Origin of the sequence: Bradyrhizobium sp. 132 (genome assembly GCF_023074185.1) — a bacterium.
Lineage (GTDB): Bacteria > Pseudomonadota > Alphaproteobacteria > Rhizobiales > Xanthobacteraceae > Bradyrhizobium.
In genome coordinates, this window is the sequence record NZ_JADPKY010000033.1 from 110,985 (window position 1) to 159,238 (window position 48,254).

47 protein-coding genes, 1 tRNA gene and 1 pseudogene (1 of these 49 only partly in view) are annotated in these 48,254 nt (G+C 64.2%); 30 read left to right on the top strand and 19 right to left on the bottom strand.

All coding sequences use genetic code 11. The features are described from left to right. The 3 genes and pseudogenes from IVA74_RS05900 to IVA74_RS05910 all read left to right on the top strand — a co-directional run. A pseudogene (locus IVA74_RS05900) lies at positions 1 to 603 on the top strand (alpha-amylase family glycosyl hydrolase); it begins 1,001 nt to the left of the window's first position. A 156-nt stretch (positions 604 to 759) separates the two neighbouring features. Beyond that, positions 760 to 939, top strand: a complete 180-nt coding sequence (locus IVA74_RS05905; protein WP_247340741.1) for a CsbD family protein — start codon at positions 760 to 762, stop codon at positions 937 to 939. Between the two features lie 53 nt (positions 940 to 992). Continuing rightward, positions 993 to 2,111, top strand: coding sequence for a DUF305 domain-containing protein (locus IVA74_RS05910; protein WP_247340742.1), 1,119 nt, complete (start codon positions 993 to 995; stop codon positions 2,109 to 2,111). Positions 2,112 to 2,123: 12 nt separating this feature from the next. Here the strand turns inward: IVA74_RS05910 and IVA74_RS05915 are convergent, their stop codons facing one another. Further along, a complete protein-coding gene (locus IVA74_RS05915) occupies positions 2,124 to 2,732 on the bottom strand; it encodes a cysteine hydrolase (protein WP_247340743.1) in 609 nt (202 codons plus the stop codon). A 533-nt stretch (positions 2,733 to 3,265) separates the two neighbouring features. On the opposite strand from IVA74_RS05915, the gene IVA74_RS05920 reads away from it, so the two are divergent. The 4 genes from IVA74_RS05920 to IVA74_RS05935 all read left to right on the top strand — a co-directional run bounded on the left by IVA74_RS05920 (position 3,266) and on the right by IVA74_RS05935 (position 5,852). Next, the gene (locus IVA74_RS05920; protein ID WP_247340744.1) at positions 3,266 to 4,348 is read left to right on the top strand and encodes a helix-turn-helix transcriptional regulator; all 1,083 of its coding nucleotides are present in this window, start codon (positions 3,266 to 3,268) and stop codon (positions 4,346 to 4,348) included. Between the two features lie 204 nt (positions 4,349 to 4,552). Continuing rightward, positions 4,553 to 4,726 (top strand): hypothetical protein, encoded by a 174-nt coding sequence (locus IVA74_RS05925; RefSeq protein ID WP_247340745.1) that lies wholly within the window; start codon positions 4,553 to 4,555, stop codon positions 4,724 to 4,726. 183 nt (positions 4,727 to 4,909) lie between these two features. Continuing rightward, a complete protein-coding gene (locus tag IVA74_RS05930; RefSeq protein ID WP_247340747.1) occupies positions 4,910 to 5,284 on the top strand; it encodes a hypothetical protein in 375 nt (124 codons plus the stop codon). A gap of 1 nt (position 5,285) precedes the next feature. Further along, entirely contained in the window at positions 5,286 to 5,852 is a 567-nt protein-coding gene (locus tag IVA74_RS05935; protein WP_247340749.1) for a DNA-binding protein, read from the top strand. A gap of 348 nt (positions 5,853 to 6,200) precedes the next feature. Here IVA74_RS05935 and IVA74_RS05940 read toward each other — a convergent pair. Both IVA74_RS05940 and IVA74_RS05945 read right to left on the bottom strand, forming a co-directional pair. Then, positions 6,201 to 6,285 (bottom strand) — tRNA-Leu (locus tag IVA74_RS05940). 167 nt (positions 6,286 to 6,452) lie between these two features. Then, positions 6,453 to 6,695 (bottom strand): FliM/FliN family flagellar motor switch protein, encoded by a 243-nt coding sequence (locus tag IVA74_RS05945; RefSeq protein WP_011088012.1) that lies wholly within the window; start codon positions 6,693 to 6,695, stop codon positions 6,453 to 6,455. Positions 6,696 to 6,775: 80 nt separating this feature from the next. Here IVA74_RS05945 and lipB point away from each other — a divergent pair, with 80 nt between their 5' ends. Then, positions 6,776 to 7,522, top strand: coding sequence for a lipoyl(octanoyl) transferase LipB (gene lipB, locus IVA74_RS05950; RefSeq protein ID WP_247340752.1), 747 nt, complete (start codon positions 6,776 to 6,778; stop codon positions 7,520 to 7,522). Positions 7,523 to 7,720: 198 nt separating this feature from the next. After that, complete coding sequence (locus IVA74_RS05955; RefSeq protein ID WP_247340754.1) at positions 7,721 to 8,434, top strand: DNA helicase; 714 nt, start codon at positions 7,721 to 7,723, stop codon at positions 8,432 to 8,434. A gap of 58 nt (positions 8,435 to 8,492) precedes the next feature. On the opposite strand, the gene IVA74_RS05960 is transcribed toward IVA74_RS05955, so the two are convergent. Next, positions 8,493 to 8,915, bottom strand: coding sequence for a 4-oxalocrotonate tautomerase family protein (locus tag IVA74_RS05960; protein WP_247340756.1), 423 nt, complete (start codon positions 8,913 to 8,915; stop codon positions 8,493 to 8,495). A gap of 112 nt (positions 8,916 to 9,027) precedes the next feature. On the opposite strand from IVA74_RS05960, the gene IVA74_RS05965 reads away from it, so the two are divergent. Both IVA74_RS05965 and IVA74_RS05970 read left to right on the top strand, forming a co-directional pair. Beyond that, on the top strand, positions 9,028 to 9,882 hold the full coding sequence (locus IVA74_RS05965) for a LysR substrate-binding domain-containing protein (RefSeq protein WP_247340758.1): 855 nt from the start codon (positions 9,028 to 9,030) through the stop codon (positions 9,880 to 9,882). Positions 9,883 to 10,030: 148 nt separating this feature from the next. Beyond that, positions 10,031 to 11,551, top strand: coding sequence for a PAS domain-containing sensor histidine kinase (locus tag IVA74_RS05970; RefSeq protein WP_247340760.1), 1,521 nt, complete (start codon positions 10,031 to 10,033; stop codon positions 11,549 to 11,551). A gap of 45 nt (positions 11,552 to 11,596) precedes the next feature. Here the strand turns inward: IVA74_RS05970 and IVA74_RS05975 are convergent, their stop codons facing one another. The 4 genes from IVA74_RS05975 to IVA74_RS05990 form a co-directional block, all read right to left on the bottom strand. Continuing rightward, positions 11,597 to 11,896 (bottom strand): acylphosphatase, encoded by a 300-nt coding sequence (locus IVA74_RS05975; RefSeq protein WP_247340762.1) that lies wholly within the window; start codon positions 11,894 to 11,896, stop codon positions 11,597 to 11,599. Further along, positions 11,893 to 12,759: an isocitrate lyase/PEP mutase family protein gene (locus IVA74_RS05980; RefSeq protein WP_247340763.1), complete on the bottom strand. Its 867-nt coding sequence runs from the start codon at positions 12,757 to 12,759 to the stop codon at positions 11,893 to 11,895. Before IVA74_RS05980 ends, IVA74_RS05975 begins: the two co-directional genes overlap by 4 nt. 146 nt (positions 12,760 to 12,905) lie before the next feature. After that, the gene (locus tag IVA74_RS05985; RefSeq protein WP_247340764.1) at positions 12,906 to 14,921 is read right to left on the bottom strand and encodes an acetyl/propionyl/methylcrotonyl-CoA carboxylase subunit alpha; all 2,016 of its coding nucleotides are present in this window, start codon (positions 14,919 to 14,921) and stop codon (positions 12,906 to 12,908) included. A 173-nt stretch (positions 14,922 to 15,094) separates the two neighbouring features. Beyond that, a complete protein-coding gene (locus tag IVA74_RS05990) occupies positions 15,095 to 16,204 on the bottom strand; it encodes a putative zinc-binding peptidase (RefSeq protein WP_247340765.1) in 1,110 nt (369 codons plus the stop codon). A 215-nt stretch (positions 16,205 to 16,419) separates the two neighbouring features. Between IVA74_RS05990 and IVA74_RS05995 the strand changes: the two genes are divergently transcribed. The 4 genes from IVA74_RS05995 (at position 16,420) to IVA74_RS06010 (ending at position 22,020) form a co-directional block, all read left to right on the top strand. Then, a complete protein-coding gene (locus tag IVA74_RS05995; RefSeq protein ID WP_247340766.1) occupies positions 16,420 to 18,897 on the top strand; it encodes a PAS domain S-box protein in 2,478 nt (825 codons plus the stop codon). Positions 18,898 to 18,934: 37 nt separating this feature from the next. After that, complete coding sequence (locus IVA74_RS06000; RefSeq protein WP_247340767.1) at positions 18,935 to 19,375, top strand: EamA family transporter; 441 nt, start codon at positions 18,935 to 18,937, stop codon at positions 19,373 to 19,375. Positions 19,376 to 19,454: 79 nt separating this feature from the next. Continuing rightward, a complete protein-coding gene (locus IVA74_RS06005) occupies positions 19,455 to 20,735 on the top strand; it encodes an MFS transporter (RefSeq protein WP_247340768.1) in 1,281 nt (426 codons plus the stop codon). Between the two features lie 25 nt (positions 20,736 to 20,760). After that, entirely contained in the window at positions 20,761 to 22,020 is a 1,260-nt protein-coding gene (locus IVA74_RS06010) for an arsenic transporter (protein ID WP_247340769.1), read from the top strand. A 92-nt stretch (positions 22,021 to 22,112) separates the two neighbouring features. On the opposite strand, the gene IVA74_RS06015 is transcribed toward IVA74_RS06010, so the two are convergent. Together IVA74_RS06015 and IVA74_RS06020 are read right to left on the bottom strand one after the other, a co-directional pair. Beyond that, positions 22,113 to 23,477 carry an MFS transporter gene (locus IVA74_RS06015; RefSeq protein ID WP_247340770.1) on the bottom strand — a complete coding sequence of 455 codons (1,365 nt, stop codon included), beginning with the start codon at positions 23,475 to 23,477 and terminating at the stop codon, positions 22,113 to 22,115. A 19-nt stretch (positions 23,478 to 23,496) separates the two neighbouring features. After that, positions 23,497 to 24,261, bottom strand: coding sequence for a GntR family transcriptional regulator (locus tag IVA74_RS06020; protein ID WP_247340773.1), 765 nt, complete (start codon positions 24,259 to 24,261; stop codon positions 23,497 to 23,499). Positions 24,262 to 24,442: 181 nt separating this feature from the next. Here IVA74_RS06020 and IVA74_RS06025 point away from each other — a divergent pair, with 181 nt between their 5' ends. Genes IVA74_RS06025 through IVA74_RS06035 form a run of 3 tightly spaced genes read left to right on the top strand, consistent with a single transcriptional unit; the run spans position 24,443 to position 27,478 of the window. Continuing rightward, positions 24,443 to 25,642: a mandelate racemase/muconate lactonizing enzyme family protein gene (locus IVA74_RS06025; RefSeq protein WP_247340775.1), complete on the top strand. Its 1,200-nt coding sequence runs from the start codon at positions 24,443 to 24,445 to the stop codon at positions 25,640 to 25,642. A gap of 11 nt (positions 25,643 to 25,653) precedes the next feature. After that, positions 25,654 to 26,421: an SDR family oxidoreductase gene (locus IVA74_RS06030; protein WP_247340777.1), complete on the top strand. Its 768-nt coding sequence runs from the start codon at positions 25,654 to 25,656 to the stop codon at positions 26,419 to 26,421. Between the two features lie 25 nt (positions 26,422 to 26,446). Continuing rightward, on the top strand, positions 26,447 to 27,478 hold the full coding sequence (locus IVA74_RS06035) for an L-idonate 5-dehydrogenase (RefSeq protein WP_247340779.1): 1,032 nt from the start codon (positions 26,447 to 26,449) through the stop codon (positions 27,476 to 27,478). 13 nt (positions 27,479 to 27,491) lie between these two features. Here IVA74_RS06035 and IVA74_RS06040 read toward each other — a convergent pair whose 3' ends face one another. Continuing rightward, complete coding sequence (locus tag IVA74_RS06040; RefSeq protein ID WP_247340780.1) at positions 27,492 to 28,376, bottom strand: DUF3280 domain-containing protein; 885 nt, start codon at positions 28,374 to 28,376, stop codon at positions 27,492 to 27,494. A 192-nt stretch (positions 28,377 to 28,568) separates the two neighbouring features. Here IVA74_RS06040 and IVA74_RS06045 point away from each other — a divergent pair, with 192 nt between their 5' ends. Together IVA74_RS06045 and IVA74_RS06050 are read left to right on the top strand one after the other, a co-directional pair. Beyond that, on the top strand, positions 28,569 to 29,954 hold the full coding sequence (locus IVA74_RS06045) for a HAMP domain-containing sensor histidine kinase (protein WP_247340781.1): 1,386 nt from the start codon (positions 28,569 to 28,571) through the stop codon (positions 29,952 to 29,954). Next, positions 29,951 to 30,613, top strand: a complete 663-nt coding sequence (locus tag IVA74_RS06050; protein ID WP_247340782.1) for a response regulator transcription factor — start codon at positions 29,951 to 29,953, stop codon at positions 30,611 to 30,613. The genes IVA74_RS06045 and IVA74_RS06050 overlap by 4 nt, the downstream gene beginning before the upstream one ends. Positions 30,614 to 30,625: 12 nt before the next feature. Here IVA74_RS06050 and IVA74_RS06055 read toward each other — a convergent pair whose 3' ends face one another. Together IVA74_RS06055 and IVA74_RS06060 are read right to left on the bottom strand one after the other, a co-directional pair. Next, positions 30,626 to 31,588 (bottom strand): MBL fold metallo-hydrolase, encoded by a 963-nt coding sequence (locus IVA74_RS06055; RefSeq protein ID WP_247340783.1) that lies wholly within the window; start codon positions 31,586 to 31,588, stop codon positions 30,626 to 30,628. Positions 31,589 to 31,624: 36 nt separating this feature from the next. Next, a complete protein-coding gene (locus IVA74_RS06060; protein WP_247340784.1) occupies positions 31,625 to 32,608 on the bottom strand; it encodes a VOC family protein in 984 nt (327 codons plus the stop codon). A 147-nt stretch (positions 32,609 to 32,755) separates the two neighbouring features. Here IVA74_RS06060 and IVA74_RS06065 point away from each other — a divergent pair, with 147 nt between their 5' ends. From IVA74_RS06065 to IVA74_RS06080, 4 genes are all read left to right on the top strand, one after another. Continuing rightward, positions 32,756 to 33,547 carry a DNA-binding transcriptional regulator gene (locus tag IVA74_RS06065; RefSeq protein ID WP_247340785.1) on the top strand — a complete coding sequence of 264 codons (792 nt, stop codon included), beginning with the start codon at positions 32,756 to 32,758 and terminating at the stop codon, positions 33,545 to 33,547. Between the two features lie 75 nt (positions 33,548 to 33,622). After that, entirely contained in the window at positions 33,623 to 35,128 is a 1,506-nt protein-coding gene (locus IVA74_RS06070; RefSeq protein ID WP_247340786.1) for a bifunctional 3-(3-hydroxy-phenyl)propionate/3-hydroxycinnamic acid hydroxylase, read from the top strand. A 23-nt stretch (positions 35,129 to 35,151) separates the two neighbouring features. Next, positions 35,152 to 36,003 carry a fumarylacetoacetate hydrolase family protein gene (locus tag IVA74_RS06075; RefSeq protein WP_247340787.1) on the top strand — a complete coding sequence of 284 codons (852 nt, stop codon included), beginning with the start codon at positions 35,152 to 35,154 and terminating at the stop codon, positions 36,001 to 36,003. A gap of 46 nt (positions 36,004 to 36,049) precedes the next feature. Further along, positions 36,050 to 37,261, top strand: coding sequence for an ABC transporter substrate-binding protein (locus IVA74_RS06080; protein WP_247340788.1), 1,212 nt, complete (start codon positions 36,050 to 36,052; stop codon positions 37,259 to 37,261). Positions 37,262 to 37,265: 4 nt separating this feature from the next. On the opposite strand, the gene IVA74_RS06085 is transcribed toward IVA74_RS06080, so the two are convergent. Further along, positions 37,266 to 38,108, bottom strand: a complete 843-nt coding sequence (locus IVA74_RS06085; RefSeq protein WP_247340789.1) for a hypothetical protein — start codon at positions 38,106 to 38,108, stop codon at positions 37,266 to 37,268. A gap of 211 nt (positions 38,109 to 38,319) precedes the next feature. Between IVA74_RS06085 and IVA74_RS06090 the strand changes: the two genes are divergently transcribed. The 3 genes from IVA74_RS06090 to IVA74_RS06100 are packed head-to-tail and all read left to right on the top strand — an operon-like array spanning position 38,320 to position 41,449. Then, positions 38,320 to 39,198 carry an IclR family transcriptional regulator gene (locus IVA74_RS06090; RefSeq protein WP_247340790.1) on the top strand — a complete coding sequence of 293 codons (879 nt, stop codon included), beginning with the start codon at positions 38,320 to 38,322 and terminating at the stop codon, positions 39,196 to 39,198. Between the two features lie 33 nt (positions 39,199 to 39,231). Next, the gene (locus IVA74_RS06095) at positions 39,232 to 40,206 is read left to right on the top strand and encodes a tripartite tricarboxylate transporter substrate binding protein (protein ID WP_247340791.1); all 975 of its coding nucleotides are present in this window, start codon (positions 39,232 to 39,234) and stop codon (positions 40,204 to 40,206) included. Positions 40,207 to 40,228: 22 nt separating this feature from the next. Beyond that, positions 40,229 to 41,449 carry an ABC transporter substrate-binding protein gene (locus IVA74_RS06100; protein WP_247340792.1) on the top strand — a complete coding sequence of 407 codons (1,221 nt, stop codon included), beginning with the start codon at positions 40,229 to 40,231 and terminating at the stop codon, positions 41,447 to 41,449. Between the two features lie 103 nt (positions 41,450 to 41,552). Here IVA74_RS06100 and IVA74_RS06105 read toward each other — a convergent pair whose 3' ends face one another. After that, entirely contained in the window at positions 41,553 to 42,044 is a 492-nt protein-coding gene (locus IVA74_RS06105; protein WP_247340793.1) for an SRPBCC family protein, read from the bottom strand. Further along, positions 42,044 to 42,457: a metalloregulator ArsR/SmtB family transcription factor gene (locus IVA74_RS06110; RefSeq protein WP_247340794.1), complete on the bottom strand. Its 414-nt coding sequence runs from the start codon at positions 42,455 to 42,457 to the stop codon at positions 42,044 to 42,046. The genes IVA74_RS06105 and IVA74_RS06110 overlap by 1 nt, the downstream gene beginning before the upstream one ends. A 326-nt stretch (positions 42,458 to 42,783) precedes the next feature. Here IVA74_RS06110 and IVA74_RS06115 point away from each other — a divergent pair, with 326 nt between their 5' ends. Next, positions 42,784 to 43,839, top strand: coding sequence for a serine hydrolase (locus IVA74_RS06115; protein ID WP_247340802.1), 1,056 nt, complete (start codon positions 42,784 to 42,786; stop codon positions 43,837 to 43,839). 70 nt (positions 43,840 to 43,909) lie between these two features. Here IVA74_RS06115 and IVA74_RS06120 read toward each other — a convergent pair whose 3' ends face one another. Together IVA74_RS06120 and IVA74_RS06125 are read right to left on the bottom strand one after the other, a co-directional pair. Further along, positions 43,910 to 44,734: an outer membrane protein gene (locus tag IVA74_RS06120; protein ID WP_247340795.1), complete on the bottom strand. Its 825-nt coding sequence runs from the start codon at positions 44,732 to 44,734 to the stop codon at positions 43,910 to 43,912. A 271-nt stretch (positions 44,735 to 45,005) separates the two neighbouring features. Then, complete coding sequence (locus IVA74_RS06125) at positions 45,006 to 45,710, bottom strand: SDR family oxidoreductase (protein ID WP_211399482.1); 705 nt, start codon at positions 45,708 to 45,710, stop codon at positions 45,006 to 45,008. Positions 45,711 to 45,820: 110 nt separating this feature from the next. Between IVA74_RS06125 and IVA74_RS06130 the strand changes: the two genes are divergently transcribed. Next, positions 45,821 to 46,663 carry a GNAT family N-acetyltransferase gene (locus IVA74_RS06130; RefSeq protein WP_247340796.1) on the top strand — a complete coding sequence of 281 codons (843 nt, stop codon included), beginning with the start codon at positions 45,821 to 45,823 and terminating at the stop codon, positions 46,661 to 46,663. A gap of 18 nt (positions 46,664 to 46,681) precedes the next feature. On the opposite strand, the gene IVA74_RS06135 is transcribed toward IVA74_RS06130, so the two are convergent. Beyond that, a complete protein-coding gene (locus IVA74_RS06135; protein ID WP_247340797.1) occupies positions 46,682 to 47,125 on the bottom strand; it encodes a hypothetical protein in 444 nt (147 codons plus the stop codon). Positions 47,126 to 47,401: 276 nt separating this feature from the next. Between IVA74_RS06135 and IVA74_RS06140 the strand changes: the two genes are divergently transcribed. Then, on the top strand, positions 47,402 to 47,680 hold the full coding sequence (locus tag IVA74_RS06140; protein WP_247340798.1) for a hypothetical protein: 279 nt from the start codon (positions 47,402 to 47,404) through the stop codon (positions 47,678 to 47,680). Positions 47,681 to 48,254 lie beyond the last annotated feature (574 nt).

A 48,254-nucleotide genomic window follows, 5' to 3' on the forward strand; every position in this document is an offset into this window, starting at 1 on the left:
GCGAGCAAAATCGGCGACGCGCAGATGCGGGTTCTGGCGATGCTGCTGATGACGCTGCGGGGAACGCCGTTCTTCTTCATGGGCGACGAGATCGGCCGCAAGCGCGTTCCCGTTCCGCCCGACCGCGTCCGCGATCCCTTCGAGAAGCTCGTGCCGGGGTATGGCCTTTGCCGCGATCCCGAACGCGCTCCGATGCGTTGGGACGACAGCACCAACGGCGGCTTTACAACCGGCGATCCATGGCTGCCGCTGGAGCCGCCCGACGGCGCGGCCAACGTGGCCACGCAGCAGCGCGACCCGCGTTTGATCCTGGCACTGTTTCGCGCACTGATGACGCTACGGCGCGAGCATGCCTGCCTGCGCCACGGCGATTACGAGCCGCTACGCTCACAGAACGACGTTCTTGCCTACCGCCGGACGGTTGGCGGCAGCGGCATTCTGGTCGCGCTCAACATCGCCGCCGAGCCGCGGAAATGGCACTGGCAAGGTTGCGGCCGTCTGCTGATGTCGACGCATCTGGACCGGCCGTCCGAGCCGTTGCCGGACGCCTCCATCCTGCTTCGCGGCAATGAAGGCGTGATCGTCGCACGCGAGGCAAGATGACGGCCGAGGAACCATCCGCGCCTCAGAGAGTCTCTTCACGCTTCCGGCGTCCCCCTGCCGGAGACTGAATAGACGAACCCGCGGCCCCGGCGCTCACCCCTTTCAAGCGCCGGGGTAGCGGCGTGAGCTTGGAGGCAGATCTATTGGAGGCAGCTCATGGGCAAGACGACGGGTCTTGAACAACGCATCGGCGGCAAGACAAGGCAGGCAATCGGCGAGATCATCGGGGACCAGGACCTCCACGATGACGGCAAGGCGCAAGCGCAGCGCGGCCGCGACGATCAGGACAAGCCGGGCGAGCCCGATCCACTGAAAAAGCTCAAGCAGCGGACGTGAACGCGGAGCCGCGACTGGCGCTTTCAAATGCAGCGTGGCGCACTGACGGAAGCGTGCCTCGAGCCGCCAAGAGACGGCGCCGTTCGCGCTGGATCGCCGCTGCCGAGCTGGGCCTGATCAGCAGCACCTTCTCGACCATCGTCAGCCAGCTCTTCGCCGCGCGGATCGGGCGCGATGCCGCCGTCGACTGGATGACGGTCGCCTCCATTCCCGCGCGCGATTGGGCGGTCAGCGCAGAGCCGTCGTGGAGCGCGATCCTTGCCGGGATCGCCTTTCACCAATGGGCGGACTTTTCGTGGGCGCTGGTCTTCTTCGGCGTGCTCGGGCGCTGGACCGCCGACCTGCGGCCGCTCACGATCCTGCTGCTCGCGCTGCCCTGGGCCGTGTTCTCTTCAAGCATGGAATGGTTCGTGCTGGTGCCGCTGTTTCCGTTCTGGCAGCCGCTGTTCACGCTGCAGCAGCCCTACTGGATCGGCCTGCTCGTCCATAGCTCCTCGGCCGTGATGTACCCCCTGTTCGCCCGGCTGCGCTGGACGCGGGGCGCAGCACCCGAGCGCGATGTTCGCTTCACCAGTGCCTGGACCACCGGCGCGCTGGCCGTGATGATGCTGCTCGGGGTGGTCGCGTTGTTCGGCAGCCATGGTTACGAGCCGCCGTGGATGGGCCGCGACAGGGACGCGGACCAGACCTACATCCGTCATATGACCGCGCATCACGCCCAGGGCATCGAGCTGGCGCGCATCGGCGCGGAGCGCGCGCAGGACCCGCATCTGCGCAAGCTGGCGATGCTGATGGTCGCGAGCCAGTCCGGCGAGAACCGGATTTTCGAGACCTGGTGGCTGAGCTGGTTCGACACCGAGATGCCCGACTGCAACACGGAAGAACGTGCCGCGATGCCGGGCTTCCTGACACAGGCCGCGATGCGACAGGTCAAGACCGCGCCGGCGGACCAATTCGACACGGTGTTCGTCGAGACGATGAGCAAGCATCACGCCGGCGCGGTCAGGATGGCCGACCAGATGTGGCATAGCGGCGGCGATCTGCGCCTGCGCGTCATGGCCCACGCCATCCGCCACGAACAGCAGGGCGAGATCGCACTGATGCACGGCGCCAGCGGCATCGCCGCCGTCGCCACGGCCTTCCGCAACATGCTCGGCGACAACGTCAATTGAGCGGACCGCCCCCTACTCCCGCCAGAACTCCGCCAATTCCTCGGCGGTCATCAGATCGACCTGGCCGTGAAAGCGGGTGCGGTACATCGTCATGAGCGCATCGTGGCCGACATCGGAGGAGCTGCACAGCGCATCCTCGATGATGACGACCCTGAAGCCGAGATCGACGGCGCTCAGGACCGTCGAGAGCACGCAGACGTCGGTCTCTGCGCCCGTGATCACGACCGTGCCGACGTTCTTCTCGATGAGCAGGCTGGTGAGGCCGGGATTGCTGAACGCGGAATAGGCCGGCTTGTCGATGACAGCAGCGGGCGGAACGAAGCGGCTCAGAGCAGGCACCAGTTCGAGACCGGATGGCGGCAAATGCCTGCGGGTCGCCTCGCGCCAATGACGAAAATAGCTCTGCCATTGTCCGGGGCGATCTTCCGGATCCTCCGGCGTGATGAATCGCGTGAAGATCGTTCTGGCCTGATGACGCGAAACGATCGAGGCGATCGTCGGCAAAACTCTCGCTATCCAGGGCGTCGCCCAGAGGCCGCCCGGAGCGAAAATGTTCTGCATGTCGATGCAGAGATGAACGGCATCGCTGATGTCGGCAACCTCCGACGCGCTGTCTCTCATCGTCCTCCACCGTCGAACCATAGCCACGCGCCGGCAGCCGGCATTTGCCCGGCGACCTCACCGACTGCAATGCGATTCCGACGGTCATCGTTCCCCATCACCGGAGGGCGCGATCCAGTTGCACCGCCGAATCGAACAATCCCGGCGCCCGTGGAATGAGGGACGATCGTCGGTTTCAATCGGGATTGTGCATGGGATCCGGCTCACGCCAGGAAGGCGGCATTCGGGCCCTGCGCGGCAGCGGAGCAGTCACGTTCCCGGGCAACATCAATTAAACTGAGGGATTTCAAGGCCGAGGCGGCTTTGTGGTGCGCTCGGAGGGCGCCTCGGTTCCATTTAATATCAAGAGCTTGGCGGGTCCAGCGAAACGTAAGGTGCCTTTCAGGCCTAAAAGTGCATTTCAGAGAGGCGCACACAATGTCCAACCACACCCTCGGCGACGCGCCCATCAAGTTAGCCGTCCCTCTTGTAAGCAAAATAGAATTATGCGCATTTATGCGCATAATTTTATTTTGGGCAAACAGAGAGCCAAAATGGTAAACCGACTGAAATTTCACCGGATTCAGAATGCTAAAACGCAAGCCGACGCTGCTAAGGCGGCGGGCGTGACTCAGCCAACCTATCAACGCTGGGAAACTGACCGTGCGGAGGTGCCGAAAACCGCGCTGGCAAAGCTGGCAAAATACTTCAAAGCAACACCGGCAGAACTGCTCGGCACGCACCCACCTGTGGAGGCGGCGTTCTATAACGATAGTGCGCCGCTTGAGCTGCAGTACTACGGCGAGATCGCAGTGCATTTTAAGAGCGCCAGCGAACCCTTGGTGCTGTCGATCTCAGAAGCCGTCCGCGCATCGGCCTATTCACAGCTACATGAGAACCGTCGGTTCATCACGTTCAAGGACTTAGGCAACCGCAGCGTGGCGATCCGGCGCGAGGCAATTTCCGAGTTCTATTTTTCCAGCGAAGCCTATGACTGGTACGGGCCGGAAGAAGAACATGACAGCTACAAGCTGGGCACGCCGATCCAGATGCCCGACACGCGCGATTGGGATATCATCGAGGCGATCTATGGCGAGGAAATTGGGGCCGGTGATTCCACATCAGATCATCCTAAGGAGCAAGTCGAGCGCGTCCGTGGGGCGGTCATGATCACCGATGAACAGTGGGACAAGCTGGTCGCTGATGGACGCGTCAAGCCGGAGGAACTCGAGACCGAGAAGGCCGCGCGAGCGGCGGACACCGCCGAAATTCTCGCCTTGGCCCACACCGTGACGATCCAGCTTTCGAACGGCAAGCGCCGGGAGATTGAATACGTCGATTGCAACCTGTTCGAATGCTGGGAGCGGTTTGAGGACGAACACCATCCCTACAGCGATCCGGAGCCCGGTCTGATCCGTCTGCCATATGAGGGCTATCACCGAACGGTGTTCCTCGACCCGGAGGCATTGGATTACGTCTCGTTTCCGACGCACAAGGTGGAAGGTGATCGTATCGAAAGTTATGACGAAGGGCTGACGGATGACGACGAGACTGAGGCCGATGGTGACGACGCCAAGGTGATCAAGCTGCTGAAGGTCAAAAAGAAGTCGCCCGCTAAGAAAGGCCGCGCAAAATGAAGCCGAAGCAGAACACCTGCCCCCTCACTGATCGAGGCTGGCTTCTATTATGAGAAGGACAACAACCCCGGCTGGCTCCGTCGCGTTATCGATTTCCGTGGTCACGAAGGCAGAGTTTGCTGTGTTGACTTCACGAGTGTCGGTCAGTGCGACATTTCTTCTCTGAGCCGTTGGGCACAGCGACGGCTTACTCGTGAAGGAGCGATGGCGGAATTTCCTTATGAAGTCGGGAAACTGGAAAACGCGTTCTGCGATGCATTAGTGACTTGGCAAGAGCAGGCGGAGCGAATGATCACCGAATTGAACAAGACATTCCCCGGCGTGACCCGCGAACAGATTGGTGAGGAGGCTCCCAGCTTGCACCAAGCATCCAATTGACGGTGGGTGTTGCAGACACTCCTCTGGCTGTCCCAGATCCTATCTTCAATTGAAAACATGCGACCAGTTCCTGCGTCCGACACCCTTCTCTCCAGGCTTCCCCTTGGCAGACGCCTTGAAGGTGGGGCAGCAAAGCGCTATGTTAGACAAAACTCATTTTTGTCTAACATACGGGCGAAATCCATGGCAAAGGCATCAGCGAACAAGCCCACACTGCTCCGGGCGAAACGGAGGAGAGCTGCATCCAAGGGCAGCTCGGTGCTGGTAAAGACCTTTAAGCGTGAGCTTGCGACCAGCGGGCTTGTCGTGAGCAAGGCACGATTTGAAGCGGTCATGCTGGCGGCGGAACAATCTGGCCTTCTGAGCGAAAAAGGCAGCCGTATCGGTGGCCGGGTGAGTCCGGCCTTGGTCCGGCAGGCCAAGCGCCAGACGGGCATCGAGACGGATACGGACTTGATCGAGTTTGCGTTGGCGACGGTTGCACTTGAGGACAATTTCGCGGGCGCGTTCAAGGAGTCTCGAGGCACGGCCGATCCAACGTTGAAGCTCGGTTTCTAAGGTGGCGGAATTCGACTTTGACGCGGCGCGACGTTGGGCGCGGTTCGATCCAGCAAACACGCTGGCACGGCGCAGCGACGATGAACTTCCATTCGTCAGCGCCAGCCTGATCGCCGGACAGGGACTACTGCTCGATACCTGTGTCTATATCGATCAAATGCAAGATCGTTCGCCTCAGGTCCTGGACGACCTGATCGCGCAGCGACAAGTCAACCATTCGACTGTCGCGATCCAGGAGTTGATGCACACGGTCGGCGTGCTAAATCCGTCCGACGTGCGAACCGCATCTGTCGTCGATGTGATCGGGAAGCAGATCAAAGCGATGCCGCCACACCGGATCTTTGCGCCGGACATAGAGGTGCTGGGACGAGCCGCGCTGCTATCAGGGATCCTCTGCCGCCTCCAGGGATATGAAAAGGACAGCAAGTTGCGCGCGCTTCAGGACTGCGTGCTCTTCCTGCAGGCACAAAAGCTCGGCGTCGTTGTCCTGACTGCAAATGTCGGCGACTATGATATTCTATGCCAGCTCATACCAACCGGACGCGTGCTATTCTATCGTTCGAAATGAACCCCATTGATGCTTAAAAAATTTGACGACATTTCTCTTGCCGACCTCCAAGCCCTGGTTGAGGCCAGAATCCCAAAGGCCGTCGCTTAGAGTTCAAGTCAGGCTTTGGTGAATGAAAGTACGAACCCATCTATCTCTACGATGGGCTACGCTACTGTCCTTTCGTAAGCAGATGGTGGTTTTCCTTCGCAAGATTTTGGCTCAAACAGAGCTGACCACCACAAAAGCGAACGCTGGAAGCACGTCGGAGAGACGCTGATGGAAAAGTTCAGAGCATAGATACATTGCGAGTAACAATGCGGGAGTAGAAATCGCGAAAATAGTTTTTATATCAATGACTTATGATTTTGGTGCGCTCGGAGGGACTCGAACCCCCACGATTTTACTCACTGCCACCTCAAGGCAGCGCGTCTACCAATTCCGCCACGAGCGCTTTTGGGGATGCCGGCTTGAGGCTTGAAGGCCAACCGGATCAACGGCGCCGATCTAACAAATCCATCAGGGGGGTACAAGCCTCCAAAGGCCCTGAATTCCACAAGCTTTGCAGGAAAGTTCCGGTCGCTTGACCTGGGAGAGCCCTTTACCGCGTGGCCCGGCCCGCTACCGCGTGCCCGGCGTGCGCGGCAGCATCTGCTTGACCTCGACCGCGATCCGGTTGCGATCGACCAGCACGACGCCGGAGGCGACCGGCAAATTATTGGCCAAAACCTTGACCTCGTCGGCCTCGGTTGCGTCCAGCTCGATGATGGCACCGCGGGAAAGACGTAATACTTGATGGATCGGCATAGTGGTCGTCCCGAGGACGACCATGAGATCCACGGTGACTTTGTCGAGAGTAGGCACTTCAGCACCACCGCAACTTGGGACTCGGACTAGGGACTTGGCATTTGCGCCTGGGATCATCACCCGGTTATGGTTAGCCAATGGTTAATTCACCCAAAAACCACCGCCAAAATCAACGTCAAGACCTCGATTTGGCGTCGTTCTCCGCCGTAGAGGGCGAACCCGTGGAGTGGCGGATTTCGGACGCGCCCGTGCCCTATCCGGAGGCCGTGACCGAAATGGAGGCGCGCGTCGCGGCGATCGCGGCCGGTGACGCCCCGGAGCTGGTCTGGCTACTCGAACATCCCCCGCTCTACACCTCCGGCACCTCGGGCAAGGCCACCGACCTGCTCGATGCGCGATTCCCGACCTTTGCCACCGGGCGCGGCGGGCAGCTCACCTATCACGGGCCCGGCCAGCGGGTGGCGTATGTCATGCTCGACCTCAAGCGCCGGCGGCCGGACGTGCGGGCCTATGTCGCGAGCCTGGAGGAGTTGATTCTGCGCACGCTCGCCGCCTTCAACATCCGCGGCGAACGGCGGGAGGACCGGGTCGGCGTCTGGGTGAAGCGGCCCGACAAGGGACCCGAGCACGAGGACAAGATCGCGGCGATCGGCGTCCGGCTGAAGCGCTGGGTCTCGTTCCACGGCATCGCCATCAATGTCGAGCCGGAGCTGGAGCATTTCGCCGGCATCGTGCCCTGCGGCGTCGCCGATCCCCGCTACGGCGTTACCTCGCTGGTCGATCTCGGCCAGCTCGTGACGATGGCCGATATCGACGTCGCACTCCGGCAGGCCTTTGAGGAGCTGTTCGGGCCGACCCGGGCGCTGCTGCCGGAAGTCGTCTGACGTTTTCTGGAGAGCGCCCCGCCTCTCTCGTTCTCCGCCGACACGGAATCGGCTACGCTTGACCCCGGTGTCGCCCACGCCTCCCCCCTCCGCCGGGAAAGTAGAGACCATGCCGGGCGAATTGATCGTCGGACCGACTGTTCGAGCGCCAGGCATAAGGAGGGGTTGCGATCATGCTCGTAATGGGAGGTTCTCACGATGGAGCTGTCTGCACCGATCTATCATCTGAAGCGGCGAGCGAAGCGCATGTCGCGCGAGGAAGGCATTCCGTTGCACGATGCGCTTGACCGCATCGCCGCGGCGGAAGGATTTTCCGCCTGGAGCATGCTCGCGGCGAAAGCTGCCGCGGCGACGCCGGCCAACAAGCTTTTCCCGCAATTTCAACCGGGCGATCTGGTGCTGGTCGGGGCGCGCCCCGGCCAGGGCAAGACCCTGATGAGCCTCGAACTTGCCGTGGAAGCGATGCGCTCGGGCCACCGCGCCGCGTTCTTCTCGCTCGAATACACCGAGAAAGACGTTCAGGATCGCTTTCGGGTGATCGGCGTGGACCCGGCGGAATTCGAAAAACTCTTCGAGGTCGATTGCTCCGATGCCATCAGCGCCGATTACATCGTCAAGCAGATGGCTGCAGCACCGCGCGGCACAGTCGTGGTGATCGACTATCTGCAACTGCTCGACCAGCGGCGGGAAAACCCCGACCTCACCGTTCAGGTGCGCGCGTTGAAATCATTCGCGCGCGACAAGGGATTGATCGTCGTCTTCGTCTCGCAGATCGATCGTTCCTATGATCCCTCGGTCAAGCCCTGCCCTGACCTTAGCGATGTCAGCCTGCCGAACCCGCTGGACCTCAAGCTGTTCGACAAGACCTGTTTCCTGAACAATTCCGAAGTCCAGTTTCGAATAGCGAGCTGACGATCCCTCGCAACCGGTTCAGGCCGCGGGTGAGATTGCGCACCCGCGACTTGCCGCCTCACGCCGCCTTCAGCGAAACCTCGAGCTTGCCGGCGATGTAGCGCCGCTCCTGGGTCAGGCCGCCAAAGCCGTAGGCGTCGGCCTTGACCTCGTCGACGTGCAGGTACGTCTCGGGATGCAGCGGCCCCAAAATCCCGGCCATGCGCTTGAACATCGCGGCGAGATAGGCGGCCTTCTCGTCCTTGGTATTGGTGCCTTCGCTGACGTGGATGTCAATCCAGTAGCTCGCAAGCTTTTGCTCCGCGAGCGACTTGCCGCCCGCAAACCAGTCGCTCGCATCGACCGATTTCACGATGATGGCAGTGACTTCAGGATCCTTGTGCAGGATTGTTGCGGTGAGTTCGGACACGGCGCTTGCGATGTCGGCCTTCAGCGAGGGCGACTGGTGCGAGGTGGTGTAGGACACGGTGATCAGCGGCATGGTTGTTCTCCTCAAGATGTCGCGCGGTTCGCGCGGCGTCGATGAAAGAAATAGACCTCCCGCCGCCATTTTTGTATGTTATCGCCATTGATAGCAGTGATAACCAATCATAATGACAGCAACACTCGACATCGCCACGGTCCGGGCCTTCCTGCTGGTCGCCGACCTCCAGAGCTTTACCCGCACCGCCGAGGCGCTCGGCACGACACAGGCGGCGGTCAGCCTGAAGCTGCAACGGCTGGAAACATTGCTCGGAAAGCGCCTCGTCGAGCGCTCGCCGCGCGCGGTCCGGCTCACGGCAGACGGCGCGACGTTCCTCGATCGCGCCCGCGCGCTGATTGCGGCGCATGACAGCGCGCTGTCGGGTGAGGCCCCAGTGGCGCAGTCGCTCTCGCTCGGCATCTCCGATCATGCTGCAGGCCCGGAACTGGTGCCGCTGCTCGAACGGCTGCATGCGATGTCCTCAAACCTTGCGCTCGCCGTCACCATTGGCTTCTCGCGCGAGATGCAGGACGCCTATGACGCGGGCGAGCTCGATGCGGTGATCGTCCGCCAGGAAGGCAGCCGCCGCGGCGGCGAGAAGCTGGCCGAGGACGAATTCGGCTGGTTCGCGTCAAGGCGCTTCACCTTGCCCAAGGGCGAAGCGCTGCCGCTCGCAACGCTCGCCCCGCCCTGCGGCGTCCGCGCCATCGCGGTGCGCGCGCTCGACAAGGCCGGCCTCGTCTGGCGTGAGCGTTTTGTCGGCGGCGGCGTCACGGCGGTGGTTGCAGCTGCCCTTGCCGGGCTTGCAATCGCACCACTGGCGCGGCGGATCGCGCCTCCCGGATTGGTCGATGTCGGATCCGCCTACAAGCTGCCGAAACTCGGCAGTTCGAAGGTGATGCTGCATTCGAAGGTCAGCGATCCAGCGAAACTGGCGGCGCTGCGTGCGGTGGCAGCGACGTTCCGGAGTGCGGTAGCGGTCTGACGCCGCACGGCTTTACGCCTCGAATGCGCCGCGAGCGCCTGCCAGCTTGCGTCCTGCATACCGGCCCGCGATATTGCTTAAAAATGTTCCAAGCTCGGGGAACCATCCGCCATCTGTGGCGTTTGCTCCCGTCGAGTCGGGGTCCGGAATGATCGAAAAGTTAAATCAGCAGAGAGACTTGTTCGAGAGCGAACGCAGTTTCCGCCTGTTGGTTGAGGGAGTTGCGGACTACGCCCTCTACATGCTGGATCCCACCGGGATCATCACCAGCTGGAACATCGGAGGCGAGCGCATCAAGGGCTATTCTCCCGGGGAGATCCTCGGCCAGCACTTCTCCCGTTTCTACACCGAGAGCGACCGCGCCAACGGCAAGCCCGCCCGTGCCCTCGGCACTGCACGGGAAAAGGGCCGCTACGAGGAGGAAGGCTGGCGCGTCCGCAAGGACGGCACCTTCTTCTGGGCGAGCATCGTGATCGATCCGATCTACGAGGACGGCGACCTGGTCGGCTTCGCCAAGATCACGCGCGACATCACCGAGCGGCGCAATACCCAGATCAAGCTCGAGGCCATGCAGAAGCAGCTCGCCGAGTCCCAGAAGTTCGATGCGCTCGGCCAGCTCACCGGCGGGGTCGCTCACGACTTCAACAATCTCCTGATGATCATCAGCGGCAGCCTCCACATGCTGAAGCGAGGAGCCGACGACGAGGCCAAGATTCAGCGCGCGATCTCGGCCATCGAGACTGCCACCAAGCGCGGCGCGGCGCTGACCAACCAGCTCCTCACCTTCGCACGGCGGCAGAGCGTCAATCCGCAGGCGATCGACTTCGTCGACCGCATCACGGCGATCCGCGAGGTGCTCGATGCCGGCGTCGGTAGCTCCGTGCGCCTGGCCTTCGACGTCAGCGGCGACGTCTGGCCGATCAGGACCGACGTCTCCGAGCTCGAGACCGCGCTGCTCAACCTCGTCATCAATGCCCGCGACGCGATGCCCGACGGGGGCACGGTGACGATCGCTGCGCGCAATGCGGTGCTCGACGAGGCGCCCCTCGCCGGCGAATTCGTCGCGATCGACGTCACCGATACCGGGCTCGGCATTCCCTCCGACGTTCTCGACAAGATCTTCGAGCCGTTCTTCACGACCAAGCCGATCGGCAAGGGCACCGGCCTCGGCCTCTCCCAGGTGCACGGCTTTGCCCATCAGGCCGGCGGCACGGTGCGCGTCGTGAGCACGCTCTGCAAGGGCACGACCTTCACCATCCTCTTGCCGCGCGGAGAAGAAGCGCCATCGCGCGAGGCGGCGGGAGAACCTGCGTTCCACGGCAGCGGCACGGTGCTGCTGGTCGAGGACAATCCGGACGTCGCCACCGTCAGCATCGGACTTCTGGAGCAGCTCGGCTATCAGGTGCACCGGGTTGCGGACGCCGAATCCGCACTTCGCGAGATCGAGAAGAACGGCGTCGATTTCGTATTCTCGGACATCGTCATGCCCGGCAAGATGGACGGGCTCAGCCTCGCCCATCACCTTCGCCAGATCCGTCCCGGCCTGCCGATCCTGCTTGCCACCGGCTACAGCGACGTCGCCGCCGGGGTGCGCGGCGATTTCCCGATCCTGCGCAAGCCCTACGAGATCCACGAATTGAGCGAAGCGATCGCCAAGCTGCCGCGGTGAGGTTGCTTCTTCGTCTTCCCGCGTGCGGGAAGAGGGAGTACCGGCCTACACCGTCGGCAACACCGAAAACGCCTCGCCTGCCCGGCGCAGGTTCAGCTCGTCGACATCGGCCGTCTCGCTGGTGACGCTGTCCACGCGCGAGGACGGCGGGCCGTGGCGGCACAGCGCGACCATGTCGGCGACGTGCTTTGGCGATCCCACGAACAGCGCCTCGACGCTGCCGTCGCGGCGATTGCGGACCCAGCCTTCGAGACCGCACGCCGTCGCCTGGTACTCGACCCAGGCCCGATAACCGACGCCCTGCACGCGGCCGCGGATCATGACCTGGAGGATTGCCCGGCTCACTTTTTCGGTCCGAGAAAGTCTGCGCTGCGCGCTTTCGCATCGGCTTCACGCATGACGCGGCTGGTCAAGTCCGACGCTGGCAGGCCTTTGAGATTCTTCGGCGCGGTGCCGTCGCGCAGCGCCTTCTGCGTCTCGTACACCGCCTGGGTCGCCGCTGCGATCGGCGCGTGGCCCTGAAGCGCGATGCGCACGCGCTGGCTCCTGAGATAATCGATCGCGTTCAGTTCGTCCGGCGCACCGCCGAGGACGATCGGCAAGTGCGTGGCGGACGCGACCGCCTCGAGCTCGGCGCGCGACTTGATGCCGGTGAAAAACAGCGCATCGACGCCGGTGGATTCATAGGCCCTGGCGCGGCGGATCGCATCCTCGATCGAGCTGACCGAGGCAGCCCCCGTGCGACCCATGATGACGAGTGAAGGATCGCTGCGGGCGTCAAGCGCGGCCTTCATCTTGCCGACGCCCTCCTCCAGCGAGATCAGCTGGGTCTTTGCCTCGCCGAAGCCGGCCGGCAGCAGCGTGTCCTCGATGGTGAGGCCGGCGGCGCCCGCCGTCTCCAGCTCCTGCACCGTGCGACGCACATTGAGCGCATTGCCATAGCCGTGATCGGCATCGACCAGTACCGGAAGAGTTGCCGCGCGCGACATCCGCCGCATCTGCTCGGCAAGCTCGGTGAGCGTGATCAGCGTAATGTCGGGGTCGCCGAGCACAGCGAGCGAAGCCACCGAGCCGCCGAACATGCCGAGCGGGAAACCGAGATCCTCGGCGATGCGGATCGAGATGGCGTCGTAGACCGAGCCGGGATGGACGCAAGTCCCGCCCGACAGGATCGATCGCAGTTTTTCGCGGCGGGAACGAAAGGCCATGGTTGCCTCACTCTCAATTCCTCATCCTGAGGAGCGCGCTCTTACGCGCGTCTCGAAGGATGAAGGCCCGGCTGGTGGCCTCGCCCTTCGAGACGCCGCGTAGCGCGGCTCCTCAGGGTGAGGGTCTAATGTTGTGCTCTGAAGCCCTACGCAAATTCCAAAATCAGCGCGTCCACGGCGAGCGTCGCGCCGGCGCTGGCGTGGATCTTCTTCACGGTGCCGTCCTGCTCGGCGCGGAGCACGTTCTGCATCTTCATGGCTTCGACCACCGCGAGCGTCTCGCCGGCCTTGACCTCCTGCCCTTCGGTCACCGCGATCGAGACCACGAGGCCAGGCATCGGACAGAGCAGCTTCTTGCCGGTGTCGGCAGCCGTGGTCACCGGCATCAGCCGCGCCGAGGCTGCTTCCGCTTCGGTCCAGACATAGACCGGCACCTCGACGCCCTGATGCGCGAGGCGGATGCCGTTCGCGACCGGGCGCACCTGCACCGCGACGAAGTGGCCGTCGATGGTGCCCTGCCAGACCGGATCGCCCGGCTTCCACGGCGACTGCAACAGATGTGAATTGCCGGCCTTGCCGTCGGCATCGACGAAGCGCACCGCGACTGCCTCGCCTTCGCGCGCGACCTCCAGCATTATCTCCTGGCGGTCGAGCCAGACCGCACGGCGACGCTCGCGCTGCACGATGCGGCCGCCCATCTGGCCCGAGATCTGCCGCTTGCGCTCGCCGAGCACGTGATCGATGGCGGCGCCGACCGCGGCAATGCGACGCGCGACCTCGCCTTCCGGCATGCGCACAGCAAAGCCCTTGGGGAACTCCTCGGCGATGAAGCCGGTCGAGAGCCGGCCCTCGCGCCAGCGCGGATGATGCATCAGCGCCGACAGGAACGGGATGTTGTGACGGATACCGTCGACATAGAACGAATCCAGCGCGGTAGCCTGCGCCTCGATCGCGGCCGCGCGCGACCGCGCGTGGGTGACGAGCTTGGCGATCATCGGATCGTAGTGAATCGAGATCTCGCCGCCCTCCTGCACGCCGGTGTCGTTGCGCACGGTGATGCCGTCCTGGCTCACTTCTGCCGGCGGACGGTATTTCACCAGACGCCCGATCGAGGGCAGGAAGTTGCGGAACGGGTCTTCGGCGTAGAGACGTGACTCCACGGCCCAGCCGGTGAGCGTGACGTCCTTCTGCGTGATGGCGAGCTTCTCGCCGGCGGCGACGCGGAGCATCTGCTCGACGAGATCGACGCCGGTGACGAGCTCGGTGACGGGATGCTCGACCTGGAGGCGTGTGTTCATCTCAAGGAAGTAGAAGCTCTTGTCCTGGCCCGCGACGAATTCGACGGTGCCGGCAGAGTCGTAGTTCACGGCCTTGGCGAGTGCGACCGCCTGCTCGCCCATCTTGCGGCGGGTGGCTTCGTCGAGCAGCGGCGACGGCGCTTCCTCGATGACCTTCTGGTTGCGGCGCTGGATCGAGCATTCGCGCTCGCCGAGATAAATCACGTTGCCGTGCTTGTCGCCCAGCAGCTGGATCTCGATGTGGCGGGGGTCAACGATGAACTTCTCGATGAAGACGCGGTCGTCGCCGAACGAGGCCTTGGCCTCGGCTTTGGCGAGGTTGTAACCCTCTGCGACCTCGGAGATCGAATGCGCGATGCGCATGCCCTTGCCGCCGCCGCCGGCGGAGGCCTTGATCATCACGGGATAACCGATCTCGTCGGCGATCTTGACCGCGTGCTTGTCGTCCTCGATGATGCCGAGATAGCCGGGCACGGTCGAGACATCTGCCTTCGCCGCCGCCTTCTTGGATTCGATCTTGTCGCCCATCGCCGCGATCGCGCCCGGGTTGGGGCCGATGAAGACGATGCCGGCCGCCTCCAGCGCGCGCGGAAACGCCTCGCGCTCCGACAGAAAGCCGTAACCGGGATGCACAGCCTCGGCGCCCGTCTTGCGGCAGGCCTCCACGATCTTCTCGATCACCAGATAGCTCTCGGCCGCAGCCGGCGGGCCGATCAGCACGGCCTCGTCGGCCATCTCGACATGGAGGGCGTCGCGGTCGGCCTCGGAATAGACCGCGACCGTCTGAATTCCCATGCGGCGAGCGGTCTTGATGATCCGGCAGGCGATTTCGCCGCGATTGGCGATCAGAATGCGTTTGAACATGCTTTTCTTGAATCTCGACCGTGGGCGGGACCCTTCCCTGGCCGTTGGAGCCTATCGGGATGGGCCGTGTGGCTCCCGTGGTACATCAAAATCGGCCGGAGGCAACGGTCTAAATCCGGCCCCTCTGGCGTACCAGCGCAAGACCGAAACAGGCTTGGCAAGCCCCGGACGGCCTACGGCTTTCCGGCCTTGGCTTTGTCCTTGGCCACGTTCCGGACCAGGCTGTGGATGAAGCCGAGTTTGGCGACCACCGCAGGCGAGAGGATGAAGGGATAGAGGTCGCGCACGCCCATGGCGCGGTTGACGCTGTTCATGGCGAAGGTGAAGGGCAGCCATGCGTTGACGATCGCCTCGACGTCCCTCGCCTCATAGGGGTTGAAACGGATGCGCGTCGTCAACTCCCCGTCGCGATCGACCTTGGGACGCACCTCCATACCGAACTCGCCAGCCATCTCCAGGCTGTCGACGATGTGCAGATAGTGCGCCCAGGTCTCGGCGAAATCCTCCCAGGGATGCGTGGTCGCATAGGCCGAGACATAGGTCTGCTGCCAGTCCGGCGGAGCGCCTTCGGCATAATGGCGCTGCAAGGCCTGGCCGTAATCGACGGAATCGTCGCCGAACACGGCGCGGCATTCGTCGAGCTTGCCGCCGTCGCGCACCAGCACGTCCCAGAAATAGTGCCCGACCTCGTGGCGGAAATGCCCAAGCAACGTCCGGTAGGGCTCGCCCATCTCGAGCCTGCGCCGCTCGCGCTCGATGTCGTCAGTCTCGGTCAGCGCGATCGTGATCAGGCCGTTGTCATGGCCGGTCAGGATCTTCTCCCCGCTGTTTGGATCGTCGGCGAGGAAGTTGAAGATCAGGCCGTGCTCGGGATTGTCCTGCCGGGTCTGGAGCGGCAGCTTCCAGCGGATCAGGGAATAGAACAGCCGGTGTTTCGCCACCTCCAGCTCGCGCCAGCCTGCGAGTTGCACCTGATCCGACAGGTCCGGCACGATGCCGTTGTGGCGGCAGGCGCGGCAATAGCCGGTGGTATCACCTGCATCCGTCAGCCAGTTACAGGAATCGTACTCGGCATTGCTGCACAGCATGCGGCTTTCGCCCTTGTTGGCCAGCGTACTCCAAGTCCCACCTTGAGAAGTCCCACCTTGAGCCTCCCCGTCGGGCTCGATCGCCGACATCGTCTCCTTCTCCGGCAGGAACGCGACGCGATGGCCGCAGCGTTCGCAGGCGCGGTTCTCGAAATAGAGGACGTTGTCGCAGGCCTGGCAGACAAAGAGCTTCAAGCTTTAGCCTCTTCGGAAAGGGAGTTTTGGGAATGACAGTTGTGGCGCCTCGCAGATACGCGCCCGCAGGCTCATCGTTCCAATGTTCGGAACAAATAGCCAGACGTGGCGTTCATTCATACCCGCTGCACTCGCATTCGGTGGCGCCTTTCCTTTCATATTCCCTTTTGAGCAATGGCCATCACGCTTCGTCTGTGTGAATATCGGTCCGGCACGTGCGCTCACGCATCACAACGGCCAACGCCTTGAACGATCCTTTGCCCGAGACCATTGCCGCCGAAAGGCTGCGCCAGCACCTGGAAGATGTTGCGCGCGAGCGCGACAATGCCTATCGCGCGCTCCAGGAGCGCGAGGCGGAGCTCGCGCGCATCCAGCGCATCGGCAAGGTCGGCGGTCTCGAGGTCGACTTCCGCGAAGGCTTCAAGAACCGCCGTTCGCCGGAATATCTGCTGCTCCACGGCCTGCCGGCGAAAGCCGCCGACGAGTCACACGAGGAATGGGTCAATCGCATCCATCCCGACGACCGGGACGCCGCGGTGAAGCACTTCCTCGATACGCTGGCCGGCACCAGCGAGGACTACACCGCCGAATACCGCATCATCCGTCCCAGCGACCGCGCGACCCGTTGGATCCGCGTCGTCGCCAAGTTCGAGCGCGACCGGGACGGCCGCGCGATCCGCCTCGTAGGCGCCCATATCGACGTCACCGCCCAGGCGCTCGCGCGTGAGACGCTGCGCGAGAGCGAAGAGCGTTTCCGGTTGATCGCCGACAGCGCGCCGGTGCCGATCTGGGTCACGAAACTCGACCGCACACGGTCGTTCGCCAACCAGGCCTATGTCGATTTCGTCGGCCTCCCCTACGACCAGGCGATTGCCTTCGACTGGCGCAAGGTGCTGCATCCGGACGACCTGCCGCACGTGCTGCAGCAATCGGTCCAGGGCGAAACCTCGCTAAAACCATTCGTGCTGGAAGCGCGCTACAAGGATTCATCGGGTGAATGGCGCTGGCTGCGCTCGGAGTCGCAACCGCGCTGGGACCCGACCGGCAAGCATATCGGCTTCATCGGCGTCGCCCACGACATCACCGCCGCCAAGCAAGCCGAGATCGAGCTGCGGCAGCTCAACGAGACGCTCGAAGAGCGCATCGCCGAGCGGACCGCCGAGCTCGAATCCAACGAGGCGCGGCTGCGCGCGATCCTGGAGACCAGCAACCAGTATCAGGGGCTGGTCAATCTCAAGGGCGAATTGCTCTATGCCAACAACACCGTCCTCGATGGCATTAAGGCGCGCTCCGCGGACGTGATCGGCAAGCCGTTGTGGGAGACGCCCTGGTTTACCGGCACCCACGGCATGAGCGCGATTGTGCGCGAGGCCTTCGATACCGTGCTCAAAGGCGAAGCTGTGCGGCTGGAGATGCGCCTGCGCCTTCCCATCGGCGAGCGCGATTTCGAGTTCGGCATGCGCCCGGTGCTCGACCGCCACGGCAACATCACCGGCGCGGTGCCCGAGGCTGTCGACATCACAGAGCGCCGCCGCGGCGAGGAAGCGCTGCGGCAGTCGCAGAAGATGGAGGCGATCGGCCAGCTCACCGGCGGCGTCGCGCACGACTTCAACAATCTGCTCACCATCATCCGCTCGGCCACCGATTTCCTGCGCCGCCGCGAACTGCCGGAGGAGCGCCGCCGCCGCTATGTCGACGCCATCTCCGACACCGTCGAGCGTGCCTCCAAGCTGACCGCACAGCTGCTGGCGTTTGCGCGCCGGCAACCGCTCAAACCGCAGATCTTCAACGTCGGAAGCCAGGTCGAGGGCGTCGCGCAACTGGTCCGGCCGCTGGTCGGGGGCCGCATCGAGATCGTGGTGGAGGTTCATGATGCCGACTGCTTCACAGTCGCCGACATCGCGCAATTCGAGACCGTGCTGATCAACCTCGCCATCAACGCCCGCGACGCCATGGACGGCGAGGGCCGCCTCACCATTGCCGTGCGCAAGGTTCTGGGCATCCCTCAGCTGCGCGCCCAATCAGCGCGCGGCGGCGACTATGTCGCGATCTCGGTCGCAGACACCGGCAGCGGCATCGCGCCGGAAAATATCGAGGCCATCTTCGAGCCGTTCTTCACCACCAAAGAAGTCGGCAAGGGCACCGGCCTCGGCCTGAGCCAGGCCTTCGGCTTCGCAAAGCAGTCCGAGGGCGACATCGCCGTCGCGAGCACGCATGGCAAGGGCACGACCTTCACCATCTATCTGCCGCAGGCGCAAAGCCCCGCGACAGACAAGGAAGCCGCGGCGCTGACCAATGAGACCGCGGCCACCGGGCGCGGTTATCGCGTGCTTGTGGTGGAAGACGATGACGAGGTCGGCCGCTTCTCCACCGAGCTACTGGAAGACCTCGGCTATGTCGTCCGCCGCGCCGCCAACGCCAATGCGGCGCTCGCCATCCTCGGCGAGAACGAGTTCGCCGTCGACCTCGTCTTCTCCGACGTCATCATGCCCGGCATGAACGGCGTCGAGCTCGCCGGCATGATCCGGGAGCGTTATTCGGGCCTGCCCGTCGTGCTCACCTCTGGCTACAGCAACGTGCTCGCCGAGAACGCCCATCGCGGTTTCGAGCTGATCCGGAAACCGTATTCGGTGGAATCGCTATCGCGCATTCTGCGCAAGGCGATCTCGGAGAAGCTGTCGGTGACGCGGTGATCTCTCGTCGTCCCGGCGAAGGCGGAGTGTGTAGCCGATGAAACCCGCCCTCCTCTCCGCCTGGCAGATTTGGGCGCTGCTCTCCGCCTGCTTTGCGGCGCTGACTGCGATCTTCGCCAAGGTCGGCATCGAGAACATCAATCCGGATCTCGCGACATTCATCCGCACCATCGTGGTGCTGCTCGCCTTCTCGGTGCTGCTGTTCTTCACTGGGCAGTTTGCCGTGCCGTCGGAAGTCTCGTCGAAAACCTGGCTGTTCCTGGTGCTGTCGGGGCTTGCGACCGGTGCGTCCTGGCTGTGTTATTTTCGCGCGCTGAAGCTTGGTCCCGCCACGCTGGTGGCGCCGATCGACAAGCTCAGCGTCGTGCTGGTTGCCCTGTTCGCATTCGCCTTTCTCGGCGTGCGTCCAACGACCCAAGGCTGGGTCGGCATCGCCATGATCGGCGCCGGCGCGGTGCTGCTGGCGGTCAAGTTTTGAGGAGCCGTCCGATCCGCGGAACCAAGCAGGCACGACAAGGTTGCTGCCGGGGCGGATTTGAGCCTCGATCGAGAGACCGATGTCGAGCCAAATCCCCGATCAGGCAAGACGTGCCGGCCGCGCGCTGGATGCGGCGAACTTCTTCCTCGCCGACGTCCGCGACGGGCTCGGCCCGTATCTCGCCGTCTATCTCCTCACCGAGCAGCACTGGGACGAAGCGCGCATCGGCCTTGTCATGTCGATTGCGACGATCGCCGGCATCGTGGCGCAGACGCCGGCCGGTGCACTGGTCGATGCAACGCGAGCCAAGCGGCTGGTGATGGTCGTCGCCACCATCATGGTGACGGTCGCCTCGCTGTCGCTGCCGTTGTTTCCCAACTTCCTGCCGGTCGCCATCTCGCAAGGCATCGCGCAGGCCGCCGCGGTGGTGTTTCCGCCGGCAATCGCCGCCGTCTCGCTCGGCATCTTCGGCCATGCCGCCTTCACCCGGCGGATCGGCCGCAACGAGACATTCAATCACGCCGGCAATGCGGTCGCGGCCGGGCTCGCGGGACTCAGCGCCTATTGGTTCGGCCCAACCGTCGTGTTCCACCTTCTTGCCGCTATGGCCGTCGCGAGCCTCGTCAGCATTCTTGCGATCCCCGCCCGCGCAATCGACCACGATCTCGCTCGCGGGCTGCACGTCCCCGACGCGAACGAGCAGCCCGAACATGCCTCCGGCCTCAGCGTGCTCCTGACCTGTCGTCCGCTGCTGATCTTCGGGATCTGCGTCCTGCTCTTTCATCTCTCCAACGCCGCGATGCTGCCGCTGGTCGGACAAAAGCTCGCCTTGCAAGACAAGAACATGGGCACCAGCCTGATGTCGGCCTGCATCGTCGCGGCGCAATTGGTGATGGTGCCGTTCGCGATGCTGGTGGGGGCGAAGGCCGACCGCTGGGGCCACAAGCGCTTCTTCCTCGCCGCGCTCCTGATCCTGCCGCTTCGGGGAGCCCTCTATACGCTCTCCGACAATCCGTTCTGGCTGGTCGGCGTGCAGCTTCTCGACGGCGTCGGCGCTGGTATTTTTGGTGCGATCTTTCCCGTCATCGTCGCCGACCTCATGCGCAACACCGGCCGCTTCAACATCGCGCAAGGTGCGGTCATCACCGCCCAGAGCATTGGCGCGGGACTGTCGACGACGCTCGCCGGCCTCGTCGTCGTCGCGGGCTACAGCGCCGCGTTCCTCATCCTCGGAGCTGTTGCAGCGATCGGTGCCATTATCTGCGTTGTCGCCTTGCCCGAGACGCGGCAATTCGCCGATGGCGCCCCGCGGGCGCAGGGGAAGACAGCGGCGCCGGCATCAGTTATCGCTGCCGAATGAATCGACCTCTCATCAAGGATTGAATGTGCCGACCGAGCCGCATGACGCCATCTGGGCCTGGAGCATCATTGCGCTTGCGACGGCAGGCGTCATCATCCGGCCCTTTCGCCTGCCCGAGGCGATCTGGGCAGCGATCGGCGCTGGCACCCTGGTGCTGCTCGGCCTCCTGCCGTGGCGGGATGCGCTCACAGGAATCGAGAAAGGCATCGACGTCTACCTCTTCCTGATCGGCATGATGCTGATCGCCGAGCTCGCCCGGCTCGAAGGACTGTTCGACTATCTGGCCGCTTTCGCGGTTGAACATGCACGCGGCTCGCCGCAGCGGCTGTTCTTGCTGATCTATCTCGTCGGCACATTCGTGACGGTGCTCCTGTCGAACGACGCCACCGCGATCGTCCTGACACCCGCCGTTTACGCCGCGACGCGCGCAGCGGGCGCCAAGCCGCTACCCTATCTCTTCGTCTGCGCCTTCATTGCCAATGCCGCGAGCTTCGTGCTGCCAATCTCCAATCCGGCCAACCTCGTGGTCTTCGGCAAGCACATGCCGCATCTCGGGACTTGGCTGCGCCAGTTTGCCCTGCCGTCGCTTGCTTCGATCGGTCTCACCTATGTCGCACTGCGCCTTGCGCTGCATCGCGAGCTCAAGAATGAATCGATCGAAATGCGGGTCCCTCACCCCAAGCTCGGCCGCGGCGGCCGATTGACCGCCTACGGCATCGGCGCCATCGGCATCGTGCTGATCTGGGCCTCTGCACTCGATCTGCAACTGGGTCTGCCAACATTCCTCTGCGGGAGCACGACGACGGCCGCCGTGCTGCTCATCAACCGCCAGTCGCCTCTCCCCGTGCTGAAGGGCGTTTCCTGGAGCGTGCTGCCGCTGGTCGGCGGCCTCTTCGTGATGGTCGAGGCGCTGGTGAAGACGGGCGTGATCGGGCAGCTCAGCGCGCTGCTGCACGAAGCGGTGGCGCAATCCGTGCCACAAGCCGCCTGGAGTGTCGGCGTCGCAACCGCAATCGCCACCAACATCGCCAACAATTTGCCGGTCGGCCTCGTTGCCGGCTCGGTCGCGGCAAGCGATCATCTGCCCGCACCAGTCGTCAGCGCCATCCTGATCGGCGTCGATCTCGGGCCCAATCTGTCGGTGACCGGTTCGCTCGCCACGATCCTTTGGCTGGTCGCACTTAGGCGTGAGAAGATCGAGGTCGGCGCCTGGCCGTTCCTCAAGCTCGGCATGCTGGTGACGCCGCCGGCCCTGATCGCGGCCTTGGCCGCCGCGATCAGGTAACGAGCATGATCCGGAAAAGTGGGCAGCGGTTTTCCGACAAGATCATGCTTAAAGCAAAAGGCTGAAGCGCGATGAAATCATCGCGCTTGCCGTCAGTCGTTCTCGTAGCCGTAGACTTCCGGCAGGATGAAGATTGCGGCGAGCAACCCGATCAGCGGGAAGATCGCGACGAACAGCGTGGCGCCGGCCTGCCCAATCGCCGCGAACAACGACGGAAACAGGAAGATCGCGAGGAACGACGGCAGCTTCACGAACATGTAGGCGAAGCCGCTGGCGGTGCCTCGATATTTCGGTTTCGCGACCATGGTCGGGATCGTCATGCAGTTCGACGCGTCCCAATAATGGCCCCACAACATGGCGGCGGCCGCGAACGGCAGCAGGATCGTGTTGTTGGTGTAGAGCGCGAAAGCGGCGACCAGCAGCGAGGCCAGTACGATCGAGAAACCCGCGATCGCGATGCCGCGATGGCCGATCCTCGGCGTCAGCAGCGGCCCGACCCAGCCCGACATTGCGGCAAAGCAGAACAGCCCCATCGTCACGAGGTTGTTGCCGAGCACGCTCGACACGCCCACCATCACGAACAGCACCGGCAAATAGAAGGCGAAGGTCGAGAACTCGCTACCCTGGGCGAAACAGGCGATCCAGCCGTAGATCGTCGCGCGCCAGCGGATCGGATCCTTCTTGAGGTCCGCGATGAAGGCGCTGGTGCTGACCTTCGGCATCACCGCGTCCTGGTCCGGCAGCATGGCAAGATCGTCATTGAACATCTCGCGCGCCACCTTCTTGGCCTCGCGGAAGCGCCCCTTCTGCACCAGCCACACCGCGGTCTCCGGCACGTCATGGCGCATGATCAGGATGATCAGCGCCGGCACCGCTCCGAGGCCCAGCGTCACGCGCCACAGCATCTCGTGCTGGATGTCGAGCAGCAGGAAGATCACGATGACGCCGATGGTGAGGACTTCACCGACGGCGAACATGAACTGCCAGCGATTGCCCATCACCTCGCGCTCACCCTTGGCCATGGATTCCATGATGTAGGTGTAGCCGGTCGAGATGTCGGAGCCGAGCGGAATGCCGAGCAGGAAGCGGATCACCACGAGCCAGCCGACACTGGGCACGACGGCCTGCGCCAGCGCCAGCACGATGAACATCACCATCGTGATCAGGAACATCACGCGGCGTCCGATCTTGTCGGACAGCCAACCGCCGAGCAGCGCGCCGAGCAGGGCGCCGCCCTGCGTGCCGGCCGCAGCCAAGCCCAGCATCAGCGGATCGGGATTGTACTGCTCCTTGATGAAGATCAGCACGAAGGCGATCGAATAGAGATCCCACGCCTCGACCAGGATCGAGGCCATCATCAGCCAGCCGACCTTGTTGCCCTTGGGACTGTAGTTCGTGATGAGGTAACGGACCGCGGCTTCGCTCGCCATCGGTTGTGGCATCGCCATCGTCGACATGCTTGGTCCTCCTGAACTTTTACGTGCCGAGCAGCGGCTCGATGCTGCAATCGAGCAGCCGCGGGTCGATCCCGGCTTCCATGCCCGTGAACATCTCGCCCATGTAGTCGATCAGCGCATCGCTCGCCTTCACGGCGTCCTCGACACGACGATTGGCAACCGCATTGAGAATAGCCAGATGATGATCGATTGTTCCTGACAGCTCCGCCTGCCCCGGCATGAAGCGGTGGTGGATGTAGCCGATGCGCCGATACAGCGTGTGCAACGGCCGCAGCGTATGCACCAGAAACGGCTCGCCGGCCGCGTCCAGGACCAGCGCGTCGATGCGGCGGTCGATGCTGTTGAACTCGTCAAGGGTCAGGCTGGCGCGGCGCTCGCGCAACAGCCTATCGATGTGCAGCGCCTGATTGCGGTGCGAGAGGCTGGCGCGATCGGCCGCAAGCCGGATCACGAAACGCTCCATGTCGCGGCGCAAGGCCAGCAGCATGCGCTCGCGCGCCAGATCGATCGGCGCAATGTGCAGACCGTGGCGCGGGCGGATGATGATCAACGTATCGGCGGAGAGACGATTGACGGCGTGATGCACCGGTGTGCGGCCGAAGCCGGTGATGTGCTGCAATTCCAGCATCGTCATGAACTGGCCGGGCTTGAGCTCGCAATGGACGAGGAGCTCTTCGATCTTCTGATAGGCCAGTTCGAAGAAGTTGAGGCGGTTGCGCCGGGAGGGCTTGCCCTCGCCGTCGTCGTTCCTCACCACCTTGAGCGTGCGCTTGCGCGTTGCCATGTCGTCCCTCCCCTCGGCCCGCGCAGTCGTTGAAGAGCGGTGCCTTGCTTGTGATATCCTTAAAACATGTTGTGATATATTACAACCAGGCGTAAGATTCCGTCCGTGCCCGCACCCTGCTCCGGTGCAGAATGACAACAAGACGGCGCTGCGCGCGCCCCGCGATGGGAGGAGTATTGCCGTGAAGATCACGTGGATCGAGACGCTGCGCACCGAGGAATTCTCCAACGTCATCTGGGTGCGCGTCCACACCGACACGGGCATGATCGGTCTCGGCGAAACCTTCTACGGCGCCGGCGCGGTCGAAGCGCAGATTCACGACACCTTTGCCGGCCGCCTGCTCGGCCGCAATCCGCTGCACATCGAGGCGATCCATCGCGACATGCTGAACCTGCCGATGGCACAGTCCTCGACCGGGGTCGAATATCGCGCGGCCTCGGCGATCGACATCGCGCTGTGGGATCTGTTCGGCAAGGTCTGCAATCAGCCGGTGCACCAGATGCTCGGCGGCCTCTGCCGCGACAAGCAGCGCATCTACAACACCTGCGCCGGCACCCAATATGTCCGCTCGACCAATATCAGCCCGGTCGCCAACTGGAATCTCGGTGCTTCCAAGAGTCCTTACGAGGATCTCGACGGCTTCATGCACCGCGCCGATGCGCTCGCGGAAAACCTGCTGGAGAGCGGCATCTCCGCCATGAAGATCTGGCCGTTCGATCCGGCGGCGCAAGAGAACAAGGGTCTCTACATCACCGCCGCGCAGATGAAGCAGGCGATCGAGCCGTTCGAGAAGATCCGAAAAGCGGTCGGCGACAAGATGGAGATCATGGTCGAGCTCCATTCGCTCTGGAACCTGCCCACCGCCAAACAGATCGCGCGCGCTCTCGAGCCCTACAAGCCGACCTGGTACGAAGACCCGATCCGGATGAACTCGCCGCAGGCGCTGGCCGAATATGCCCGCTGCACCGACGTCTGGGTCTGCGCCAGCGAAACGCTGGGCTCGCGCTTCCCTTACAAGGACATGCTCGACCGCGACGCCATGCATGTGGTGATGGCGGATCTGTGCTGGACCGGCGGCCTCACCGAGGGCCGCAAGATCGCGGCGATGGCCGAAACCTATCACCGGCCCTTCGCACCGCACGACTGCATCGGCCCGATCGGCTTCATCGCCGCCATCCACATGTCGTTCAGCCAGCCCAACACGCTGATCCAGGAATCGGTGCGCGCCTTCTACAAGGGCTGGTACAATGAGCTCGTCACCACCATGCCCACGATCAAGGACGGTTTTGTCTATCCGATGGAAGGGCCCGGCCTCGGCGTCGACCTTCTGCCCGCCGTATTCGACCGCTCCGATCTGACCGTGCGCCGTTCCAACGCCTAGGGATATTTGAGATGAGCACCGCCCTCTTCGACCTTTCCGGCCGCACCGCGCTCGTGACCGGCTCCTCCCGCGGCCTCGGCCGCGCCATCGCAGAGGGCATGGCCAAGGCCGGTGCCAGGATCATCGTCAACGGCGTCGATCCCAAGCGCGTGGAGCAAGCCGTCGCCGAATTTCGCGCCGCCGGCCACCAGGCCGAAGGCGCCGCCTTCAATGTCACCGACGAGCCCGCAATCGTCGCAGCCTTCGACGGCTTCGACAGACAAGGCATTGCGATCGACATCGTCGTCAACAATGCCGGGATCCAGCACCGCAAGCCGCTCGTGGAGTTCACCACCGACGAGTGGCGCAAGGTGATCGAGACCAACCTCACCAGCGCCTTCGTGATCGGCCGCGAGGCGGCCAAGCGCATGATCCCGCGCAAGCACGGCAAGATCATCAATATCGGCTCACTCGGCAGCGAACTCGCGCGTCCGACGATCGCGCCCTACACCGCCGCCAAGGGCGGCATCAAGAACCTGACCCGATCGATGGCGGTGGAATGGGCCCAGCACGGCATCCAGGCCAATGCGATCGGCCCCGGCTACATGCTCACCGACATGAACGAGGCGCTGGTCAACAACACCGACTTCAATAGCTGGCTGATGGGCCGCGTCCCCTCGAAGCGCTGGGGCAGACCGGACGAGCTGGTGGGCGCCGCGATCTTCCTGGCGTCCGACGCCTCCACCTATGTCAACGGCCAGATCATCTATGTCGATGGCGGCATGATCGCCGCGATGTGATCGCGAAGAACCAAGGAACGAACCCATGCGCGCCGTCGTCATTCACGCACCGAAAGATTTGCGGATCGACCTCTATCCAGATGCAGCGCCTGGTCCGGGTGAAGTCCGCGTCAAGATCGCGAACGGCGGCATCTGCGGGTCCGATCTGCACTACTATCATCACGGCGGCTTCGGCGTCGTGCACATCCAGCAACCGATGGCACTGGGGCACGAGATCGCCGGCGTGGTCGCCGATGTCGGTGACGGCGTCACCGGCGTAAAGGCCGGCACGCGCGTCGCGGTCAATCCGAGCAAGCCGTGCGGCCGGTGCCTGCATTGCCAGGAAGGCATGCGCAACCAGTGCCTCGACATGCGCTTCCTCGGCAGCGCGATGCGCTTTCCCCATGTGCAAGGCGGCTTTCGCGAGTTCGTCACGGTCGATGCGACGCAGGCCGTGCCCATCGCGGACAAGCTGTCGCTGGCGGAAGCCGCGGTCGCCGAGCCGCTCGCGGTGTGCCTGCATGCCGGCAAGCAGGCCGGCCCCCTGCTCGGCAAGCGCGTGCTGATCACCGGCTGCGGCCCGATCGGCGCACTGATGATCCTGGTCTCGCGCTTCGGCGGCGCGGCCGAGATCGTGGTTACAGATGTCGCGGAGGCCCCGCTTGCGGTCGCCAGAAAGCTCGGTGCCACTCACGCCATCAATGTCGTGGCCGATGCCACGGCGCTTGATCCCTGGCGCACCGGCAAGGGTGTGTTCGACACGCTGTTCGAAGCCTCGGGCAACCAGGCCGCGCTGCGCACCGCGCTCGACGTGCTCAGGCCCGGCGCCACATTGGTGCAGCTCGGCCTCGGCGGCGAGATGACGCTGCCGATCAACTCCATCGTCGCCAAGGAATTGCAGTTGCGCGGCACCTTCCGCTTCGATCCCGAGTTCGAGCTTGCGGTGCGGCTGATGGGCGAAGGCCTGATCGACGTGAAACCGCTGATTACGGCGGCGATGCCGTTCGAGAACGCGGTCGCGGCATTCGAGCTCGCCAGCGACCGCTCGCAGTCGATGAAGGTGCAGCTGACCTTCTGAAGCCGCCTGAAGCCTATTGCCGCGGCTGGCTCTCGATCAGCCGGTCGCTGACCAGCCGCACGGCGCCCCTTCTCCACGAATAGTCCGCGCCCAGGCGCAGGCCGCTGTCGCCGCGTGCGAGCACGGCGCCGGTCTTTGCATCGCGCACCTGGAATCCGAGCGTGTATTCGGTGCGGCTAACCCGCCGCACCACCCCGATCAGCGACTGATCCGCGCCGAGCCTTTGCGCAATCGCCGCCTCGCAGCCACCGCAGTCGCGTAGCGCGCGCGCCTTCACCGCCTCCTCGTTTGCACTGCCGACATCGACGAGGCGGTAGCGGCCGGATTGGCCGAGGGCGTCGCGGACGCTGCCGGTCACTTCGGCCAGATAGGATGCATCTGCGGCCGCGAGGCCGGCGGCCGGTGCCGCGGTGTTGTCGTCGAGCTCGAATTCGAACACCGTCAGCGCGATCGGCGCGGGCGTGCCGAGCGCGGCCATCACCTCGCGGGACACGAAGGTCTCGGCGCGCTCCCATGATTCATCATTGTCGCCGCGGAAGGTGTAGAGCTTGTCCATCACGACCTTCCTGGCGCCAACGTCGATGACGGCGACCTTGGCCCATTGCACCAACGTGCTCGTCTTCTGGATGCCGCCGATGACCTTGAACGCCGCGCCGTCCTGCGCCGACGGCACGAGCCGGTAGCGCCGGTCTCCGCCGATGTCTCGCCGCAGCGCGGCCATGAAGGCCGACAGCCGTCGCTCGTGGGCGGCGGTCTGGTTGGCCGGTTCAGCCGACGTATCGGTATAGCTGAAGTCGTCCATGGCGACGCCGAGGGCGGTCTCGGCGCCGGCCAGCGCATAAGACGCCGGAAGGACGACAAGCAAACAAGCAGAGAGGATCAACCGGCGCAGGTGCATGAAAGGGCCTCGTGGGACGGAGCGGCGCGCCAATCTGGACGGCGGAATCAGGCCATGCAGCAGCGCCGGTCCCGGCGATCGCCGGGAAAATTTCACGACGGTACACCGTAGTCACGCCTGGCGGCTTTCCGCCGGTTGCGTTCTGCCGTTTAATGCGGGCGCGACAAACCCATTCGCACCAGGTGCCCGCCGATGTGGAACCGCCCGAGGTTCGATCTCAAAGTCCGTCTGACGTTGCGCGTGGCCGCGATATCGGCCGCCTGCTTCGCCGCGATCTCCGCCTATTTCCTGATTACGGCCGACCGCGCCGCGCATGCGCGCCTCGACGATATCGCCGCCATTGTGGCGAAGACGCTGGAGCTGCAACAGGGCAAGATCCAGTGGGTTGCCAGTCCGCGCTCGGACTTTCCCAACCTCGACCCCGTTTCGGCCTATGTGATGACGCCCGGCCTGTGCCTGGCGTTCCGCGGCACGAGCGGCGACATCCTCCAGCGCTTCTGTAGCGGCGCGCCGGTCCCGGCGAGCCCGCCGCCGCAAGTTTTCGCGGCCTTCTATCGCGGCCTGTTCGACCCCGGCCGCGAAGCCGCACGGCCTGTGATCGTGCGCGGAGCGAAGCTCGGCGAGGCCGTGGTCTCGGTCGAGCCGGCCGTGCAGACGGCGGAGGCCTGGCACGAGGCCGGCCGCTTGATGCTGGCGCTGGCGATCGCGCTGCCGCTGCTCTGCGCGCTGGTCTACGCCGCGCTGGCACGCGCGCTGCGCCCCACCCGCATGATCCGCACCGGCCTCGAGCGGATTGCCGCCAACGACCTCACCACACGGCTGCCGCCGTTCGACCTTGCCGAGCTCTCCGCGATCGGCGACGGATTCAACCATCTCGCCGAAAGCCTCGACAATGCGCTTGCCGAACGCAGCGAGCTGACGCGAAAGCTGATCGCGCTCCAGGACGAGGAGCGCCGCCATCTCGCGCGCGAGCTGCATGACGAGTTCGGCCAGTCGCTCGCCGCCATCCGCGCGCTCGCCTCCTCCGCCCGCCAGACCGCCGCGCAGGACTGCCCTTCCCTGCTTGGCGAATGCGACGGCATCGCGCGGACCGCAACCGGCATGATGGAGACGCTGCGTGGCACGCTGTTCCGGCTGCGGCCACCCGATGTCGAGGAGCTCGGGCTGGTCGCCAGCCTCGAAGGCCTGGTCGCGGGCTGGAACGGGCGCAGCCGCGGCGAGACACGTTTCTCGATCCGGTTCGACGGGGCGTTCGAGACGCTGCCGGCCACGATCAGCGCCAGCCTTTACCGCATCGTGCAGGAGGCGCTCACCAACGCCGCCAAGCATGCCGTCGCCACGCGGGTCAGCCTGGAATTGACGATGGGGGCCAGCGAGATCGCGCTTGCGATCGACGATGACGGACGCGCGACCGATCCCGTCGCGAAATCCGGAATGGGCCTGCTCGGCATGCGTGAGCGCGTCGCCGCCTTGCGCGGCCAATTGAGCTTCGAGGCCGCGCCGAACGGCGGCTCTGCACTGCGCGTGGTCATTCCGCTCGCAGCCGCCGATCGGCAGCCGCTGGAGCGCGCCGCATGAGCGCGGCCGACGCGACCATTTTGCTGGTCGACGACCATTCCGTCGTCCGCGAGGGCTATCGCTCCGTGCTCGAGAAGCAGCCGGGATTGCGCGTCATCGCCGAAGCCGCCGACGGCGCGGAGGCCTATCGTCTGTTCAAATCCGAGGCGCCCGATCTCGTCATCATGGATCTGAGCATGCCCGGCATCGGCGGTATCGAGGCGGTCAGGCGCATCAGGCAGTGGGACAAGAGCGCGAGGATTCTCGTCTTCACCATGCATGAGAATGCCGGCTTTGCCGTGCAAGCGATCCGCGCCGGCGCCAAGGGGTACGTCACCAAGACCAGTCCGCCGGAGACGCTGGTGCGCGCGGTGATGGACGTGCTGGCCGGCAAGATCGCCATCAGCCCCGACATCGACCATGAACTCGCACTGAGCCGGCTCGCCGGGGAAAGCTCGGCCGCCGACGTCCTCACACCGCGCGAGTTCGAGGTGCTGCGGCTGCTGCTCGCCGAGAACACGACGGACGAGATCGCCGAGACGCTCCATGTCAGCCCGAAGACGGTGGCGAACCTGCATTCCCTGATCAAGGACAAGCTCGGCGTCGGCTCCGACATCGAGCTGGTCCGGCTGGCGCTACGCCAGGGAATATTGACGGAAGTCGATCTCGGCGAGGCCTGATCGCTCCCTGCGCTATGGCGCCAGCTTCGCTCCGTCAGGTGCAAACGCCTCGACCGTGTCGCCGATCCTGAACGACATCATGTCTCGCCCGACGAGGAGCGGTCCCTTGTATTCCGTCCGCGTGCGCAGGATCAGCGGCTCCTCCGGAATGTCGGGCGCCGGCTTTACCGTGCCGAACACGATGTGGGAGTACACGGCGAGTTTGGGCCTGGCGGAAGCAAAAATGCGGCCGGCTTCCTCGGGCGAGGTGTGGTGTGCCTGAATGTCCTTGTAGACGGGATTCCTGACCAGCAGCTCCGGCTCGATCACCGCGACCTCGTGTATCAGCAAATCGGCGCCTTCAGCCGCCGTCGCGATGCGCTCATCGTACCTGGTGTCGCCCGAGAGCACGACCTTGTGACCGCCATACGCGACGACGTAGCCGAAAGACGGCTTGATCTTGTCGCCGTGATCGACCTCGATCGCGGTGACCTTGACGCCATTGTTCTCATAGACCAGCCCAGGCCCGATGTCCTTTGCCGTGAAAGTGGCCGCAACCGGATCGAGATGCTCGTCGTCGATACGAATGCGGATGTCATCCGTGAACGCCTTGGTCAGGTTCTCCGTCATGGCGACGGTGCCCTTAGGGCCATAAAGCTTCATCGGCCCCTTGCGCGATGCCCAGGGCGTGGCGAGCCAGCTGGTCAGCCACATATCGGGAAGGCCGACGATATGGTCTGAATGCAGATGCGTGATGAAGTTGGCGGTGATCGCGCCAAGAGGAATCTTCAGCTTGTAGAGCTGCATCGTCGAACCGCGGCCGAGATAGAACAGCAGTTTTTCGCTGCCCGCCTCCACCAGCGTCGAGGCACTGAAGCTGGTCGGCCGCGGCGTCGGCACGCCGGTGCCCAACAGTGTGACCTTGATCGGATCGGCCGAGGCAGCTGAGGCGAATGCGAGCAGCACGAAGCATGCCCTCGAGAGGGTCCCAAACATATTGTCCTTTCTTGGATGTCACATCGTGGCCGCGGATCATTCGCGCGCGACCACTGAATCCAGCCACGCGCAGTTCAGCGGCGGCATGTGGGGGTCGGCCACACGAACGCCACGCGACGCTGCATCCAGTCTCATGTCGCGCAGGCGCTTGCGCTGCTCCTCCGGCATGTAGAGCCGCTCGTGGCCCCACAGCGACGGACCGTCAAAGGTCTCGTGCGGCTGCCAGGTCGCAGGCTCGATCACGCGCCCGCCCCAGCCATATTCGATGAAGAAGCCAGACGGCGTGTTCACGTAGAATGACGTCATGTGGTCGTTGGTGTGCCGTCCGAGCGTGTAGGCGACGCGGCCGTCGTCCAGCTGCGCGAGGTCGTAGCCCTGCCCGACATCATCGAGGCTGCCGAGCTCGATCATGAAATGGTGCAGCGCCTTTCGTCCCGAGCCAACCATTGCAAAGGAGTGGTGACGGCCGTTGACGTGGAAGAAATAAAGTCCGTAGGGCTTGAGGCCGAAATCGGAGACGTGGAAGCCGAGCACGTCACGATAGAACGGCACCAGCGGCTCGACGTCCTCGACATTGAGCACGACGTGCCCCATGCCGAGCGCACCGGTGCGGAAACCCGAGATCGGCCGTCCCGGCTTGAACGGCTCGGTCGCAAGCTCCGGTTTGGAGAAGGCCTCGAGCCGGTTTCCGGCGGGATCGCCGAACACAATCAGCTCGGCGACACGCCGCTCGTCGGCCAGCGCGCGCGATCCCCGCGTCACCCTGACCCCATGGCTTTCCAGCCGGCCGGCCAAATGGTTCAATTCGGCGGTCGACAGAACCTCCCATCCCATCACCGCAAGGCCGGCATCGCTGCTGCCATCGACGATCAGCCGCTGCTTGCGATCGTCCATGCGGAAGGCGCACATCTTGCCGCCGCGATCGACCTGCTGCATGCCGAGCAGCCCGGTCGCCATCCGGTCCCACTGGTCGAGCTGCGACGAGTTGATCCCGATATAGCCGAGCGCGGTGATTTCCATCGAATTCCTCCCGAGGGCATCGCGTCCGCCGCACTGCGGCGAACTTGATACCGGCCTCGCGCGCTCCTACGGTGGCGCCCCGCAATCGCTTCGCGTTCGCGAAGACGATAATCGCAAGGCTGCGGGCCACAAGAGAGGAAATACCAAGTGTCCAAGGAGCGGACGCGGAACGGTCAGCCGCGGCAGTCTGAGGGCGTCCGCGCTTTCGAGCGCGGGCTGGACGTGCTGCACGAAGTCAACCGCTCCGGCGGCATCCGCGCCGGCGACGTGGCGCGCGCGCTCGACCTGCCTCGCCCGACCGTCTACCGCCTGCTCGCGACACTGGAGGAACTGGGCTATGTCGCCCGCAGCGCCAGCGACGACCGTTTTCGCGTAACCCGGCGGGCGCTCAGCCTTGGCGACGGCTACGATCCCGGCGTAGTGATCTGCCAGGCGGCGGCACCTTTCCTCGCCGAGCTGAGCAAGACCCTGGTCTGGCCGGTCGATCTCTCGACTTACGAGAACGCCGCGATGGTGGTGCAGGAGACCACGCATTCGCGCAGCCCGCTCTCGATCGACCGCGGCATGATCGGCAAGCGCCTGCCGATGCTGCGGACCTCGGCGGGCCGCGCCTATCTCGCCGCGTGCCCCGCGCGCGAGTGCAAGCTGATCGTCAATCATTTACGCCGGATCGACGAGGCCGAAGATCGCCCTTTCCTCGACGAAGGCCGCCTCGACCGAATGGTCGCCGAGACGCAAGCGCGGGGCTACGCGATCCGCAGCGAGGGCGAATACAATCCCAAGACCGCCTCGATGGCGGTCCCTATCGTGCGCAATGGCGCCGTGTTCGGCTGCATCTCGATCATCTGGATCCGCTCGGCGCTAGGGATCGAGGAGGCGGTCGCCCAGTTTGCAGCGCAACTTCAGGAAACGGCGTCGGCCATTCCGCTCGAGATCTAGGCGAGGCCGTCCGCTGGGCGGACACTTGGCACGGCGGCGTTGATGCGGCGGCATCGCTTGGGGAAGAGATACCCCATGCAAGATAAATTCGCTCCTGAAGAGTTTGACGTGGTGATCGTCGGCCGCGGCCCGGTCGGGATCACGCTCGCCAACCTGCTCGGCTTGTGCGGCGTACGGACGCTGGTGCTGGAGCGCGAGGCGCGGACCTATCATCTGCCGCGCGCAGTACATTTCGACGACGAATGCATGCGGGTGTTCCAGACCATCGGCCTCGCCGAGGCGATCCTGCCGCATGTCATCCTCAGCCCCGGCATGCTCTTTCTCGACGCCGACGGCCGGATGCTGCTGGACTGGTCGCGGCCACAGACATTGACGCCGATGGGATGGAATCTCAGCTATCGCTTCCACCAGCCCGACCTGGAAGACGAGCTGATCGCTGGCCTCGCGCGCTGGCCGCACGTCGCCTTGCGCAGCCGCTGCGAGGTGTTCGCGCTGGATCAGGACGAGACCGGCGTGCGCGTCCGTTACGAAGACCTTTCCAACGGGAAGCTGAGCGAAGTCCGCGCCGGCTATGTCATCGGTTGCGACGGTGCCAGATCTCTGGTGCGCCGCTTCATCGGCTCAGGCATGGACGATCTCGGCTTCCACGAGCGCTGGCTCGTGATCGACGTGCTGCTCAAGCGCGACCGCGACGATCTCGGCGACTACAGCATCCAGCATTGCGATCCGCGCCGGCCGGCGACCTATGTTCGCGGCACAGGCACGCGGCGGCGCTGGGAGATCACGGTTCTCCCGGACGAGGACTCCCACGAGGTGGCGCAGCCGGCACATGTATGGGAGCTGCTGTCGCGCTGGATCACGCCCGAGGATGCCGAACTCGAGCGCGCCGCGGTCTACACCTTTCATTCCGTCATTGCGCAGCAATGGCGGAGCGGTCGTCTGCTGCTCGCCGGCGACTCCGCACATCAGACCCCGCCCTTCCTCGGTCAGGGCATGTGCGCAGGCATCCGGGATGCCGCTAACCTTGCCTGGAAGCTTGCCGCGGTCCTGCACGGACGGGCGGAGGCAAATCTGCTCAACACTTATCAGCGCGAGCGCCAGCCGCACGTGCGCGAGTTCATCGAGCTCGCTATCCGGCTGGGCGGCGTCATCAACACCAAGGCGATCGAAGCGGGCCTTGCCGCCGGCGAAGCCCGCGAGAATGCACCGGTCAAGCTGCACGTCAAAAAGCCCCTGCTCGGTCCCGGCCTTGCGCTCGGCGATCTGGCTCTCGCCGGACATCTGGCGCCGCAGTTCGAGCTGAAAGACGGCCGCCGCGGCGACGACCGGATCGGCTACTGCCACGTGCTGCTCGTCGAGAGCGCGGCCACGCTCTCGTCACGTCTCGCTCTGTCGCAGGCAGGAATCGACATCCTGATCAGCGACGACGCCGAAGGCGTCGGGCCATGGCTGCGCGAGCACGGCATCATTGCCGCACTCGTTCGCCCCGACCGCTACGTCCGTGGCACCGCCCGGAACGACACCGAGCTCGACCGGCTCATTGCCGCCATCACGCCAACCCACGTGCCGTCCGCGGCCTGACCGACTTCTCTCAAGGATATCTCATGAAGCTGCTCTCATTCATCGCCAACGGGCATCCCTCCTTCGGAGCCGTCAGGGATAATTGCGTCGTCGATCTCGGCGCACGCATGGCAGGCTGCACCAATTTGCGGCAGTTGCTCGAAACCAATCGCGTTGCCGAGGCGGCAAAGCTCGCCGTGTCCGCGGCGCCCGATCATCCACTGGACAAGATCACCTTCGCCCCCGTCATTCCCGATCCCGGAAAGATCATCTGTGTCGGTCTCAACTATCGCGACCATGTTGTCGAAACGGGGCGCACCGTTACGGAGAAGCCAGCGCTGTTCGTACGTTTTCCCTGCAGCCAGGTCGGACACCTCCAGCCCATCGTGAAGCCGAAAGTCAGCGACGATTTCGACTACGAAGGCGAACTCGCGCTCGTCATCGGCAAGGAAGGCCGTCACATCCCCGCGAGCCGCGCGCTCGACCACATCGCCGGCTATTCGTGCTACAACGAAGGCAGCGTCCGCGACTGGCAGCGGCACACGAGCCAGTTCCTCTCCGGCAAGACCTTTGCGGAGAGCGGCAGTTTCGGCCCGTGGCTGGTGACGACGGACGAGATCCCCGATCCGTCGAAGCTGACGTTGCAGACGCGCCTGAACGGCGCTGTTGTGCAGGACACCACCACGGATCTCCTGATCACCGCGATACCCGAGCTGATCGCCTACATCTCGGCGATCTGCCCGCTCGTCCCCGGCGACGTCATTGTCACGGGCACCCCCGGCGGCGTCGGCGCCAAGCGCACGCCGCCACTGTGGATGCGTCCCGGCGACACCGTCGAGGTCGAGATCTCCGGCATCGGAAATTTGCGCAACAAGGTCATCGCCGAACCGGCCTGACGGCGGGCACCAATCAATCAAAACGACAACAGGATCGGGAAACGCCATGAGCACGCTTCGTACGACATCGACTGCTATCCTGCTGATCGCGCTGGCGCTCGCAGGCGCCACCGCGCACGCGGAAATCAAGGGCGATGTCGTCCGCATCGGCGTCCTCACCGACATGAACGGGATATTCGCGACCGCGATGGGCCCGGGCTCGGCCGAGGCGGCGCGGATGGCGGCGGAGGAGTTCGGCTTCAAGATCAACGGCAAACCGATCGAGATCTTGCAGGCCGACCACCAGAACAAGCCGGACCTCGCGGCATCGCTCGCCCGCAAATGGTTCAGCGACGGCGTGCAGGCGATCGCGGACGGCGGCAGCTCCGGTGCTGCGCTCGCGGTGCAGGAACTGGTGCGCGGCAACGGGAAAATCTTCCTCGTCTCCGGCGCCGGCGCCAACCAGCTCACCGATGAAGCCTGTGCACCGAGCAGCGTGCAATGGACCCAGGACGCCTATTCGACCGCGACCGCCGTGGTCTCCGGCGTCATGCAGACCAGTAAGGAGCCGTGGTTCTTCATCACCGGCGACTATGCCTTCGGCCACTCGATCGAGGCAACCGCCCGCGAACGCATCATCTCGCTTGGCGGCAAGGTCGCCGGCAGCGTCAAGGCGCAGCTCGGCACGCCCGACTACAGTTCATTCCTGCTCCAGGCGCAGTCCTCGGGCGCAAAAATCCTGGCAATCAACGTCGCCGGCGACAACGCCACCGCGATCAAGCAGGCCGAAGAATTCGGCCTTGCTGACCAGGGCATGAAAATCGTGCCGATGTCGTTCCAAAACGTCGATATCCAGGCCGTCGGGTTGAAGGCGACGCGCGGCGATCTCATCGTCACCTCGTTCTTCGAGGACGTCTCGCCGGCAGCCCGGATATTCTCCGATGCCTTCTTCGCCCGCCGCAAGGCAATGCCGTCGCAAATCCAGGCCGGGGTCTATTCCGCCGTGCGCCACTATCTGCAGGCCGTGAAGGATACCGACTCGGACGACAGCGCGACGGTGATGGCCAGGATGAAGGCGACGCCCGTTTCGGACGCTTACACACCCAATGGGCGCATCCGCGAGGACCAGCGCATGATACACGATCTCTATTTGGTGCAGGTCAAGACGCCGGAGGAATCAAAAGGGCCGTGGGACTTCGTCAAGCTGGTCGCGACCATCCCGCCCGACCAGGCCTTCCGCCCGCTTGAGCGCAGCAAATGCGGCCTGGTCGGCAAATAAGCCGTCAGGCGAGAAAGCGGGTGAGATAGCCTTCCATCGCGTAGAGCGCACAGAGCGCGAGGCTCGACCACACGGCGGCGGTGAAATACAGGAACATCCAGGTCAGCTCGCCCTTCCAGTGCGCGATGTCGTGGGTCACGACCCAGCGCGTCGAGACGTCATGCAGGCCTTCGAGGAAGCCGAGCAATCGGTTGCCCTCTTCATGCCCGGCCCGCCAACGGCTGAGATACATCGGCACGTCGAAGGTGACGAGGAAGGCCAGGAAGCAGGCGATGCCGACGATGCCGGCAATCAGCGCCCAACGCACCGGCCCCAGGAATTCCGGCATCAGCCGGCACAGCGCGATGCCCGCGAGGAAGAATGTCACCGCCCACAATGAATTCTCGATCGCATTGAAGAGGAAGTTGGTCGTCACCACCGCGTACCAGGAGAAGCACTCCGCGATGATGATGATGGGCACGATCACCCACGCGATGTTCACGACCGTCTCGGCGCCCGTCATGATCCCGAGTTGATGCAGGATGATCGCCCATTGCGCGACGAAGCACAGTTCGGCCACGGTCGCGACCGTGCGGCCGACGAAGATGCTGGAGAGCCAGGTGTCGAACAGACAGATGCGCTGCACGTCGGCGCGCGGCAGGAACGAGCGGAAGGCGCAGCCGAAGACATAACCCGCGCAGAGCAGGAACATCAGCCCGATGTCGGAGCCGCCACTGATGCTGCCGGCAGGCGTCGGGTAGAACTCGCGGTACAGCATGAACCAGACGAGAATGTTGGCAGCACTGACCAGCGTCAGGGACCCCCACCACCACGCGAGGGGATTTGACCGTGCCTGCCACTGCAACATGAAGCGCTCCGCCGTAATCGATATGACGTCTGATGGTAATAATCCTGTCACGACAAGCCACGGAATCGCGACAAAAATCGGTGTTGCTGCAGTGATCGTCGCGTCCATTTTGTCCCGGCCGAAGCAATAGCCGATCGTCCGTATAGTGGACACAAGTACGCATTTTCTGAATCTATTGGACAAAAGGCATAACCGGGTTCATTAAACCTGCATGGCTCGAACCGCGTCCAAACCGATCCGCGCTTCCTCGTCGGCCGCCGCCGTGCTGGCTTCGAGCGCCGATGACGCCGCGTTTGCGACGACGCTGGCAAAAGGCCTCGTGGTGCTCGAAGCGTTCAAGGCGGGGGCGACGCAGCTCGGCAACATGGAGCTGTCGACGCTGACCGGGATTCCGCGGCCGACGGTGGCGCGGCTGACGCATACGCTCGCCGAGCTCGGCTACCTCCGCTACGATTCCGAACGCGCCAAATATCGCGTCGGCGCGCGAGCGCTTCGCATGGCGCATCCGCTGCTCGCCGACATGCAGTTCCGTCAGGTCGCGCGGCCCATGATGCAGGAGTTGGCGCAGAGCGTGCGCGGCACGGTCTCGATCGGCCTGCTCGATGCGACCTCCATGATCTATGTCGAGACCGCGCGTTCCGGCGACGTCGGCCGGCACGTCCCCGACATCGGCATGCCCATTTCCGTGGTGATGACGGCGATGGGCCGTGCCGCGGCGGCGATCTTGCCGCAGGCCGATGCCGCGCTGCTCGAAGAGCGCATCGCGAGCGAAGACACCGAGCTGTGGTCAGCCTTCCGCGGGACATACCGCGCTGGCCTCGCACAATGCGCCAGCCGTGGCTTCTGCACCTGCTTCGGCGAGTACATGGCCTCGATCCATGCCGTCGCCGCGCCGCTGTTTCATGCGAGCGAGGCGAGGCAGGCTTTTTCGATCAATTGCGGCATTCCCGCGTTCCGGCTCCAACCCGGCCAGCTGGAGAGCGAGATCGGCCCGCGCATTGCCGCTCTTGCCGACAGCATCCGCGCCATCGTGGGCGCGGCCGGACCGGTCGAGACACAGAAGCAAAACAAGAAGAGCGCCAGGCGATGAACACGAAAATTGGCGCTCCACCGGGAGGCCATCATGACCGTCACACGGCGAACATTCCTGGGCACCCTCGCCCTTTCGCTATCCGCACTTCCATTCTCCACGCACGCTGAGGACGCCTGGCCGTCGCGCATGGTGCGGCTGATCTCGCCTTACGGGCCCGGCGGCTCCAACGACATTTCGCTGCGGCTGCTGGCCGAAGAGTTCGGCCGCAACCTGCACCAGCAATTCATCGTCGAAAACAAGCCGGGCGCCGGCACGCGCATCGCCAACGACACGGTCGCGCATGCGCCGGGCGACGGCTACACCCTGCTCTATGTCGCGGCGCCCTACGCCACCGCCGAAGCGCTGTTCGGCAAGCTGACCTACGACCGCAAGGATCTGCAGCCGGTCGCGATGGCGGTGATCGCGCCGCTGTTCCTGATCATCAGCGCGGACGCGCCGTTCAAGACGCTTCCCGAATTGATCGCCTACGGCAAATCGAAACCGGACGGACTGACCTTCGCCTCACCCGGCGCCGGCTCGCAGCCGCATCTTGCCGGCGAACTCCTGTTCAGGGATGCCGGCGTCAAGGGTCTCAACATTCCCTTCCGTGGCGATGCGGCGTCCTACACCGAGCTGCTCGCCGGCCGCGTCGATGCCACGCTGACGGCGCTGCCGACCGCCCTGCCCTACATCCAGAGCGGCAAGTTCACCGTGCTCGGCGTCGCCTCGGCCGAACGCAGTGCGCTCTATCCGCAAGCGCCGACCCTGCGTGAGCAGGGTTTTCCCAATGTGGCTGCCGCCGGCTGGTACGGCTTCATGGCGCCATCGACGACGCCGCGCGCCATCGTCGACAAACTGCAGGCCGAAGTTTTGCGCGCGCTCGCCGAGCCGGCGATCAAGAACAAGCTGACCGCACAGGGCCTCGAAGTGCGCGCCGGCACCGCGGCCGAGTTCGGCCAGTTCATCGACAACGAGACGCAGAAATGGACCGGGCTGATCCGCGAGGCGGGCCTCAAGGGCGAGTGACGGTCACGAACAGGGAATGGAAATGAAAAACGCACTTATCAAACGCGCCGCGGCATCCGCGCTCGTTCTCGCGCTGTCGATCCCGACCGCACAGGCGCAAAAGAAATACGATCCCGGCGCCTCCGACACGGAGATCAAGGTCGGCCAGACCGTCCCGCTCAGCGGTCCGGCCTCGGCCTATGCCGTGATCGGCAAGACCCAGGCAGCCTACATGAAGATGATCAACGACCAGGGCGGCGTGAACGGCCGCAAGGTCAACTTGATTCAGTATGACGACGCCTATTCGCCTCCGAAGACGGTTGAGCAGACCCGCAAGCTGGTCGAAAGCGACGAGGTGCTGCTGACCTTCCAGATCATCGGCACGGCGCCGAATGTCGCAGTGCAAAAATATCTCAACGCCAAGAAGGTCCCGCAGCTGTTCGCGGCAACGGGCGCGGCGCGCTTCACCGATCCGAAGAACTTCCCCTGGACCATGGGCTTCAACCCTTCCTACCTCGTCGAGGGCCGCATCTACGCGCAATATCTTCTGAAGAACTATCCGAACGCCAGGATCGGCGTGCTCTATCAGAACGACGATCTCGGCAAGGATTACCTCGCCGGCTTCAAAGCAGGTCTCGGTGACAAGGCGAAGATGATCGTGGCCGAGACGTCCTACGAGATCACCGAGCCGACCATCGACTCGCAGATCCTGCGGTTGAAGGATGCCGGCGCGGACGTGCTGTTCAGCGCCACGACGCCGAAGCAGGCCGCGCAGGCGATCAAGAAGATCGCCGAGATCGGCTGGAAGCCGCTGCACATCATCGACATCAACGCCTCCTCGGTCAGCGCGGTGCTGAAACCCGCCGGACTCGACAACGCCAAGGGCGTCGTCAGCGTCGGCTATGTCAAGGATTCCGCCGATCCCGAGTGGAAGGACGATCCCGGCATGAAACGCTATCTCGCCTTCATGGCGAAGTACTATCCGGACGGCGACAAGGATTCGAACCTGAACGTCTACGGCTACATCACGTCCCAGCTCCTGGTGCAGGTGCTGCAGCAATGCGGCGACGATCTCACCCGCGAGAACGTGATGCGTCAGGCCGCCAATCTCCGGAACATCGAGCTCGACCTGACGCTGCCTGGGATTTCCGTGACGACAAGCCCGACCGACTATCGCGTCAACAAGCAGTTCCAGATGGTGCAATTCGATGGCCAGCGCTGGCAGAAGCTCGGCGGCATCGTGACGGATGAGGCGAAGGAGTAAGGCTGTTCAGTAAGGGGTGGCCCAATTCTGTCATCTTCCTCATGGCCGGGTTTAGCCCCGGCCATGAGGAGTGAGCGCGCGGCAGGCGGCCGCGCGATCTCCTTCAGCTCTTCAGCCCACCGACATACGCGGCGAGCTTGTCCAGCGTCTGGTAGCCGTATTCGACCGCACCGAAGTTGATCATGCCGTCGCGCTGCGCCGTGCTCGACGCCAGCTGCCGCATCATCAGAACCGTCTTGCCGTTGCTCTGCTCGGCAAAGGTGACGGTGAAGCGGAACAATCCGGGATCCTCGTCCTGGTCGGTGCCGTGGTCCATCTCCATCAAAGACGGCCGCTCGATGCGACGAAAGCGCATGCGGTTCGGATAGACGGTGCCGTCGGGGCCGATCATGTTGAAGCGCCAGACGCCGCCGACGCGCACGTCGATCTCGAAGGTCTCGAGCTTGAAACCCTTCGGCCCGAACCATTGCGGCAGATGCTTCGGGTCGGACCATGCCTCGAACACCAGATCGCGCGGCGCGTCGATCACACGCGACATCACGATCTCGCGGTCGAGCGACCACTGCGACAGGGCGGGATTGGCAGAATTCGTCATCACTCGGAACCTTTCCGTTTGGTTGTCTTGCCGGTTGTCCTGTTGATTTTGTTGGACGGCCGTTTGGCGCCCGCCCTCTCCTTGTCTTTCTTCAGCTTCATCACGTAGGCCTCGAAGCGGTCGAGCCGCGCCTCCCAGATCGCGCGCTGCTGCTGGAACCAGTCCTCCGCTCCGACGAGCGTGTCCGGGCTGAGACGGCAGGTGCGCACGCGGCCGGACTTCTCCGACAGAACGAGCCCGCTCGTCTCCAGCACATGGATGTGTTTCATGAAGCTCGGCAGCGCCATCTCGAAGGGATCGGCGAGTTCGCCGACCGACGCCTCGCCGGCGCAGAGCCGCATCACGATCGCCCGCCGGGTGGGATCGGCGAGTGCGGAAAAGACCTGATCGAGCCGGGACAATTGGTTAGCCATGGAGCTAACTATAGGGTCACTGCTGTCCGGCGTCAATATTTGTTAGCTAATTGGCTAAGTTAAATTTTGCCGACCGGTAGCCCGGATGAAGCTTTTCGCTCCATCCGGGCTACGGACCACTCATGCGGAACCTACAACGCGCAATCGTGAATTGGGGGGCACGGCCCTTCCCGCTAAAAGAGAGCCGGGGGCGCATCGCATCATGCGTCAGAGCCGTGCCGTCTGTTGTCACCTCATCATCACACCTTACCCGGCGGGCGTTCGCCCGGGCGGCGCTCGTTCCGCTCGCGCTGGCGTGCCCGCGCCGCGCCGCCGCGGATTCCGACATGATCGCGCAGATGCGCGACATCGTCGCGAATGAGCTGGCGCCGACCGCAACGCCCGACCAGCCGGGCGGCCTTGCCGTTGCGCTTTATGCCGGCAGCCATGTCGAGTTCTTCAATTACGGCTTTGCGGACGACGCCACGCAGAGGCCGGTCACGCCGGACACGCTGTTCAACCTCGGCTCCCTGCGCAAGCCGTTCGAGGCGACGTTGGTCGCGCTCGGCACCCTCCGCGGCGAGCTCCGGCTCGATGATCATCTGCCGAAATATCTCCCAGAGCTCACCGGCGACTATATCCGCCGCGTCACGGTCGGCGAGCTTGTCACGCACACCTCAGGCATGCTGCTGCCGACCGACCATCCGCCCTGGCCGGACGGGACTTTTACGCGCGCGCAGTTCATCGACATGTTCAACAATTGGAGACCGCAGGCTGGCGCGATGCCCGGCAAGCAGCGCGTCTACAGCCACGCCGGCTACGTGCTGCTTCAGCTCGTGCTCGAGCGTTGTTACGGCACGCCGATCGCGGCCCTGTTCGAACAGCGCATCCTCAAGCCGATCGGCATGAATGCGACCTCCGTGCCCGAACGCGGCGAAGATAGCCGTGCCGTCATGGACGAGACCTGGATGCACCGCGCGGTCCAGGGCTATTCGGATCAGGGCATGACGATCGGCCCGATCGGCGACCAGCAGAGCTATTTTGATTTTCCCGGCACGGGCCAGATGTTCTCTTCGCCGCGGGATCTCGCGACCTTCGTTGCGGCCTGCGTCGACGGGCGGTCGATCGACCCTCACTTGCGCGAGGCATTGTGGATGACACAGCACGAGATCTTCCGCATCGACGAGAAGTTCGGACAGGGAATGGCCTGGGAGACGGTGCGTCTTCCGGGCGTCACCGTCGTCGACAAGCCGGGCGGCCTCAACAACGCCTCCGGCTATATCGGCCTCGTGCCGGCGCGGCGGATCGGCATCGTCCTGCTCGCCAACCGGGGCGAATATCCGCACGAGATCGCGCGCTACAAGATCCTGCCCGCGCTGGCGCGCCTCGTGGCTTCGCACTGAACCGTCCCCCGCGAAAACAGAAAGCCCCGGCTGTGCCGGGGCTTTCCACGCCAGGGTCGGAACGGGATGCTCAGTATCTGGCGACGACCGGTCCGCCGAACTTGTAGTTCACGCCGACGCGCACGATGTTCGATTTGAGATCGATCGAGTGGGTAAAGGTCTGCGCCGGCAGCGCCACACCGACGAAGAGATTGTTGCTGGTCACGCTGCTGCGACCAAGATCGACGTAGAGATATTCGGCATTGAGCGACCAGCCACCGCCGACCGCGTATTCGCCGCCGAGGCCAGCGGTCCAGCCGACACGGGTGTCGCGGATCGTTCCGGACTCGGTCGCGGCTGCGAAAGTATCGGTGAAGGCGAAGTTGCCCTTCACCTCGGCGATGGCCGCGCCGCCGGTGGCATAGAGCAGCCAACTCGGCGTCGCGAGGAAGCCGATGCGGCCGCGGATGGTCGCGAGCCAGTCCGCCGAGACCGACGATGACACCGTGAAAGCAGTCGGCGCGCAGCAGGGATAGAGCGCCGAGCCGGTCGCACTGCCCTTGAAGCCGAAATAGTTGATGTCGCCTTCGAGACCAAGCACGGCTTGGTTGACCTGCCAGTTGAAGCCGGCCGTGAAGCCGCCGGTCACGCTGGAACTATTGACGCGCTGGGCGCCGACGGTCCCGATGGCGGTGACGCTCGAGTCCGCGAAATAGGCGGCGACCGGAAACAGGGTGGTGGTGGTCGGGTCCGCGCTGCCCCACTGCCCGCCGACATTGCCGCCGACGTAAAAGCCCGTCCAGCTGTAGGCCGGCGCCATCACGGGCGCCTTGGTGTAATGCGCCGCGAGGTCGGCCGCCTGCACGGATGCGGAGCCCACAACAATCGCGGCAACCGCCAGCAAAAACTTCTTCATTGCAGTCTCCTTGCCCACGCGATTGATCTCGCGTTTCGAATGCGCGCGGGCGGAAAGCGTCCGCCGCAGATCGGGCATAGGCCGCCGGTCCCGTGCCGTCTTGGGCTGCGGCGAAGTTCATAGGGACTGTGACGTAATGTGAGCCGTGCGGCGCGCGAACGCGCGACGGGTGTGACCCAAGGGCCACACGTTATCCCTCCTCCGCGACGCACGACGCACGCCCGTGTCGCATCACGACAACAGCGCGGAACGCGATTCGACTCTCCGCGTCTCAGACCGAACGCGTCAGTCCGCCGTCGACGCGGATGTTCTGGCCGGTGATGTAGGCCGCTCCGTCGGACGCCAGGAACGAGATCGTCGCGGCGATCTCCTCGACCTTGCCGTAGCGCTGCATCGGCACACTGTCGCGGCGAGCATCGGTCTGCGGCAAGCTGTCGATCCAGCCCGGCAGCACATTGTTCATGCGGATGTTGTCGGCGGCATGGGTGTCGGTGAAGATCTTCGTGAAGGCGGCAAGGCCGGCGCGGAACACGGCGGACGTCGGAAACATTGCGCTCGGCTCGAACGCCCAGGCGGTCGAGATGTTGATGATGGCGCCGGCCTTCTGTGCCTGCATCAAAGGCGTCACCAGCCGTGTCGGACGGATCACGTTGAGCAGGTAAGTGTCGAGGCCGGTGTGCCACTGCTCGTCGGTGATCTCCGTGATCGGCGCGCGGGGCCCATGACCCGCGCTGTTGACGAGCACGTCGATGCGTCCCCATTTGGCCAACGCCCCGTCGACAAGCCGCTTCAGATCGTCGTTCGACTTGTTGGAACCGGTGACCCCTAGCCCGCCGAGCTCGGCTGCAAGCGCCTCGCCCTTGCCGGAGGAGGACAGGATGGCGACGCGAAAGCCGTCGGCTGCGAGCCGACGCGCAGCCCCTGCCCCCATGCCGCTGCCGCCGGCGGTAACGAGTGCGACCTTCTCTGCTGCCATGACCGATCATCCTCTGTGATATCGTTGAGGCGAGCCGCAGGCCCGGCCTATCATGAGGCCTTCTACCGCCGGACCTGCCGGCAGGTCCACCGTCGCGAGCAATTTGAAAGATGAGCGATTTGCAGATCCGCAATTTGCGCCCGGAGGAGATATCCATCGCCGCCGACTGGGCCGCGGCCGAAGGCTGGAATCCGGGCCTCTCCGATGCCGCCTGTTTCGCGATCCCGGACGCGAAAGGCTTCTTCGTCGGCGAGATCGACGGCGAGCCGGTCGCGACCGTCTCCTGCGTCAACTACGATGATCGCTTCGCCTTCCTGGGCTTCTACATCGTGCGATCGGATTTTCGCGACAGAGGCCACGGGCTGCGCATCTGGAACGCCGCGATCGCGCATGCGGGCACCCGCGTCATCGGCCTCGATGGCGTCGTGGCGCAGCAGGATAATTACAAAAAATCCGGCTTCCAGCTCGCCTACGCCAATATCCGCTATGGCGGCATCGTCGCCGCGCCACTGAGGCCGCCCGCCGATGTCGTTGCGCTCGACACGATCCCGTTCGCGCGCGTTGAAGCCGACGATGCAACGGTCTTCCCGGCCCCGCGCGCCGGCTTCCTGCGTGCCTGGATCGACACGTCGGGACATATCGGTCGCGCGCTTCTGCGCGACGGCAAGCTCGCGGCATGGGGCGTGATCCGGCCGTGCCGGACGGGCCGCAAGATCGGCCCGCTCGTTGCCGACGACCGCGCGGCGGCGGAAGCGATCGCGCAGGCCTTGCTGGCAAGTGCGGGTGACGGCGAAGTCTTCCTCGACGTTCCCGCCGTCAATCGCGAGGCGATTGCGCTCGCGGAATCGCTCGGCCTCGCGCCGGTGTTCGAGACGGCGCGGATGTACACAGGGCCGATCCCGCCGCTGCGGATCGACCGCGTCTTCGGCGTGACGAGTTTTGAGCTGGGCTAGCTGAGGGAAATGCGCCGCTCAGTAGCAGCGCATGATGTTGACGGTATGCTCGCCGCCGCCGCGACCCGGCACAGTCACCTGCTCGGTCGGACAGCTCGGCACATAGGGCCGGTCGGACGGCACCACGTTCGGCGGGAAGCGATGCGTCCAGTCCCAGGGAACGTCGTACGTATAGGTGTAGCGCACGTCGCTGGAGACCGGTTGGCCGGAATCGGCGAAAGGCTGGCCGTATCCTGCGTTGTCATAGAAGAACCCGCCACCGCCCGGCCAATAGACCCAGGGTGTGTTACGGCCGCGGAAACGGGCGCCTGGCGCAATCGGCGGACGCGCCACCGGGCCGGACGGCGCGGCGGCGTGCGCGACGGCGCCGCCGGGTCTGGCAAAACTGTCGCTGGGGGCAAGGAGCAGCGCGGCTGCGCTGAGCGAGGCAAGCAAGGCCCCGTGTTGTGATCTGGACATCATGATACGCACCAACTCGTTTGGCTTCGCGAAAACGGCTCCCCACCGCACGCTAGGCCGGGCTGTCGCCCACCCGCAAACGTATAATTAATTGTTGGTTAAGGCATGGGATTAACGGGGAACAAGCTGCGGCAAGACGCGCGGGATTCCCGGCTGATGTCGCACTTGTTCCGCGGACTTCATAACCAGTTGATCGGAGTTGATCGCTTCCGCCGATCGCGTCCGGAACGCTCCCGCACTGCGGCCGTTGTCTCGCGACACAAGCAAGGAGCATCTCGAATGCGGAACAACTCAAAACTCCTCTGCCTGATCACGGCTTCGCTCGTCGCGGGCACGACGGCCGCCTCGGCCCAGGGCTATGATTGGAACGGACCGCGCGTGGGATGGGACCGCACCGCCCCCGCTTACCAACCGGTTCAGCCACGCGCGTACTATCCGGCCGGACCGTACGGCTCGCTCAACGGCACCAACCATCCGGCGCCGAGCTCGACGCAGGGCGATGTCGGCCCGGAGGGCAACAACAACGGCACCCTGACCGGCGTCTATCGCAACTGGTAACGCCCTTCACGATGTGGCCCATCGTCCATGACGGACGATGGGCCTTCGTGCGTCAGCGGCCCTGCTGCTTGCGCAGCCAGTCCGGCATGTCCTGCGGATTTCCAGTGCCCTGTGTCACGATGGCACTGTTTCTACCGCTGCGGCGATAAACCGTCGTGCGCCTGGTCTCCTTCTCGATCTTGACCTAGACCTGCGCCAGACCACCGCTCTGGGTAACGACGGACGTGCCGTTCTCGTTCTCATGTTGCACCTCACTTTCGATCACCGGGTGAACTGCCGATGGCGGCGGCTATTCGACGACAGGGCGGGTCCAGGCGCTCGCACGGACGACGCGGGTGCCGACCGCCCCGGATTGATTGCCGGCCACAATCCCTTGCGTCGCGTCGGGCGAAACATCCCAAGCGCGGGGTCAACGGAACGACGGCAAAATATTTCGCTTTATTAGAATTCGGATTTTTGTTAGTAATTACTCACTCCGGCCCAAGGAAGAGGGGCGTATCGCGATCGTCACGAACGCGGGCCGGGCGGCGGTGGACGCCGATCACATCGGCGCGAATGGTTTCGCAGGGCGGAG

Excerpts from the sequence above, each read along its gene's own strand:
- IVA74_RS05905 (WP_247340741.1), top strand. The coding sequence starts at position 760 with ATGGGCAAGACGACGGGTCTTGAACAACGCATCGGCGGCAAGACAAGG.
- IVA74_RS05915 (WP_247340743.1), bottom strand. The coding sequence starts at position 2,732 with ATGAGAGACAGCGCGTCGGAGGTTGCCGACATCAGCGATGCCGTTCAT.
- IVA74_RS05920 (WP_247340744.1), top strand. The coding sequence starts at position 3,266 with ATGGTAAACCGACTGAAATTTCACCGGATTCAGAATGCTAAAACGCAA.
- IVA74_RS05925 (WP_247340745.1), top strand. The coding sequence starts at position 4,553 with ATGGCGGAATTTCCTTATGAAGTCGGGAAACTGGAAAACGCGTTCTGC.
- IVA74_RS05930 (WP_247340747.1), top strand. The coding sequence starts at position 4,910 with ATGGCAAAGGCATCAGCGAACAAGCCCACACTGCTCCGGGCGAAACGG.
- lipB (WP_247340752.1), top strand. The coding sequence starts at position 6,776 with ATGGTTAATTCACCCAAAAACCACCGCCAAAATCAACGTCAAGACCTC.
- IVA74_RS05955 (WP_247340754.1), top strand. The coding sequence starts at position 7,721 with ATGGAGCTGTCTGCACCGATCTATCATCTGAAGCGGCGAGCGAAGCGC.
- IVA74_RS05960 (WP_247340756.1), bottom strand. The coding sequence starts at position 8,915 with ATGCCGCTGATCACCGTGTCCTACACCACCTCGCACCAGTCGCCCTCG.
- IVA74_RS05965 (WP_247340758.1), top strand. The coding sequence starts at position 9,028 with ATGACAGCAACACTCGACATCGCCACGGTCCGGGCCTTCCTGCTGGTC.
- IVA74_RS05970 (WP_247340760.1), top strand. The coding sequence starts at position 10,031 with ATGATCGAAAAGTTAAATCAGCAGAGAGACTTGTTCGAGAGCGAACGC.
- IVA74_RS05980 (WP_247340763.1), bottom strand. The coding sequence starts at position 12,759 with ATGGCCTTTCGTTCCCGCCGCGAAAAACTGCGATCGATCCTGTCGGGC.
- IVA74_RS05985 (WP_247340764.1), bottom strand. The coding sequence starts at position 14,921 with ATGTTCAAACGCATTCTGATCGCCAATCGCGGCGAAATCGCCTGCCGG.
- IVA74_RS06000 (WP_247340767.1), top strand. The coding sequence starts at position 18,935 with ATGAAACCCGCCCTCCTCTCCGCCTGGCAGATTTGGGCGCTGCTCTCC.
- IVA74_RS06005 (WP_247340768.1), top strand. The coding sequence starts at position 19,455 with ATGTCGAGCCAAATCCCCGATCAGGCAAGACGTGCCGGCCGCGCGCTG.
- IVA74_RS06015 (WP_247340770.1), bottom strand. The coding sequence starts at position 23,477 with ATGTCGACGATGGCGATGCCACAACCGATGGCGAGCGAAGCCGCGGTC.
- IVA74_RS06020 (WP_247340773.1), bottom strand. The coding sequence starts at position 24,261 with ATGGCAACGCGCAAGCGCACGCTCAAGGTGGTGAGGAACGACGACGGC.
- IVA74_RS06030 (WP_247340777.1), top strand. The coding sequence starts at position 25,654 with ATGAGCACCGCCCTCTTCGACCTTTCCGGCCGCACCGCGCTCGTGACC.
- IVA74_RS06035 (WP_247340779.1), top strand. The coding sequence starts at position 26,447 with ATGCGCGCCGTCGTCATTCACGCACCGAAAGATTTGCGGATCGACCTC.
- IVA74_RS06040 (WP_247340780.1), bottom strand. The coding sequence starts at position 28,376 with ATGCACCTGCGCCGGTTGATCCTCTCTGCTTGTTTGCTTGTCGTCCTT.
- IVA74_RS06045 (WP_247340781.1), top strand. The coding sequence starts at position 28,569 with ATGTGGAACCGCCCGAGGTTCGATCTCAAAGTCCGTCTGACGTTGCGC.
- IVA74_RS06050 (WP_247340782.1), top strand. The coding sequence starts at position 29,951 with ATGAGCGCGGCCGACGCGACCATTTTGCTGGTCGACGACCATTCCGTC.
- IVA74_RS06055 (WP_247340783.1), bottom strand. The coding sequence starts at position 31,588 with ATGTTTGGGACCCTCTCGAGGGCATGCTTCGTGCTGCTCGCATTCGCC.
- IVA74_RS06060 (WP_247340784.1), bottom strand. The coding sequence starts at position 32,608 with ATGGAAATCACCGCGCTCGGCTATATCGGGATCAACTCGTCGCAGCTC.
- IVA74_RS06070 (WP_247340786.1), top strand. The coding sequence starts at position 33,623 with ATGCAAGATAAATTCGCTCCTGAAGAGTTTGACGTGGTGATCGTCGGC.
- IVA74_RS06075 (WP_247340787.1), top strand. The coding sequence starts at position 35,152 with ATGAAGCTGCTCTCATTCATCGCCAACGGGCATCCCTCCTTCGGAGCC.
- IVA74_RS06080 (WP_247340788.1), top strand. The coding sequence starts at position 36,050 with ATGAGCACGCTTCGTACGACATCGACTGCTATCCTGCTGATCGCGCTG.
- IVA74_RS06085 (WP_247340789.1), bottom strand. The coding sequence starts at position 38,108 with ATGTTGCAGTGGCAGGCACGGTCAAATCCCCTCGCGTGGTGGTGGGGG.
- IVA74_RS06090 (WP_247340790.1), top strand. The coding sequence starts at position 38,320 with ATGGCTCGAACCGCGTCCAAACCGATCCGCGCTTCCTCGTCGGCCGCC.
- IVA74_RS06095 (WP_247340791.1), top strand. The coding sequence starts at position 39,232 with ATGACCGTCACACGGCGAACATTCCTGGGCACCCTCGCCCTTTCGCTA.
- IVA74_RS06100 (WP_247340792.1), top strand. The coding sequence starts at position 40,229 with ATGAAAAACGCACTTATCAAACGCGCCGCGGCATCCGCGCTCGTTCTC.
- IVA74_RS06105 (WP_247340793.1), bottom strand. The coding sequence starts at position 42,044 with ATGACGAATTCTGCCAATCCCGCCCTGTCGCAGTGGTCGCTCGACCGC.
- IVA74_RS06110 (WP_247340794.1), bottom strand. The coding sequence starts at position 42,457 with ATGGCTAACCAATTGTCCCGGCTCGATCAGGTCTTTTCCGCACTCGCC.
- IVA74_RS06115 (WP_247340802.1), top strand. The coding sequence starts at position 42,784 with ATGATCGCGCAGATGCGCGACATCGTCGCGAATGAGCTGGCGCCGACC.
- IVA74_RS06120 (WP_247340795.1), bottom strand. The coding sequence starts at position 44,734 with ATGAAGAAGTTTTTGCTGGCGGTTGCCGCGATTGTTGTGGGCTCCGCA.
- IVA74_RS06125 (WP_211399482.1), bottom strand. The coding sequence starts at position 45,710 with ATGGCAGCAGAGAAGGTCGCACTCGTTACCGCCGGCGGCAGCGGCATG.
- IVA74_RS06130 (WP_247340796.1), top strand. The coding sequence starts at position 45,821 with ATGAGCGATTTGCAGATCCGCAATTTGCGCCCGGAGGAGATATCCATC.
- IVA74_RS06135 (WP_247340797.1), bottom strand. The coding sequence starts at position 47,125 with ATGATGTCCAGATCACAACACGGGGCCTTGCTTGCCTCGCTCAGCGCA.
- IVA74_RS06140 (WP_247340798.1), top strand. The coding sequence starts at position 47,402 with ATGCGGAACAACTCAAAACTCCTCTGCCTGATCACGGCTTCGCTCGTC.